Source organism: Candidatus Goldiibacteriota bacterium (assembly GCA_016937715.1).
Classification (GTDB): domain Bacteria; phylum Oederibacteriota; class PGYV01; order PGYV01; family PGYV01; genus PGYV01.
This window is the reverse complement of the sequence record JAFGWA010000023.1, coordinates 1-47,258: the sequence shown is the minus strand read 5'-3', so window position 1 is coordinate 47,258 and position 47,258 is coordinate 1. Positions and strand designations below refer to the sequence as shown.

40 protein-coding genes are annotated in these 47,258 nt (G+C 43.3%); 36 read left to right on the top strand and 4 right to left on the bottom strand.

Annotation, left to right across the window (positions count from 1 at the left end; genetic code table 11):
* Window positions 1-861 precede the first annotated feature (861 nt).
* Complete coding sequence (locus tag JXR81_03065; protein ID MBN2753828.1) at window positions 862-1,026, bottom strand: hypothetical protein; 165 nt, start codon at window positions 1,024-1,026, stop codon at window positions 862-864.
* Between the two features lie 228 nt (window positions 1,027-1,254).
* Between JXR81_03065 and JXR81_03060 the strand changes: the two genes are divergently transcribed.
* The 30 genes from JXR81_03060 to surE all read left to right on the top strand — a co-directional run bounded on the left by JXR81_03060 (window position 1,255) and on the right by surE (window position 41,240).
* Window positions 1,255-3,297, top strand: a complete 2,043-nt coding sequence (locus JXR81_03060) for a PorV/PorQ family protein (protein MBN2753827.1) — start codon at window positions 1,255-1,257, stop codon at window positions 3,295-3,297.
* On the top strand, window positions 3,297-4,355 hold the full coding sequence (locus JXR81_03055) for a tetratricopeptide repeat protein (protein ID MBN2753826.1): 1,059 nt from the start codon (window positions 3,297-3,299) through the stop codon (window positions 4,353-4,355). The genes JXR81_03060 and JXR81_03055 overlap by 1 nt, the downstream gene beginning before the upstream one ends.
* A 12-nt stretch (window positions 4,356-4,367) precedes the next feature.
* Complete coding sequence (locus JXR81_03050; GenBank protein ID MBN2753825.1) at window positions 4,368-6,242, top strand: tetratricopeptide repeat protein; 1,875 nt, start codon at window positions 4,368-4,370, stop codon at window positions 6,240-6,242.
* Window positions 6,243-6,253: 11 nt separating this feature from the next.
* Window positions 6,254-7,276, top strand: coding sequence for a LacI family DNA-binding transcriptional regulator (locus JXR81_03045; GenBank protein ID MBN2753824.1), 1,023 nt, complete (start codon window positions 6,254-6,256; stop codon window positions 7,274-7,276).
* Window positions 7,277-7,674: 398 nt separating this feature from the next.
* The gene (locus JXR81_03040) at window positions 7,675-7,974 is read left to right on the top strand and encodes a nucleotidyltransferase domain-containing protein (GenBank protein ID MBN2753823.1); all 300 of its coding nucleotides are present in this window, start codon (window positions 7,675-7,677) and stop codon (window positions 7,972-7,974) included.
* Window positions 7,971-8,354, top strand: coding sequence for a HEPN domain-containing protein (locus JXR81_03035; protein MBN2753822.1), 384 nt, complete (start codon window positions 7,971-7,973; stop codon window positions 8,352-8,354). Before JXR81_03040 ends, JXR81_03035 begins: the two co-directional genes overlap by 4 nt.
* Before the next feature lie 73 nt (window positions 8,355-8,427).
* Window positions 8,428-8,817, top strand: a complete 390-nt coding sequence (locus JXR81_03030) for a hypothetical protein (protein ID MBN2753821.1) — start codon at window positions 8,428-8,430, stop codon at window positions 8,815-8,817.
* Window positions 8,818-9,143: 326 nt separating this feature from the next.
* Window positions 9,144-10,334, top strand: coding sequence for an O-antigen ligase family protein (locus tag JXR81_03025; protein MBN2753820.1), 1,191 nt, complete (start codon window positions 9,144-9,146; stop codon window positions 10,332-10,334).
* 8 nt (window positions 10,335-10,342) lie between these two features.
* The gene (locus tag JXR81_03020) at window positions 10,343-11,410 is read left to right on the top strand and encodes a glycosyltransferase family 9 protein (protein ID MBN2753819.1); all 1,068 of its coding nucleotides are present in this window, start codon (window positions 10,343-10,345) and stop codon (window positions 11,408-11,410) included.
* 14 nt (window positions 11,411-11,424) lie between these two features.
* Window positions 11,425-12,084, top strand: coding sequence for a hypothetical protein (locus JXR81_03015; protein ID MBN2753818.1), 660 nt, complete (start codon window positions 11,425-11,427; stop codon window positions 12,082-12,084).
* 57 nt (window positions 12,085-12,141) lie between these two features.
* Entirely contained in the window at window positions 12,142-18,381 is a 6,240-nt protein-coding gene (locus tag JXR81_03010; protein MBN2753817.1) for a hypothetical protein, read from the top strand.
* A 31-nt stretch (window positions 18,382-18,412) separates the two neighbouring features.
* Window positions 18,413-21,583, top strand: coding sequence for a hypothetical protein (locus tag JXR81_03005; protein ID MBN2753816.1), 3,171 nt, complete (start codon window positions 18,413-18,415; stop codon window positions 21,581-21,583).
* Window positions 21,584-21,610: 27 nt separating this feature from the next.
* Entirely contained in the window at window positions 21,611-23,362 is a 1,752-nt protein-coding gene (mutL, locus tag JXR81_03000; GenBank protein MBN2753815.1) for a DNA mismatch repair endonuclease MutL, read from the top strand.
* Between the two features lie 61 nt (window positions 23,363-23,423).
* Window positions 23,424-24,344: a tRNA (adenosine(37)-N6)-dimethylallyltransferase MiaA gene (miaA, locus tag JXR81_02995; GenBank protein ID MBN2753814.1), complete on the top strand. Its 921-nt coding sequence runs from the start codon at window positions 23,424-23,426 to the stop codon at window positions 24,342-24,344.
* A 57-nt stretch (window positions 24,345-24,401) separates the two neighbouring features.
* Window positions 24,402-25,652 carry an MFS transporter gene (locus JXR81_02990; GenBank protein ID MBN2753813.1) on the top strand — a complete coding sequence of 417 codons (1,251 nt, stop codon included), beginning with the start codon at window positions 24,402-24,404 and terminating at the stop codon, window positions 25,650-25,652.
* 3 nt (window positions 25,653-25,655) lie between these two features.
* Window positions 25,656-26,207 carry a DUF4416 family protein gene (locus JXR81_02985; GenBank protein MBN2753812.1) on the top strand — a complete coding sequence of 184 codons (552 nt, stop codon included), beginning with the start codon at window positions 25,656-25,658 and terminating at the stop codon, window positions 26,205-26,207.
* A gap of 240 nt (window positions 26,208-26,447) precedes the next feature.
* A complete protein-coding gene (locus JXR81_02980; GenBank protein ID MBN2753811.1) occupies window positions 26,448-28,589 on the top strand; it encodes a hypothetical protein in 2,142 nt (713 codons plus the stop codon).
* A gap of 13 nt (window positions 28,590-28,602) precedes the next feature.
* Entirely contained in the window at window positions 28,603-30,249 is a 1,647-nt protein-coding gene (locus tag JXR81_02975; protein ID MBN2753810.1) for a PorV/PorQ family protein, read from the top strand.
* Window positions 30,250-30,262: 13 nt separating this feature from the next.
* Window positions 30,263-31,063 carry a flagellar basal-body rod protein FlgF gene (gene flgF / locus JXR81_02970; GenBank protein MBN2753809.1) on the top strand — a complete coding sequence of 267 codons (801 nt, stop codon included), beginning with the start codon at window positions 30,263-30,265 and terminating at the stop codon, window positions 31,061-31,063.
* 39 nt (window positions 31,064-31,102) lie between these two features.
* Window positions 31,103-31,891 (top strand): flagellar basal-body rod protein FlgG, encoded by a 789-nt coding sequence (gene flgG / locus JXR81_02965; protein MBN2753808.1) that lies wholly within the window; start codon window positions 31,103-31,105, stop codon window positions 31,889-31,891.
* An 18-nt stretch (window positions 31,892-31,909) separates the two neighbouring features.
* On the top strand, window positions 31,910-32,860 hold the full coding sequence (flgA, locus tag JXR81_02960; GenBank protein MBN2753807.1) for a flagellar basal body P-ring formation protein FlgA: 951 nt from the start codon (window positions 31,910-31,912) through the stop codon (window positions 32,858-32,860).
* A gap of 28 nt (window positions 32,861-32,888) precedes the next feature.
* On the top strand, window positions 32,889-33,506 hold the full coding sequence (locus JXR81_02955) for a flagellar basal body L-ring protein FlgH (GenBank protein MBN2753806.1): 618 nt from the start codon (window positions 32,889-32,891) through the stop codon (window positions 33,504-33,506).
* A 55-nt stretch (window positions 33,507-33,561) separates the two neighbouring features.
* The gene (locus tag JXR81_02950) at window positions 33,562-34,689 is read left to right on the top strand and encodes a flagellar basal body P-ring protein FlgI (protein MBN2753805.1); all 1,128 of its coding nucleotides are present in this window, start codon (window positions 33,562-33,564) and stop codon (window positions 34,687-34,689) included.
* Window positions 34,690-34,702: 13 nt separating this feature from the next.
* A complete protein-coding gene (locus JXR81_02945; GenBank protein ID MBN2753804.1) occupies window positions 34,703-35,065 on the top strand; it encodes a rod-binding protein in 363 nt (120 codons plus the stop codon).
* Between the two features lie 104 nt (window positions 35,066-35,169).
* Window positions 35,170-35,460 (top strand): flagellar biosynthesis anti-sigma factor FlgM, encoded by a 291-nt coding sequence (locus JXR81_02940; protein MBN2753803.1) that lies wholly within the window; start codon window positions 35,170-35,172, stop codon window positions 35,458-35,460.
* Window positions 35,461-35,471: 11 nt separating this feature from the next.
* Window positions 35,472-35,987: a flagellar export chaperone FlgN gene (gene flgN, locus JXR81_02935; protein MBN2753802.1), complete on the top strand. Its 516-nt coding sequence runs from the start codon at window positions 35,472-35,474 to the stop codon at window positions 35,985-35,987.
* Window positions 35,988-35,998: 11 nt separating this feature from the next.
* The gene (gene flgK / locus JXR81_02930; protein ID MBN2753801.1) at window positions 35,999-38,101 is read left to right on the top strand and encodes a flagellar hook-associated protein FlgK; all 2,103 of its coding nucleotides are present in this window, start codon (window positions 35,999-36,001) and stop codon (window positions 38,099-38,101) included.
* A 120-nt stretch (window positions 38,102-38,221) separates the two neighbouring features.
* Window positions 38,222-39,745: an apolipoprotein N-acyltransferase gene (gene lnt / locus JXR81_02925; GenBank protein ID MBN2753800.1), complete on the top strand. Its 1,524-nt coding sequence runs from the start codon at window positions 38,222-38,224 to the stop codon at window positions 39,743-39,745.
* On the top strand, window positions 39,742-40,470 hold the full coding sequence (locus JXR81_02920) for an HAD-IIB family hydrolase (GenBank protein MBN2753799.1): 729 nt from the start codon (window positions 39,742-39,744) through the stop codon (window positions 40,468-40,470). Before lnt ends, JXR81_02920 begins: the two co-directional genes overlap by 4 nt.
* Window positions 40,467-41,240: a 5'/3'-nucleotidase SurE gene (gene surE, locus JXR81_02915; GenBank protein ID MBN2753798.1), complete on the top strand. Its 774-nt coding sequence runs from the start codon at window positions 40,467-40,469 to the stop codon at window positions 41,238-41,240. Before JXR81_02920 ends, surE begins: the two co-directional genes overlap by 4 nt.
* A gap of 38 nt (window positions 41,241-41,278) precedes the next feature.
* Here surE and JXR81_02910 read toward each other — a convergent pair whose 3' ends face one another.
* The 3 genes from JXR81_02910 to JXR81_02900 are packed head-to-tail and all read right to left on the bottom strand — an operon-like array spanning window position 41,279 to window position 42,697.
* On the bottom strand, window positions 41,279-41,773 hold the full coding sequence (locus JXR81_02910; protein ID MBN2753797.1) for a periplasmic heavy metal sensor: 495 nt from the start codon (window positions 41,771-41,773) through the stop codon (window positions 41,279-41,281).
* A gap of 25 nt (window positions 41,774-41,798) precedes the next feature.
* The gene (locus JXR81_02905) at window positions 41,799-42,227 is read right to left on the bottom strand and encodes a zf-HC2 domain-containing protein (protein MBN2753796.1); all 429 of its coding nucleotides are present in this window, start codon (window positions 42,225-42,227) and stop codon (window positions 41,799-41,801) included.
* On the bottom strand, window positions 42,224-42,697 hold the full coding sequence (locus JXR81_02900) for an RNA polymerase sigma factor (protein ID MBN2753795.1): 474 nt from the start codon (window positions 42,695-42,697) through the stop codon (window positions 42,224-42,226). Before JXR81_02900 ends, JXR81_02905 begins: the two co-directional genes overlap by 4 nt.
* Window positions 42,698-43,266: 569 nt before the next feature.
* On the opposite strand from JXR81_02900, the gene acpS reads away from it, so the two are divergent.
* From acpS to JXR81_02870, 6 genes are all read left to right on the top strand, one after another.
* The gene (acpS, locus tag JXR81_02895; GenBank protein MBN2753794.1) at window positions 43,267-43,635 is read left to right on the top strand and encodes a holo-ACP synthase; all 369 of its coding nucleotides are present in this window, start codon (window positions 43,267-43,269) and stop codon (window positions 43,633-43,635) included.
* 2 nt (window positions 43,636-43,637) lie between these two features.
* Entirely contained in the window at window positions 43,638-45,182 is a 1,545-nt protein-coding gene (locus JXR81_02890) for an NAD(P)H-hydrate dehydratase (GenBank protein MBN2753793.1), read from the top strand.
* A 13-nt stretch (window positions 45,183-45,195) separates the two neighbouring features.
* Window positions 45,196-45,660, top strand: a complete 465-nt coding sequence (locus JXR81_02885) for a hypothetical protein (protein ID MBN2753792.1) — start codon at window positions 45,196-45,198, stop codon at window positions 45,658-45,660.
* Complete coding sequence (locus JXR81_02880) at window positions 45,650-46,021, top strand: hypothetical protein (GenBank protein ID MBN2753791.1); 372 nt, start codon at window positions 45,650-45,652, stop codon at window positions 46,019-46,021. The genes JXR81_02885 and JXR81_02880 overlap by 11 nt, the downstream gene beginning before the upstream one ends.
* Before the next feature lie 34 nt (window positions 46,022-46,055).
* Window positions 46,056-46,871: a tetratricopeptide repeat protein gene (locus JXR81_02875; protein ID MBN2753790.1), complete on the top strand. Its 816-nt coding sequence runs from the start codon at window positions 46,056-46,058 to the stop codon at window positions 46,869-46,871.
* A 5-nt stretch (window positions 46,872-46,876) separates the two neighbouring features.
* Window positions 46,877-47,258: thiamine-phosphate kinase (locus JXR81_02870; GenBank protein MBN2753789.1), on the top strand; the 382-nt coding region annotated here is incomplete at its 3' end.

Here is a 47,258-nt window from a genome sequence, read left to right as displayed (position 1 = left end):
TGCCATAATCCATCCTCCTTATTATACTCAGTACACTTAAGTGTACTTCAGATTATGGCCGTTTACACAAATTTTATGACAGACTCTAATGTGAGCAAAGGATTAGAATACTCTTTTGAAGATAAACAGTGGCATTACTGGGAAGTTTCAAATCAATAATATATTTATGTTTTACTGGATTTTTTTGATTATGAAGGATGTAAGGGAAAGAAAAAAGGGGTAGGAGCCTGATTCGTGATTTTAAAATGCGCAACTACCAAGGAGAGAACAACATCCGCGGGCTGAAGACCCGCGTCTACCAAAGATGAGAAATTCAAATCAAAATCAAAACAACGCGCCCTAAAAGGACGCGGCTACCAGGGATAAAGAACAGAGGGACGAGAAAGACAAATTCAAGACAAAGTTAAAACAACGCGCCCTAAAAGGACGCGGCTACCAGGGATAAAGAACAGAGGTCGGATGCACAGAGGGTTGGAGGGACGGGAAAGAATCAACTACCGCGGGCTAAAGACCCGCGTCTACCAAACAATGAAATTTACCCAAAGAGGTATGATATATTACGTCTTCTAAGGTATCTATGGAATATCCCCGCTGCTTTTGCTCGTGAACTCGCTGCATTGCGGGGATTTCCGCTCGCGTGCTCGCTTCAACAACGCGCCCTAAAGGACGCGGCTACCAGGACGAGAAAAAACAGAGGAACGGAAGGTCGAAAGGATAGTGTTTAAGCTATAGGCAGTTAAGCAGAAGCGAAACGGAAACGATGCTAGATTTCACGTTATAGGTTAATTGCTTAATACGTTAAGGTGCTAGATTTTACGCTATAGCTTAATTGCTTAATATGCTAAAGTGCTATGTTCATACCTAATGTTTTTTCCCGCATCTTGCGCAGACAAACGAATCTTTTCCTTCTACCTTAACTTCAATCTTTCCGCCGCAGTCGCAGGTAAGGCGGCGCGGGCCTTTGCGTTTGTCCTGGGGAACTATTTCCTGTTTTTTTCTTCTGTCTTTGGCGCGGTTATCATCCATATATTATTACCTCCCGGGGATTGATTAATCATTTAATTACCATATATTATCAAAAATACAGCCTTCGGGCAATGGGAATATACGAAAGTTTTCGGTATAAAATACAGTAACATAATTCATTTTCGTTCTTTTTTCGCTTAAAACTTAACAAAATAAATGTTATTGACTATTTCAATTATAATGATAAAATTATATATATATAAAATATGAGTTTAAAAGGGGCGTGCGGTGGCGGAAGTAACAGGCCGTATAAATTCTAAGATAAGCATATTAATAATTTTTTTATTTATATTTATTGCGCCTTTTACCTCCCTTAATGCCGGCAGTTTTGGCACAAGTACTGCTGAATTCCTTAAGATAAAACCCGAAGCTGTTCAGGCGGGAATGGGAGAGGCAGGCACCGCTTTACCCGACGGCACAAATGCCCTTATTTTTAATCCTGCTAATCTTGCGCTTATGGACAAGGCGGAAATAACTCCTACCGGTATTTTCTGGTTTAATAATATCAATATGCAGCACATTGCTTTTGGCGTGCCGTTTGAAAAAGGCTCCGGTTTTGGTGTAAGCCTTCTTTATATTGATTACGGTTCTTATGATTCTACCGGCGGTACGTCGCCTTCTGTTTCTCTGAAAAACGCGGTTTTAACGGCCGGTTTTGGAAAAAGTTTTGGAGACACTTTCAGTTTTGGCGTGCAGTCAAGGGGGATTTACGAGGATTTTATGGGCGATGTCAGCATGGGAGTTTCTTTTGACACGGGGATTTCTTTAAGCCTATTAGAAAATAATATTTATGCGGCATTAACCGTAAAGAACCTGGGGTTTTTATCAGGTACGAATGACATGTTTCCTGTGGAATTCGGCGCGGGGCTGGGTTTCAGGGTTTACGAAGGCGCGTTTGATGTTTTCAGCGCCGCGATAGATTTTTCCAAAACCGCGGGCGCGGATAATATTTTTGCCGGCGCCGGGATTGAATATTTCTTATTCCGCGCGGTGGCGCTGCGGCTTGGCGCAAAATACAGCAACGCTTATGATCTTGGCAAAATGTCTTTTTCTGACGTGACAAAACTTACGTCATTAACCGGCGGGTTGGGGATTCACGTGGGCGATTTTGGGCTTGATTACGCGTTTACGCCAATGGGCGACCTTGGCGCGGTGCACAGGATATCCGCAAGTATTAAATTTGGCGCGTCAATGTATGAACAGCAGCTGGCGGAAAAAAACGCGGAATTTGTCCCCAAAGCAATTGAAGTGCCAAAGGTGAACGTGGAAAACGGGAAAATAAAATCAGTTTCCTTTAAGCCAAATGTCCCTGAAGAAAAAGTAAAGGAATGGAGCCTTGATATCAAAACGTCTGACGGCAAAATTGTAAAGTCTTTTTCCGGCATGGGCGAAGTGCCAAAGGATTTAAGCTGGGACGGCACGGACAACGTGGGCAAAATAGCGGGCGCAAATACCAATTATATATTTGATTTCAAAGCCAAAGATTACACCGGGCAGATTATAAAAACGGTGGGGCAGATTATTCAGCCCAAAAAATATGAATTTGAAGTTCCGGCGGACAAACCGTTTGTCCCGCTTAAAAACCATGAAATGCTTGTGGCGCCCATAACACTGCTTGTGTCCAGTGACAGTGATGAACGCAAAACAGTGCCTTTTGTTATGGTTAACAGGGAAATAAAGAAGATAAAGGACTGGAACTTTCAGATATTTGATTCAAAGAATACGCTGTTAAAGGAATTTTCCGGCGGGGAAACACTGCCTTCATACCTTGTGTGGGACGGCCTTGATTCCGCGGGTAAATATGTGGACGACCTTAAAGGGTGCAGATACGTGCTTAATGTCAACGGCGTTAACGGCAAAAAAGCGGTTATAAAAGACAAGCAGGTTATACGCGACCCGTTTATTATCACGGCAAAGAGCAAAAAACTTAAACTTGGCAAGAAGATATATTTTGACCAGAACTCTTTTGTCATAATGCCGGAAATGGCGTCAAGGCTTAATGAACTGGCGGCAGAAATTGAAGGGCAGAAAAATGTGCAGGTTTACATACAGGGGCATTCCAGCGAAGAAGGCGATGCCGCGCAGAATTTATATCTGTCCCAGGAAAGGGCGAAAACTGTCCTGCGGTATTTTGTGGAAAAATATAAAATGTCGCCGCTTTCAATCACCACGGTGGGCTATGGCGCCAAAGTGCCTTTAAATAAAAACCGCAACGAACAGGAAAGAAGGACAAACAGAAGGGTGGAAATAATTATTATGGGTGAAAAATAATGAAATTAAGAAAGTTTTTTGCCGCCGCGGTAATTGGGCTTTTATTTGCATCTGTTATTTACTCCGCTGAAAGCCCGGAAGCTTTATACAACAGGGCAAACGCACAGGCGGCTATTGGCGATTCTGCCGCGGCTATTGACCTGTTTTACAGGGTCATTGAAGATTATCCCAAATTCACTTACGCGGCAGACGCTATGTACCGCCTTGGAAACCTGCTGTACCGCACCGAAAGATATGAAGAATCGGAAAGGGTATTTAATGCCCTGGCGGGTAAGTTTAAAAATTATAAACACCTGGATAAGGCATATGAAAAACTTATACATATTTATGTGGAAGTCTACCCCGATAATGCCAAAGCGGACGCGATAAGGGACAAATATAAAAAACGTTTTGGAATAACGCCTGTGCTTACCGCCATTGACAAGACCCTTACAATTTTAAAAAGCGATGAACAGCAGGGTGCAAAAATTCTTGCTCTTGACGCGCACCAGATAACCGCCGGCAGGGCTTCGATTGTACCGCGTCTTGAAAAAGAAGTCTTTCCCGTAAGAAACTACATACTTGACGGGGTGTATTCGGCGGACAGAAAATTTATGGTAAAAAAAGACGGCGGAAAAAAGCAAAAAAATCTTGTTATTTATGATGCCGCGGGAAGAAAAATAAAGGCAATAAAGCAATCCGCCGGCGGGCAGGCGCCGCAGTGGTCGTGGGACGGCAGGTATATCGGCTACACAATTCTTACAAAAAAGGTAAGAAAAATTATGGTTTATGACGTCAAAAAGAATAAGGTTAAAAAGCTCTTTTCCGGGAAAAACGTGGAACCCATGCTTTTGTTTTCTCCGAAAGGCGGAAAGATAGTTTTTATATATAACGGCAACCCGTGGATTATGGAAAACACGGGAAATAATATTTCGTTTCTGGGAAAGATTAAGTTAAAAAAGGTCTTAATGGCGGCATGGAGCCAGTACGGCGAAAAGCTAATTTTTCTGCAGGACGGACAACGTGATTTTAATTTAATAGAACTTGAAAGAAAGCGCCTTTTAATAGGTGCTAAATAGGGAGGTAATAACATGAAAAAAACTTTTATTAAACGGCTGCTAACCGCGGTATTGGCGGTTTTTCTTTCATCCGCGGTATTTGCGTCCGTGGAAGAATACAAAAAAGCCGTGGAGCTTGACGGCAATAATGTTGTAAAACGCTTTAACCTTGGGCTGGCTTATTACAATGAAAACAGGCACGACGAAGCGCTTGATACGATGAAAAAGGTGCTGGAAATAAATAAAGACGACAAAGCTTCGCATGAAAAGGTGGATTTTTCCGCGGCGCAGATCGCGGGGATAATTTATTATAATTTTAAGAATAACGATGATGAAGCCATAAAATACTTTGACAAGGCATCGCAGTTAAATCCCGCGGACGGGGCAAACTATTTTTATGCGGGGCTTGCTTATCTGCGCAAGGAAAATCTGGACAAAGCAATAGAAGCTTTTACCAAAAGCATAGAAAAAAAATACGATGAAATGTCAGAGGCGTATTTCAGGCTTGGGCAGTCGTATTATAAAAAGAATATCTTTGGAGACGCTCTTATCAACTTTGAAAAGTGTATTGATATAAAACCCAAGCATCTGGAATGCAGGGAGCTTCTGGGGCTTATATATCATAAAAGGGAAAACGCGGACAAGGCTATAGAAAATCTTAAAGAGGTTGTAAAGGCAAATCCGGAAAACTTTAACGCTCAGTATCTACTTGGCCTTAATTACTTTAAGAAAAAAGAGTACGATAAGATGATAACCGCGTATAAAAAGGCAATTAATATTAACCCGAACTTTTCCGACGCGCATTACAACCTGGGGATGGCATACTATTACAGGAATATGTATAAAGAAGCCATTGAAGAGCTGGAAACCGCCAAGAAACTTAATCCGGGAGACTCTTCCACCTTCTCTCTTTTAGCGCAGGTAAAGACCACCGGATATGACTATTACCTTAGCAGCGGCACCACATACCTGACGGAAGAAGAATTCTTAAAGGCAAAAGAGCAGTTTACCCTTGCGCTTAAGGTAAAACCGGGCGACAGCGAAGCACAGAAATACCTGTCTTCTGTAAACGAAAGTATTTCAAAGCAGGTTCCCGATTACCTTGAAAAAGGCAAAAAAGCTTTTGAAGCGGGCGATGTGGGAGGGGCATATAACGCCTGGTATTATGTACTTCAGGTAAATCCGGATAACGGGGAAGCGAAAGACGGAATGGCAAAAGTTGAAAAAAATATAAGCGAGCTTATTTCCGCAAAGGAAAAGCAGGCAAAGCTTTATCTTAACCAGGAAAAATACACGGAAGCGGTGGATGAATATTACGAGTTAAAGAAACTGCTTACCGGCGCAAAGGCGAAGGCGGTGGATGAAAAAATACGCGCCGCAAGGGCTTCCCGCGACGCAAAGATAAAGGCGCTTTTGATACAGGCGGAAAAGTTTTTCAGCGGCAGCGATAAAAAAGTAAAACAAGACTACAGAAAAGCACTGCAGAAGTTTAATGATGTGCTTAAATATGATTCCGGAAATTCATCGGCCCGTGACGGAATAACAAAGGTAAATCAGAAAATAGAAGCGGATAAGGATAAATATCTAAGCCTTGCCAGGCAGAATAAATCCTCGCCGGAAAAAGCCAAGTCGTATTACCAGAAAGTGCTTGCGATAGATCCCAATAACGAAGAGGCAAACAGCGGGATAGAAAAACTTACAGGAACTCAAAGTAAAGCGTCTGTGGACGCCAAAGCTTTAAAATCGCTTTATTACGAAGGCGTTGATAAATACGTAAACGGCGAGATTGAAGCGGCAATAGCGGTATGGGGCAAAGTCATTGCAATGGACCCGGGTCACGCTGAAGCAAAGAAAAATATCGCAAGGGCCAGAGAGAAACTTGCTGCCATAAAAAAGTTAAGCAGATAAAAGGGGCGGGGATGAAAATAACGATATATGACGTTGCCAAAAAAGCCGGGGTTTCCATTTCCACCGCTTCCAAGGCGTTAAACGACCGAAAAGACGTGGGGGATAAAACAAAGGAAGCGGTAAAGATAATAGCCAAAGAATTAAACTATGAACCTTCGCGTTTTGCGCGCGCCCTTGCCATGAGAAAAACAGAAAACATAGGCGTGGTATCGGGCAGGTTTTACCGCGCGCCTGTAATTACAAATCCGTTTTATTCAAAAATACTTGAAGGTATCGAAGAAATACTGGTGGAAACGGATTTTAACCTTGTTACCAACGTGGTTAAAAAAGAGCAGATTGAAGCGATGGAACTGCCTAAGATAATAAAGGAAAAAAGCGTTGACGGGCTTATACTTCTTGGGCATATGCCGGCTGACTACGCGGAAATGATAATAGACAGGGGAATTCCCGTGGTTATGATAGATAATTCATATGACACGGATAAAGCTGACTGCATAGTCGCCGATAACGAAGGCGGCGCGTTTAACGCCGTGGAACAGCTGATAAAACTTGGGCATAAAAAAATTGCCTATATGTCGCGAAACGGAAGGTACAGTTTTCTTTTAAGGCGCGACGGTTATAAAAGGGCTCTTATTGCCAACGGCCTGCCGGTGGATGATAACATGATAGTGTTCTGCCGGGAAAATCAGGAAGAGGCGGATGATCCTTACGCGTGGATGAAAAAGGTAATTGAAGGTAATGACAGGCCGGACGCGCTTTTCATGTGCAACGACATAAACGCGATACTGGCGATAAATATGCTTAAAGACGCAGGGTTAAAAGTGCCGGACGATATCTCTGTGGTGGGTTTTGACAATATAGAACTTGCCCGCCACTTTATCCCGTCCATTGCCACGGTTAATGTGCCAAAAGAAGAAATGGGAAAAAAAGCGGTAAATATACTGCTGGATATAATGAATAAGAAAAGGACAGTAAAGGAAAAGACAGTCGTCCCGACAGAGTTTATCATGGGCGGCTCGGTAAAGCAGAGGTAGGGCAGATGCTTGGATGCTTAGATGCTTGGATGCTTGGATGCTTGGAAAATCGGTGTGGTAGACGCGGGTCTTCAGCCCGCGGCTTTTGATGTGTCTTCTGTTTGTTTTCTATTGTAGAGACGCAATATATTGCGTCTCGTTTTTAATTTAATGGGTGGGTGTTATTTCTTGAATTAAATGTGTGGTAGCCGCATCCTTTTCCCGGCCGCCGCAGCAAATAAGCTGCTATGGCGGAGGAGGCAAGGCGCGGCAGTTTGGGGTCTCGGTTTTTTTTGTCTTGAAGCATATGTGTTAATCGGGTAAAATTATTTTAAGATAAGAATTGTTGAACCATAGTAAAAAACGGTTTAAGACAAATTTATAATAATTGGTGGTTTATGTCCGGTAAAAAAAATATCATGAAAACAGTTAAAAAGATGGCTGAATTTATAAAAAAAGAACACGGCGCTAAAGATGTTATTCTTTTTGGGTCATATGCTTATGGAAATCCCGGCCCTGACAGCGATATAGACCTTATGGTAGTTTCGGAATCGGAAGAAAGGACCATAAAACAGGCCGCTGATATTTATACTTCGTTAAGCGGGTCTTTTCCGGCGGAATTCCCGGTTGATATTGTTGTAAGAAACAAAAAATATCTGAAAAAATATCCTGAAGATATGCTGACAAAAAAAGCCATGTCACAGGGTATTAAGCTTTGAAACCGGAGACAAAAGCATGGGTAAAGAAAGCGGAAGAAGACCTTAATCTTGCTCTATATGCTTTTAAATCACGCGAGCATTTTTACAATTCGGTGTGTTTCCACGCGCAGCAATCATGCGAAAAATATCTTAAAGGCGTGTTGCAGGAAAAGGGAAGGGACATACCCAAAACTCATGATATAAGAATGCTTGTTGAATCGGTAGCGGAATTTGTTCCTGACATTTTAGTTTATAAAAATCGGTTTGTTTCTCTTACCGCTTATGCAGTGGCTGCAAGGTATCCTTTTGAAGACGCCGAAAAGAAAGATGCGGAACAGGCTCTGGAAATATCGGGGATTTGCAGAAAAATAATAAGAAAAAACATGGGGTATAGAAGATAATAATATAGCTATGCTGACGGGTGTAAGTTAAAGGTTGTATTTGCCGGTGTTTGAGAATTGGCGGGGAGTGTTTATGGGTGGAATACTAAAGAAGATTAAAGACTTGAATGAAGAAGAAGATAAAAATAGCACAAAATTTTGGACTTCTGCTTTAACTCCGTTAGGTTTTATTGGGATTATTATTAATTTACTGTCTTATTTGTTGGTTCTTGATTTAAGTGATGAAAATACAAGGTTCTATAAAGTGGTATTCTTTCTGTTTTTTTACTCGCTTAGCTGGGTTTGGATGATTTTGCCGATAATACTGAGAATTATTAGAAAAAAGAATGATAAAGGCGATATCCTGTTAACTCAACAAATACTTTTTTTTGCCGGGGTTTTTGTTTTGTTAATGGTTCTGGTTGTGGTTTGTGAAGTGTTTAATATTGGCAATATAACATATGGCGGTATATTTAATAATTGAATCTATAAACGGGGAAATAGAAGGGTAATACTTAAATAAAATCAAATACCGCGGGCTTAAAGACCTGCGTCTGACAATACGAAAATTCAATTCAAACTCAAAACAACGCGCCCTAAAAGGACGCGGCTACCAGGGCGAAAAGACAAGAACAAGGTCAACTACCGCGGGCTGAAGACCCGCGTCTACCACACCGATTTTCCGATCTTCCAAGCATCAAAGCCTCCAAGCATCAAAGCCTCCAAGCATCAAAGCCTCCATTTTATCTGTTTGCCATAACTTCCATATTAGTTTATAATATTATATTATTATATATAAAGGAGCTGGAAATGGTTAAATTTGACCTTAAAACAGGCGCTTTCTGGGCTTTGTGCGGGTATGCGGCGGCATCTGCTGTGTCCATCACAATGGCGGAGATATTCTATATCCTGTCGCTGGTTTTGTGGATTGTCCTGCTTGTAAAGCAGAAGGATGAAACCGCTTTTAATATAAGCAAATTCATCCTTATCCCTTTTTTCGCTTTCATATTCATTCACTTTACTGCCGCGGCATTTGGAATTGACCCTTTGAACAGCATAAAAGACTTCAAAAAGGCTTATATAATGGGCGCGGTTTTTCTTGCGGCTTATATCTCCCGCGGCTCCATTAATAAAGAGATGCTTATGCGGTTTTTTGCGGCAGGGGCGATATTTGTAGGCGGGTACGCTTTTGCCACGGGCATTTATCACAGGTTAATAATGCACGAAGCGGATTTTCGGGCTGTCTCTTTTTCCGGCAACCACATGCACGCGGGCGGTATGCTTGCAATGGCGTGCGTGGTGCTTGCGGGATTTATGGCGGCTGAATTAAAGTCGCTAAGCGTCAAAAGGATGAATGTTATTTTGTACTCGTTTGGTTCTTTTTTCGCGGGGCTTGGGCTGGTTTTTACATTTACCAGGGGCTCATGGCTGGCAGCTTTGTGCGGATTGGCAATTGTTTTTTTTATGGCAGGGAAAAAATACTTTGTGATTTTTCTTGTAGTTATGGCGGCTGCGGGTTTTGCCCTTAAAGACACGGCGGTGGGTAAAAGGGCAATGAGTTCGTTTAATACGAATAAAGGGACTTCTAATATTGAGCGCGCTTATATGTGGGAAAGCGGAATTAAAATGATAAAAGATAACCCGTGGCTTGGCATAGGCACCGCCAACGTGGGTAAAATATATTCACAGTATATTCATCCGGAAGCGCGGGAGCGTCAGCAGGGGCACCTTCATAATACCGCGATTCAGGTGGCGGTAATTGACGGGCTTGTGGGGCTGGCGGCTTTAATATGGCTTTTTGTATCGCTGTTAATAACGCAGATACGCGGCGCGATTAAATCCACAGGCTATGACAAACACGCGCTTATTGCTTTTGCCGCGGTGACTGTTGTATTTTTGATAAACGGATTATTTGAATATAACCTGTTTTCTTCTCAGGTTGCTTTAATGTTCTGGTTTCTTACGGGAATTTCTTTACGGCCAAGAATTCATGGCCAATAAGGAGCAACGTGGTTAAAGTTGAGTTGTCTAAAATAAAAAGGGTGTTAATAATACGCCCCGGCGCAATAGGCGATGTGCTTTTAACCACGCCTTTTATACGCGCGCTTAAAAAAGCGCTGCCTGACGCGGTGATAGATTACGTGGCCGCGCCTTTTCCGGCAAAAATACTTGAAGGGAATCCGTACCTTTCAAATGTGACAGTGTTTGATAAAAACAGGTATAAAAGCGCGAATTTTATTGTCAAAGCTTTTAATGATTTTAAATTTTACACGGCGCTTGCGGGGAATAAATACGACCTTGTTTTTGACCTGTTTGGCAACCTGCGCTCCGCGCTTATGGCTTTTTTAAGCGGCGCGCGTTACAGGGCCGGGTTTACTTTCAGGATAAGAAAGTATCTGTATAATATTAAAGTAAAACCGGCGCAGGACCCGATGTACAATGTTCATTACCACACGCAGTTATTGACGGCAATAGGTATTCCCGAAGACGGTGAAGAACTTGATTTTATAATTCCGGAAGCGGAAAAGGCAAAGGCGGCGCAGTTTATAAATACCGTTAAGTCCGGCGGCCCGGTTATAGGCATTAACCCGTCAGGCACATGGCCCACAAAACGCTGGCCTGAAGAGAAGTTTGGCGAATTGGCAGGGCTTATTTTAAACGGCATAAAGAAAAGTTCTGTAATTGTGCTTTGGGGCCCAGGTGAACAGCACATGGCCGAAAAAGTATTGAAGAATTGCCCGGTAAAACAGGGTATAATAATAGCGCCGCAGACATCGCTTAAGGAACTTGCGGCGCTTATAGGTCAGATGGATGTGCTGGTTACAAATGACGGCGCGCCCAAACATATTGCGGTGGCTATGAAGACGCCGGCGGTTACGGTATTCGGGCCCACAAACAGTATTTCGTGGAATCCGCGCGATAACCCTTATTATCCCGCTGTGGCAAGCGCGCTTAGCTGCGCGCCGTGCGATAAGACGCAGTGCCCTGACAGGGATATTGAATGCATGAAAAAGATAAGCGCGGCGGATGTTTTTGAAGCGGTAAAAAATACTGCGGCATTGAAAAGCCGCGTTTAATTAAGGAGGATGGCATGGCTGAAATTGATATAGACAAGATGCTGGAACAAAGGGAACAGGCGGGAAAAACCGGAAAGAAAAAAAGCGGCGTTAATATGAATGTTGTATACGCCGCGGCAGCAGCGGTTGTGCTTGGTGTAATTGCTTTTATTGTTGTCACAATGATGAAACCAAACGCGCAGCTGTATTTTCCTGTGGAAAATACAGGCTTGTCGCTTTTTAATATTTCCGGCAAAAGCCCGGAGCGCTGGGAGTTTCTTGACAAAAAAGAAGTCATAAACGGCGAGACTCTGGCGATATTAAACAGGACAGACACGGGAAATAATTATACCGTGCAGGAATACTATTCATACGGCAAAACCGGAGTTGTTAAGGCTTACACTTCTGAAAACTTTGGAGATAAAAAACCTTACGGCATGATAATGCTTCCGCCAAAGGTAAAAAAAGGCGTAAAGTTTAAAGCGGCTGATACCGCGGCAGGCCCGATTATGGGGACGGTAAACGAACCGGAGACAATTTTAACAACAGCCGGGGAGATGGAAGCGGTAAGGGTGGATTATAAAGGCGGCAGGGCGACTGATAAAAGCGTGTGGTACGCCGAAGGGCAGGGTGTGATAAAGACGGCTGACAGGTATAAAAATGAAACGATGGATATTATAAGCATAACAAAATAGAGGGTGTGATGTTTTTAAAAACGTTATTACAGTCTTCATATAAAAGGGCGGCAGGCCGTGGTTAAGCGCGCGATTAATATTTCATTAACCGTGATGCTTTTTTTTGCGGCATTAAGCGGCGTTTTATTTTCCGCGCCGGAACCTTCTATTGCCGAAGAAAAAAACCTAACCGGCGTTACGGCCGTTAACCGTTCACCTTTTAATTTAAGGGCAAAGACTGACGGGTTAAGGGTCATGCTGTCATGGGACGCGGATACGGCGGAAGGCGTGGCGTATGAAGTTTACCGCGCGTCAGGGCCGGATGAAGACTATATCACAATCACAAAAGAACCTGTAAGAGAGCTTATTTACATTGACTCGGCTGATTCAAGCGTAATTCCGCCGCAAAGTAATGTCACATATTACTATAAAGTCGGCGCGGTATACAACGGGTCCAATATCGGCGATTCAAACGTGGCAACCGCAAAGCCGATAGGCGTACTTGAAGCGCCCCGTGAAATTGAAGCTTTGGCCGGTTTTTCTTCCGTTACTTTAAAATGGGTGGAACCGGATTCCACCGGCCCTTTTGGCCTTTCGGGTTACAATATTTTCCGTTCTTTTAACAGGGAAGAACAGGGCGCGCGGATTAACCCTGAAATACTTAAAGAAACTGTATATGAAGATACGGGATTGTCCGAAGGGACAGAATATTTTTACAGGGTGCAGACGGTTGATTTAAAGGGCGATATGGCCATGTCTCTTCCTGTTTCCGCGATACCATATTCACGTTTGGGCGGGCCCGCAGATGTTACGGTAAAAGCAGTTTCGCAGGAAAGCATAAGGCTGTCCTGGCTTGAACCATTGGCAACAGGTGCTGCCGGGATACAGGGGTATAATATTTTCAGAAGTAATAACGCTTCCGCTTTTCCGGAACAGCCGATTAACCTGGGCATGGTAAAACCGTATAAAGATGACATGGGCAGGTCTTTTTATTATGATAATATGATTTTAAGCCGCGACCCGCCCGTGCCGGGCGTGGAATATTTTTACAAGATAGTGCCTGTTGACGCGTACGGAAATACCGGGGCTGCAAGCGTGCCCGTATCGGCAAAAATAGAATGGGTAAGCGTGCCGCAGACAGGAATTCTTTCCGCTGATATTTCCCAGTACGGGCTGCCGCCGGAATCCAAACTTGAAATCCGCGGTATGAAGTCAGTCAAGGTGGGTTTTACAGGCGTGACGCCGGATGATGCCATTGTTACGGGGGATAAGAAAGGTTTTGATTTTACCCAGGCATTCAGGGTAAGGTTAAACGGCAACATAGGCAAAAAGATTATTGTGGACGTGGATTATGACGACCAGAACCCCACAAGCGAATACACAAAAATTTCAATTCAATATCAGGGCGAAAAAGAAGAGACGATTCAGGAAGCGTCTTTCGGAGATATAACATTATCATTGCCGCCCACGCGTTACGCAAGTTATTCGCAGACGCTTTTTGGAATAAAAGGAAGGGCTATGCTTGGTGATAAGTTTTCTGTAACCGCTTTTGGCGCGCAGGCAAAAGGCATTTCTGCCGTGCAGGAATTTACCGGAAATTTAAGGCAGAAAGAAGTAAACGGAAAAGAAGGTTACACGATACTTGACAACCAGTATCAGAAAAATATCTATTATTACCTGTCAAAAGACCCCCTGCACGTAAGCGCGCTTGCACCCAACGCCGGGCTGCCGGTGCCTGCCGCGCCGGTTTCCATAAAGCCGGGTTCTGTTTTAATCTATTATGACGACGGGATAGCCAGCAATGACATTCCCGCCGAAGTTATTTATTCCATTCCCAACAGGACTTTTCATTTCAGGCCCCTTCAGATAGGCTCTGATTATGTTATAGACTACAAGAACGGCGTTGTTAAATTTAATATCGGCATACCGGATACAAGCACCATTGCCGTGGCTTTTGAAACAAGCGACGGGCAAAAGGTCGGGTATTCTTCGGACGGCAGTTTTAATTTTAATGAAACCGGGCTTACATCCGCAAGCACGGGTTATACGTCCGACAGCGCCCACCTTATACAGGACGGGCGGCAGAACACAACGGGCGATTTATCGCATAAAGTGCTTAACTATTATTACCTTGGCGAGACGCAGATAGAAAACCCCGCCAATGACGGTTACTTTTATATAGAGATAAGAAATAAGTCGCAGGAAAGTATCAGTATTCCGCAGCCCAACAACAATGACTCTTCAAGGTATTATGAAATTGACACGGATATGGGGCTTTTAAAATTCAAGGCGTTTTTCCCGTTTGCTTCCAACTATTCAACGCCGGCAGACCCGGGCAATAATATAAGGCCATCCAATTTAACGGAAGACGCCTACAGTATAACCGCGAATAAATCCCTTTATGAAATTTACCTTAAATATAATTACAGGGTATCGTCTTACAGGCTTGATAATTCACCCGTGGTGTACGGAAGTGAAAGGGTTCAGATTGACGGGCGCGACCTGTTAAAGGATAAAGATTATAATATTTTTTATGAAACCGGTGAAATAATTTTTATAGATAAAAATCTTGTCCAGCCAAGTTCCAGGATAAAAATCGCGTATGAATATTTTCCATTTTTTCAGAGTTTTCAGAGCACGGTTGTGGGCGCGAGGATAGATTACAAGCTTTTTGATAATTTAAATCTGGGCAGTACGTGGCTGTGGAAATTTTCCAGCGCGGGGACAACAGTCCCTGACGCGCGTTCAACGGACACAAGGCTTTCAACGCCTGCAAGTATGTACATGCTTGACGGCGACATAAAACTTACGCTTGATAAGAAACAGATTAACGAAGTGATAAACGGCGTGCCTTTTGTGGACGGCGCGGATTTACCGGTTGATTTCAGCTTTCAGGGTGAAGTGGCGTACAGCGATTTTAACCCGAACCTTTTTGAAAACGCCAGGACAAAGGAAAAAGGCGCCGCCATGATTGATAATATGGAAGGCGCGGATAATGTGTTATCGCTTTCCACTAACAGGTATTCATGGTTTCCGGCAAGCATACCGGCGGGAGTGGTTCCTGAAAACAGGGTGCTTACAGGAAAGGAAAATGTCACTGAAAACGGGCATCAGATAGTAACCGAAGGCACGCTGGGTTCTTCGGCACAGGTAATGCTGCGTTTAAATTACAGCGGGCTTACGCAGGATAAATGGGACGCGTACAGGTATGTGGTATCAGCGTTCGGTGAAAACCTTAATAACTTAAATTACATGGAAATGTGGGTTTATGTGGATACTGACAATCCGGTAAAACTTAAAGTGGACGTGGGTATAATAAGCGAAGACAGCAACGGCAATAATACATTTGAGCTGAATTCCACGTCCGGGATAAGGCGTGACAGCGAAGACGCGGAAAATAACGGCAAATTAAAAGCCGTTTATGATATAGGAATAGGCAGGGGTATTTATCCGGAAAATACGGACTATTGGGGCGCGGGCAATGACGTCCTTGACACTGAAGATATGGACAATGACGGGCAGATGGATACTTCAGAGTCGTATTATGAATTCAGTTCGGACGGGCCCAATTATTACCATCCGCAGCTTACCCTGTCTCAGAAGGGCTGGCATCTGGTAAAGATACCCCTTTCCCAGTTTTCGCAGTCGTTCGGCCTTAATTCTGACCAGCGCAATCCAAGCAGTACCGCGTTTTTCTCCATTATCAAACACGTAAGGGTAAGCATAAAAGGCGCGGGGGCGTCGCCAAGCGCGGGGCATATAAAAATTGAATCAATTAACTTTCTGGGAAATTCATGGAGGTTAAAGACCTTAACCGGCGCTACAGACATGGTGGGGAATATTATAAATTCCCCGAACACTTCAAAGATGAACGTGGAAACGGTAAATCAGAATACGGATGAATCATATACGCCTAACGTGGATTATTTTGAATACCAGAAGGATGAAGATAAAAAATCGGAAGAGGCGCTGAAAATTTCCTACAAACTTTCCGCTTATGACCAGAGGCCTTCCGACGGGCAGCCGATTTATTACACCACAAAATTTTTAAGCGAGTCCACGGGGTATGATTACCAGCAGTATAAAAAAATTAAGATGGACCTTTTATTTTCCAGAAAAAGCGGGGATGCGGGCGCGGGAAGGGTTATGTTTGTGCGCCTTGGTACCGCTGCGCCGCCGCCGGGCGTGGATGAAACAAATTATTACCAGTACAACCTTCAGCTGGATTCTGTGCCGGCTGACGGGGGCTGGCATACCGCGGAAATTGAACTGGACGGTTCCGACAAAAAACGCAGCGGCGCCGTGGGTTCTCCGAATTTAAGAAAAGTGCAGTACATTACTTTGGGTTTCATAAATCCGAATAACACCGTAACGGATGATGTCATATACGTTAATAATATAAGGCTTATAGACCCGATATCAAAAGTGGGTATGGCAAGGTATACCAATTCAGCGCTTAATATGGCGGGTTTTGGAAACCTGACGCACACATACGAGGAACTTGATTCCGGATTCAACACAATCCTTGATATGGACAGGGCAAAATATCTTCAGCATTCAAGGGACAACAGGGTAAGGTTTGACTACACACAGATAAAAGAGGTGCCGGTATCGGCGGAAATCGCGAAGACTGAAAGATACACCGAAGACCGGTACAGGAATGACCCCACGTACACCAACAGTTTTTCAACGCCTGACACCGTGGTGGACAGTTTCAGGAATGATATATCGCTGATGTCGGTGCCCGGACTTACGCTTTCAAGCGCTGTTACTTTAAGGAATATGAAGTTTAATTATTTCCAGCTGTATGAATACCAGAATAATTTAAGTGAAGTGTTCACGGTAAGGCCTTACGCGCGCTATATGATTCCCACAGAGATTAAAGTGGGAGACCTGTTTACCATACCGCTTGGCACTAATACTCTGGAAAGCAGCATGCTTGTTACAAACACAAAGACCGACTACGCGGATTATTTTGGCGTGACGCTTAACACCCAGGCCACTTATTATGACCAGTGGAATTTAAAAAGGGAACAGGACCATGACTACAAAGGCAGTTTTACGGCGGATAAAATTTCCATTAACCCGTCATATAATTATAAACTCAGCGAAGAAAAAGGAAACCTGTTAAGCCGGTTCAATTATTACTATGATTCAATAGGCGATAAGAATTATACCGATAAATACCTTGTTACAAAGCGGGAAATAACGCCGAAGATAAATATAAGCGCGCAGGAAATAGGGATAGTGTCCCCGTCGGTTGATTATTCTTCCGGATACCGGTATGAATACACGTCTAACCTGCTTTATACAAACGCTTCGCTTGCGGCGCGCGCGCGCGTGGCTTTAAGCAGAATAATACCGGTGCTTCCGGATATCACAAACATTTCCGCGTCAGTATCTGATACTAACAGGCGGTATGACAATAATTATTACCCCGGTTCATTTAAGGCGTTTGACGAGCTTCCGTTTGAGAAGAAATGGTACGTTTTTATATGGGAATATTTTTATGATGAAAAATCCGTGGAAAGGCTTGAAGCGCTGTCTTATGGCGGCGCCATGTCGCGGGATTACACCCTTGACCTGGCGGAAATAAAATTCTTTGAAAGGCTAAGGATAGCCGCAGGCGCAAATTACAGCATAAGGCGCGATTCACAGACCAGGACTTTAACGGGGATAAACGATTCTTTAAGGCTGTCGGCGCGTGAAATTTACTTTGACAAAGTGACGCTGCCGGGGCTGGAATTTTTAGTAAAGGACCAGACTGTATCCGGGTCTTATAATTACACCGTAACAAATACGTATAACCCGCTTGACAGAAAAGAACTTATAAGGGGCACCATAGCCCACGATGCCAGTTTCAACCTGCCGTATAAAACAGAAGGCAGTAACCCGATAAATGGTTCTTTAAGGCTGACTTACAGCAGGTCTGATTCAAGGGAAAAGTATATTGATAATTATCTGTGGACGCTCAGGCCGGAATTAAGCCTTAATTACGCGCTTAATATAACACAGCCGTTCACAATACCGGGCTGGATACCTCTTCTGGGCAATAAAATAATAAAACTTGATAACAGTATAAATTTAAGGAGCGTGCTGGCGTATTCGGTTATGCAGGGAGACGGCAGGGGCGATAATAATTTAAGCAAGAAAGACATAAAGGAACTGACGGCAGATCTGGGTTTTTCTTACAACATCTTCAGCAATATACGCACCAATGTAAACCTGCGCTACAGGCAGAAAGATGATTCGCAGGGGCAGGCAAGGGACAGTTTTAAATCTTTCGGCGGCACGCTTGAATTTATAGCGGAGTTCTAGCAAATATCTTAAAAGGGATGGAAAATATTATATGAGAAAAATATTATTAACAGCGCTGTTAGTTTTTGCGGCCGTTTATGCCGTGGCCGCGCCTTACGCGGTAACCGGGCTGTCAGTGTATAATTGCGGCGGCATAAAACTTGTCTGGGACGCTCCGTCTGACACGTCAACGGCGGTTTCGTACGTGGTTAACAGGTCTGTTGTCAGTGCCGGACCGTATGACCTTACCGCAACGGCTTCTGCCAATAATTATTACGACGCGTCTGCTGATACCACCCTTGCTTATTATTACACTGTTAAGTCTGTGGATTTTACGGGCGTGACAGGCTCTGCTTCAGCGGCCAAAAGCACATTGCCGGCTTCGCCTGAAAACCTGCAGGCAGTGCCTTATAACTCTAAAAATATGATTTCATGGCAGCCGTCTTCTGACAGCGCCGTTGAAGAATATAATATTTACAGAAGCACGGGATTCGGTTTTAAGCTGATTAATACCACAGGTGAAACTCAATATACCGACGAAAACCTTGCTAACGGCGCCCTTTACTGGTACACGGCTGCATCCGTAAAAAATTCCGTGGAAGGCGCCTTCGCGTGTTCTGTCTCTGCAAAACCTTTTATTCCGCCTTTTCCTGTAAGCGGCGCGGATGTTTCGGTGTCGGCGGGGGAACTTAACGCTGAATGGTCATCATCAGGGCTGCAGGGCACGTATGAAACAGGCAGTTATAAAATATTCAGGTCAACTTCTTACGGGGATGAAAGCTTTTCTCCGGCGTCTGTTACGTACACTTCTTACAGCGAAACACTGCCTGTTGCGGGGCAGTTATATTATTACGCAATACGGACCATTGACACGCAGGGAAATTCTTCTCCTGCATACTGGTTTTCCGCCTATAATCCGGGAGTGCCGGCGGCGCCTGCCGGGCTTACAGTCACGGCGGCAAATGCGGCGCGGATAAATATTTCCTGGCAGGCAAATCCGGCGGATGAAGATATAACGGCATATCAGGTAATAAGAAATTCAGTAATTGTTGCCGTAAAAGCCACACCCACAGCCGCTTCATACGAAGATACGGATGTGATTTTAGGAAATACATATTCATATTATATTCAGGCAATAAATTCTTTTGGTACAGGGGAAGGCTCATCCGCGGTGACGCAGACGGTTATGCCCGCGTCACCGGCAGGTGTTACCGCGATGGCAGGCTCGTTGCCCGGAGAAGTATTCTTGAATTGGACCGAAAATAACGCGGAAGAAAATATTCAGGCGTATAATATTTACAGGGCCACTTCGGCGGATACGTTTAATTATACTTCGCCATATATAAGCACGGGGACTGCCGGCGCTATAGACGCGGCCGCAGTGACAGGTACGCCTTATTTTTACAGGGTGTCCGCTTTAACACAGACCGCGTTTGAATCATTCTCTGATATTGTTTCGGCGATGGCGGTGACTTACGCGCCGCAGCCGGAAAATCTTACGGCAACAGCTTACAGTAATTTTGTAAAACTTTCGTGGGATGACCCCGGCGCTTCATACGGCATAACTTCGTTTAAGATTTATAAAAGTACTGACAGCGCTGTTTTTAATTACCTGACTTCCGTTACCGGCGCGCAGTTTGATGACGCAGGCCTTGTAAACGGCAGTACATATTATTACCGTGTTTCATCAGAAAATATATACGGGGAAAGCGCTTATTCCGCGCATGTTACCGTTACTCCGCAGCCGGGTTATTTTACCGCCCCTGAAAATCTTACCGCTTCGGCAGAAGCGGGAGACGGCAGAATAATTCTTTCATGGTCAGCCGTACAGTCACAGGAAATAACGGCGTATAAAATTTACAGAAGCACTGTGCAGGGATATTATGATACCGCGCCTTATGCGTCATCTGTCACAATAACCGCGTATACCGACAGCGCCGCCGCCACGCTTACTGTTTACTATTATAAAGTCAGCGGTTACGGTGTTTCTGAAACGGCAAAATCCTCTGAAGTTTCAGCCGCGCCGTTTATCAGGCCGGGGCCGGCTTTAAACCTTACCCTTACAAGCCTGTATGACAGGGTATACCTTAAATGGGATCCGCCGGTAAATGATTACACGTATAAAACAACCGTGAAATACAACATATACAGAAGCACTTCATCGCTTTCTTACAGCCAAAGCGCGTTTAACGCTCTTGCGTCGGAATATACGGGGACAAGTTACATTGACGCGCAGATAAATACCGCCGGAACTTATTACTATAAGATAAAGGTTACGGATGACATGGGGAATGAAGATACATCCACCACCGGCGTGCAGATAGTGTTAGACGGAGTCATGGCGCCGCCCGCGGTTTTAAAAGGGGTGGCTTCCAACAGGCAGGTAAGGCTTGTCTGGTCAGCGGTAAATCCGGATTCTTACAGCGTGTACAGAAAAACAACTGTGACAGCTGCGGAATTTGGGCCGCCTATTGCGTACAACCTTGGTTTTGACGTGAAAGAGTATGTGGACAGTAATGTGGAGAATAATATCACTTATATTTATGCTGTGGCCGCGGTAAATGATTCCGGTGAAGGGCCAAAGTCCAATCCGGTTTATGTCACGCCGTACCTTGCGGCAGGGCTTCCCGCGGACGCTTCGGTAAAATTTGAAATTGAAAATAAAAAAGACGTAAGTTTATGGTGGAATCCGGCGTCTGACGGCACTTATCAGGTTGCGGGATACAGTGTTTTCAGAAGTAAAGACAACGGTTATACTTACGTTCATTTAAGCGTAACTTCCGCTTCTGTTTTGGAATATACTGATGCGGCAACCGAATGGGATAATAATTATCTGTATATGATACGCGTGGTGGATTCAGGCGGGAATACAGACGCCACTTATACACCGGTTAAAGTGGAACTGCCGCTTCCGAAAAATAAAATAAGGGTTTTTTCCAACCTTGTGGATTTAAGCAAAGGGGAAAAACTAAGATTAAAATACCTGCTTGTAAAGAGCGGCAAACTTAAATTTTATATCACAACATTAAGCGGGGTGCACGTGCGCACGCTTGTTGAAAGCGAATCAGAGCAGGGCATAACTAATAATCTGCCTTTTGAAAGCGGAGATATTTTCTGGGACGGCACAAATCAGTCCGGGAAAAAAGTATCATCAGGGGCTTATCTTATTGTGCTTGAAATGGAAGGCGTAAGGGTTATAGAAAAGGCGGCTGTTGTAAAGTAAGACAATAAAAACGCAGGGGTTTACTTAATGGGAAGAATACAGGTGCTGCCCGCCAATGTGGCAAACCAGATAGCGGCAGGCGAAGTGGTTGTAAGGCCCGCGTCGTGCGTGAAGGAACTTCTTGAAAATGCAATTGACGCGGGAGCAAAAAATATTACAATAAATATTGAAGACGCCGGTAAAAAACTGATAGAGATAAAAGATGACGGCTGCGGAATGGATGAAACAGACGCCGTTAATTCTTTTTTACGGCACGCCACTTCAAAGATAACGGCAATAAAAGACCTGGATTCAATTCAGACTCTGGGGTTTAGGGGCGAAGCGCTGGCTTCAATTGCCTCTGTTTCGCGTATGGAAATGATAACCAGAACGCCGAAAGATGAAGCTGCCACAAGGATACTTTTTGAAAACGGAAAAATTCAGAAAAATGAAAAGGCAGCGGCAAACCCCGGCACTATAATAAGGGTCAGGGACCTTTTTTATAATACGCCGGCGCGCCTTAAATTCCTGAAATCCAAATATACGGAAGAAGCGCAGATAATTGATACGGTTATGTCTCAGGGGCTATCAAAAGAAGGCGTTTCCATAAAACTTTATATTGACGGCAGGGAAACGGTTGTTTTTCCGCCCGCGGCCGGGTTTATGGAAAAAGTGCGCGCGGTTTTTGGAAATGAAACGCACGGAGCCTTAATGGAAATCGGCGAGTACACGGATAATATAAAAATTACTGGTTTTATATGCGCGCCGTCTGTCACAAAAAATAACCGGTCCGGCCAGTTTATGTTTGTTAATGGCCGCGTTATTTCCAGCAGGGCGCTGTCATACGCCGTTTACGAAGGTTACGGCACCCTTCTTATGAAAGGCAATTATCCGGTGACTTTCATATTCATAGACATAAACCCGTCTTTTGTGGATGTTAACGTGCATCCGACAAAAGCGGAAGTGAAATTCAGAAACGAACATGATATTTACGTACTTATAAAAAAAGCCGTGGAAAACACTCTGGCTGCCGCGAATTTAACAAGAAGCGCTTATGCGGATGTTTTTGATTCAAATCCCCAGACGGACGGGTATAAAGCCGCGGTGGGTGAAGCGGTAAACAGTTTTTTTTCAAATGAACCTCAACAGCTGTTTTCGTCACCGCTTGTTTCGGGGCCAAGGGAAGATATATCTTTTCAGTCGCAGCCGCAGCGCAGGCAGTATTTTAATTTCAGGTTTTTAGGGCAGGTCAATCTGACTTATATAGTGGGTGAAGAACAGGGAAACCTTGTGATAATTGACCAGCACGCGGCGCATGAAAAAGTGCTTTTTGAGGAAATAATGAAAGAGATAAATTCAGGGAAAGTCAGAATCCAGGAAATGCTGATACCGGAAGTGGTGGAAATGACCCCGGCGGAAAAAATTACCGTGGAAAATAATATGGAAGTTTTTACAAAAATGGGAATAGAATTGGAGCCGTTTGGCGGCAACGCTTTTGGCATAAGGGCTCACCCGGTAATCATTAAGAATAAAGCCATAGGCAATATCGTAAAGGCGGTTGTTGACGCTTTAAAAGAAAAGGGGACGGCAAGCGCGGATGAGGCCATGAAAGACGCGGCCGCAACTATGGCGTGCAGGGCGGCGTATAAAGCAGGCGACGCGCTTAATCAGAATGAAATAGAAGCGCTGTTAAGCCGGTATTTTGAAATAGACGCGCCGTTTTCATGCCCTCACGGAAGGCCGCCTATTGTTAAAATAGGTTTTGAAGAGATTGAAAAAATGTTCAAGAGAAAACTGTAAGTATAACATCAAGTAAAATCTGATAAAATTGTCCCTGTCTGAATAATAAGGAGAAAGCAAAATGTTTATGGTAATCTGCGGGCCTACGGCGTCAGGTAAGTCCGCCATTGCGGTGGAAACAGCCGCGTCTTTAAACGGTGAAATAATATCTTCCGATTCCATGCAGGTATACAGGGGCATGGATATAGGCACAAATAAAATTCCAATTGAAGCTCAGAAAGGCATTCCTCACCATCTTATCGGTATTGTCAGCCCAAACAAAGCATATTCCGCGGCTATGTTTAAAAAAGACGGTGAAGCGCTGCTGGAAGAAATAAAAAAAAGAAACCGCCTTCCTATTATATGCGGCGGTACGGGTTTATATATAGACAGCATAATTAAGGGACTTGCTGTGTCAGGGGAAGTTGATATCAATATAAAAGAAAGCATACGGTGCCTTGAAAAAGAAAAGGGAGCGGAGTATCTTTATGAAATGCTGAAAGCAAAAGATCCGCAGGAAGCATCTGTGATTGACAGAAAAAATCCCCGAAGGCTGATAAGGGCGCTTGAAATAATTGAAGCAACAGGCCAAAAAGTCTCAGAGATAAAAAAAGAAACCGCGCAGACGGCATACAAAGATGAATATATGATATTTGTAATCAGCGCGCAAAAAGATGTGCTTTACAGCCGTATTGATAAGCGTGTGGACGATATGATAAAAGCAGGTTTGTTTGAAGAGGTGGAAGGCCTGTTAAAAAAAGGAATAGCACCGGATTCCGTGCCTATGCAGGCGATAGGTTATAAGGAAGCTGCTATGTATATTTTGGGGGCAAGAAAAAAAGAGGATGTAATTATGATGATAAAACAGGCCACGCGTAATTATGCCAAAAGGCAGCTTACATGGTTTAAGCGTTATGCGGGTGCGTATCGTATAGACGCAACGGACGGGGACGCAAAGAAAGCTTCGCAAGAGGTAATTAAAGCGTGGAAAAGCCAAAGCTGATGTGTTAATATTTTTCTTAAATGCAGTCAGGCATCTTATTGAAACCGGAAGGAAAAAATGAAAAAAATATTTTCAAATTTAAATTTTATGCTGCTGATGGCCGTGCAGACGGTGGAGCAGATAGGAGACAGCCTTACGCTTATGGCGCTTATAGCATGGGCCATGCAGTCATCCGGCTCGGCGCACGCGTCCACGGCAAACATGACTATTATTCTTTTCTGGATCGGCGTCCCAATACTGCTGGTTGGGCCTTTCAGCGGCGTGCTGATTGACCGGTTTAAAAGAAAAAACCTTCTTGCGTCTGCAACCGCTTCAAAAGGAATTTTCATATTTTTTATTTATATGTATATGGCCGGTTATTCGCAAAACGCATGGCCTGCGGCGTTTCTGTATTTCTTTGTGTTCATGAAATCTTTTTCAACTCAGTTTTTTGTGCCGGCAAAATCCGCTTTTATTCCGGATGTGGTGGGGGATGAAAATGCCCTTGTAAAAGCCAATTCGCTTTCTGCCACGCTGATGGTAATCACGCAGATTTTTACCTACGCGGCAGCGGGAATACTTATAGCGCAGTTCGGCTATAAGGTGATACTTCTGGCAAGCGCCGCGTTATATATTCCGGCGCTTCTGCTTATACTTCTTATTAATTCCGCGGAGAAACATGAAGAAAAGGGGCATTTTGAATCCTGGGGGCATGCCATCGCGGATTTAAAGGAAGGTTTTGTTTTTATGTTTTCAGGAGAACGTATAAAATTTGTTACCAGAAGGGTATTTGTACTTATGATTTGCGCCATTGTATTCTACATCTCGCTTACCGGCGGTTTTTTAAAGGAAATAATGGCATCCACGGGTTTAAAGATGGAAGATATAAAAGCCCTTGGTTTTATTCAGGCCGCGCTTGGGCTGGGGCTTGTGGCAGGGGTGGTGTTCCTTGAAAAACTTATAAAAAGATTTGGTGAAATTAATCTGATAAGGATTGTATTTCCGGCTGTGGGGCTTGTTTTATCCGGTGTATATTTTTTTAGAAATTTTTATTTTCTGCTTGTCTGCGCTCTTTTTGCGGGGATGGCGGGTGTTATTCTGCTTTCTATCGCGGAAACCGTGGTGCAGAAAGATTCCCCTGCGGATATGCGCGGCAGGGTATTTTCGGCGTATTATCTGTTCCGTAATACCGGCCCTTTAATAGCTTCCGCTCTGGCAGGGCTTCTTGTAAGGTTCATGGAAGAAAGCGCGATAGCACTGGCGGCGGTATTATGCCTTGTGATATACGGAATGGTTAATTTGTTATTTAATAAAAGCCGGAAGAGTTAGTTTATGGCAGGTATAAGGCAGCCGCGTCCGGGAAAACTTATCTGTTCGTTAATTTACCTGAATGATGAAGCCTATACAGGCGCGCTGACTGAACTGAAAAACACATACGGGCAGATTGATTTTGAAACGCCGGAAGCGCCGTTTACAAATACGTCATATTATGGCGATGAAATGGGAAGCGGATTAAAACGCAGATTTGTATCATTTGAAAATCCGGTTATGCCGGATGCGCTTGCGCCGGCAAAAGTACTTACAATTGAAATAGAAAAAAAATATCTTAATGAAAAGGGCGGAAGAATCATAAATATTGATCCCGGCTTTTTGTGCCAGGCAAAACTTGTTCTGGCATCGGCAAAAAACTTCAGCCATAGGGTTTATATGTCGCAGGGAATATATGGAGAATCCACGCTTAGATTTAACACCAATATAAAGTCTTACGAGCCCTGGCCATGGACGTATCCTGACTATACACAGGCGGAAATTATAGCAGTGTTTAATAAAATAAGGGGTATTTTAACTGAACAGGCATATAAAAGCGGAGAAAAGAAGTGTTAAAAACGCACCGAAAACAGCCGAAAATCCATTGTTTTAAGGTGATTTTAAGCAAAGGTGTTTTTTTTGTTTGACAGTCAAAGGGCTATTATGTTAAATTGTTTTATCAGACACTGTATTTTTTGTATTGCGGAAAGTGATTTTAGAATGGCGCGCATGTGCGCGTCAATTTAAATATTTATGCTGTTTTTTTGCCCGTATATTTATTTTCGGGATACATATTTGGAATAGCGGAGGACAATTGTGCGCATAAAAAGTGTAATTCTGTCCATTTTTGCGGTTATTATTTTATTTGCGGTGGTTCCGTTTGTGTCAGCGGACGATTTTACCGACACACTGCAGATTACATGGGAAAAAGTTAAAGAACCATTTTTTGATAAATATAACCCATTTGGTACGGGTGCAAGGGCAATAGGTATGGGAGAAGCTTTTTCGGCAATTGCTGATGACGCGTCCACCATCTATTACAATCCGGCAGGCCTTGCGCAGATGGACCATAATGAAATTTTCTGGACAGGCGGAAGTTATTACGGCGGCGTTCCTTATACAGGATTTGCGTCTTTCACAATGGCGCTTGGCGGTCAGTATTTCGGGCTTTCATATGAAAAACTGTACCATCCAATCGGAAGGTATCCCGAAAAGGTAAGCATACCAAAACCTATAGGTAATGCGGGTGCTCCTCCTCCTGCTTCGCTTTTCTTTACTGAAAATCTTATTATCCCTTCGGGTATTTATAACTGGTTTGGCGGCGCGGGAATGGGCGGCTTGGACCCTTCGTGGCAGGAATTTTTAGGGGATAAATACAGGCAGTACATTAACCTTCCTTTTCAGACAAACAGCGTGCTTTTAACTTATGCCACGCCTTTAACTTCTGATAAAAGTTTTAACTTTGGCGTTAATGTTAAATATATGTTTACTGATGCCGATGCCAAGAAAGTTCTTACGGATGAATTTGACGCGTGGGCATGGGGGCTGGATGTCGGTTTCCTTTATAAGCTGCGCCTTATTGAGTTCTTAAAAGACCTTAATATTTCAATAATGTTAAGGGATGTTTCGGGCCAGATGAAAAGATACAAGACCGGAATAGAAAAAAATCTGTTTTTTACTTCAACCATCGGGCTTTCAATGCGCACAACGCAGCTTATAGAAAAAGAGGTTACAAGTTTTTCCGTTGATTTTAATTCGGTTAATGACCCGGGTGTTTTAGAGCAGGAAAGATACAGGTTTAATTTCGGCGCGGAGCAGTGGTTCATAGACGGACATTTTGCGGTAAGGGGCGGGCTTGTGGATGTCATGTATCCCGGAACGTGGAGGGCGTCACTGGGCTTGTCGGCAAAGTATATTTTTGGAATTGATTATGCTTATGTATTCGGCGTACCGCTTGGACAGGACGCTGAAAATGAAGGCGATTCGCACTGGATTTCGCTGCATTGGGAATGGGGTAAAGTGGTAAGAAAACTTCCCACGCCGGATGTTTTTGCAGCGGTAGAACCTATTTCGTTCGCGCCAAAAAACGGCGAAACGGTAATATTTAAACTTAACGCAGATTCAAAAGCGGGAATAGACAGATGGGCTCTTAACATACTTGATAAAAACAATAACCTTGTTAAATCGTATGTTGATATAGGAGCTCCGCCTTCGCAGATTATATGGAATGGAACAGATAACAAATATCAGCCCCTGTCTGACGGGGAATACACTTTTATATTTGAAGCTACAGACAAACTTGGAAGCACGGCTTCCACTCCGGTGCAGACTGTAAAACTGTTCACTCCGGTGCTTGAAGCTGTAAATAAAGAAGCCCTTAATAAATTAAAAGCGCTGTTAAAGCAGATAGGCGACAGGGACCTTGCTGAAGACAACGCGCAGATGGCAAACGCGAAAGCGGGCGTGGAAGAGTGGAAGGCAATAAAAGGAAAACCGACACCGGTTCCTCCTCCTCCCGCGGGCACAATACCGGAACCGTTGCCTTTAACGGCGTTCCCGGGTTTTGAAAATTATCAGGGCGCAACGCCAAGCGCGGCGGCAGGCAATGTTAATGTGGCGGGTTTCCCGAATGTGGATTCATCCGCAATCAGGTCAGCTTACATAGCAACCGATGCTGACGGCAACAAACAGTTTATGATGGAATACGCGACAGCCAACACAATACCGCAGTACGTCATGAAAGAAGTGGCGATGATGGCAAGAAGCATTGCTGAAAGCATGGGCGGGTCCATCAGCAATATAGGTATTAATGCCTTGTATGGCGGCAATAATACAATGGCTGTTAATGTGCCTATTGCACAGGCGCAGAACTATTCAAGAGGATATATTTCCGCGGAACAGATGCTTCGCGGCGCGAATATTACGCTGAACGGCGAAATAATAAATCCTAATTATTAAAAGAGAGGGGAACATGAAAAAAATAATAACAGCGGTTATACTTTTACTGGCACTGGCGCAGTTTGCGTTTGCCGGAGCTTTTGATAAAGGCGGTGTGCTTGGTGTTGGCGGCAGGGCGCTTGGAATGGGCCATGCTTTCGGCGCGGTTGCCGATGACGGAAGCGCCGTATACTGGAACACGGCGGGTTTGACGCAGCTTGAAAGGGCGGAAGTTAACCTTTTTCTTGGGCCGCTGTTAAACGGAAAAGAATATTACACTTTTCTTTCGTTTGGTTCGCCTTTCTTTCAGGACACTGCCTGGCAGCTGTCCGTGCTTTCCCTTATACATAACGATAAAAACAATACAAAAGAATTTACTGTAATAGGCAGTTTTGCGTCCGCGCTTAACCTTGAAAGGACTTTTTCGGTGGGCGTAAACGTAAAGTATTTAAATTACAATTCCACAGCATCATACACAACATCATCAGGCACCACGCTTCAGGGAATAGCCAACGGGCTTGGGCTTGATCTTGGCGTTCTGTATCAATTACCTCTTCCTCAGTTTGGCAAAAAAATCAACCTTGGCCTTTTTATACAGGACATAGAGACCACATTGCATTGGCAGGGCGGGACCACAGAAGAGAAAATACCCACTATTTTTAAACTTGCCAGCGCTTATTACATAGACGACAACCTTTTAATGACAGCTGATCTTGATTTCTTTAATGACCTTAACATAAGCGGAATACCGCTTCAGGAACCAATTTATGATATCAGTGGAAATACTATTACAGCGCTTAAACCGGATCCGTACAGGTTACATGTGGGTGTTGAAGGCTGGTTCTTTAAAAGGCACCTTGGACTGCGCGGCGGATACACGGGTTTTGCCACAATGCAGGGCAGGCTTACCGGCGGCGTAACTTACAGGGAAGATATTTGGGAAGTTGACTATGCGTATATAGGACACGCGGAACATCTTGGAGATTCTCACAGATTTTCTGTTATTTTAAGGTTCGGCGCGGAAAGGGAAAAACTTACCGCTGTAAGCGTGGTAAGGCCTCCTAAAAATCTTAATTCATATCCGGCAAACGGCGCCATAAATCTGACATGGGAGCCAAATGAAGAACCCAATGTTACGGGCTACGCCATTTATATGAGCAAATCACCGGGTGCAAGGTATATACCTGTGGCGAAAAGAATAAAAGAAAATTACGTGACAATTGACGGCTTAAAGAACGGCACAAGGTACTACTTTGTAGTGGCATCAATTAATAACACATATCCGTCGGTTGAAAGCGCTTATAGTAATGAAGCTTCAGCAGTACCGGCGCCTGTGGTTCCGGGAACGCCGGAAATGTTCCCTGTAGCACAGACCAGAGAAGTAAGAAAGAACGGCGCTGTTGATGTTAAATGGGGAAGAAAGCCGCCTGCGAATATGGCAGGTTACAATATTTATATTACAGAAACGTCAGGTAAGGGTTATGTAAAGGTTAACCCGTCTCCTGTAAATGACACTCACTTTGTCGTAAAAGGGCTTGAAGTGGGCAAAAAATACTTCTTTGTAATAACATCGGTCACAAATGATGTTCCGCCGATAGAATCCAAGTTCAGCAAGGAATGGGCGGACGTGGCAAAACCTGAAGGAAGCATGTCAGAGAACGCGGCCGCAGGCCAGAGGTAACGGAGGTAATATAATGATAAGCGGATTATACACGGCAGCATCGGGGCTTATTGCCCAGACAGAACAGCAGGATGTAATCTCTAACAATCTTGCAAACGTCAATACTAACGGATATAAAAAAGACAGGGCGCTTTATATTACTTTTCCTGAAGTTTTTCTGCACAGGGTTCAGGATGAAAAAGCCGTTATACCGGGTGCCGGTTTAAGGGATTTAATGGTTCCCATAGGGACGGTAGGAAAAGGCGTTCAGCTTCGCGTGGACGGAATTAAGCCGTCCATAACCGAAGAAGGATCTTTTAATAATACGGATAATAAACTTGATTTTGCGATTAAGGGTGAAGGTATGTTTGTGGTAAATACCCCCAACGGCATCAGGTACACAAGGGACGGAAGTTTTTCTCTTGATTCAGAAGGCAGGCTTGTCACAAAGAACGGGCATGCGGTGCTTGGACAGTCAGGCGAGATTATAATAAACGGATCTGAAGTGCACGTGGATGAAGGCGGCAGGATATTTGTGGATAACGCGGAAATGGATACTTTCAGGGTGGCGCTTTTTGATAATACCACTCCGCTTAGAAAAGAAGGCGATAATCTTTTTTATATCCTTGACGGGCAGCTGCTTGCGGAAGATATTGATGTGGAAGAAACAACAGTGCTGCAGGGTTTTGTGGAATCAAGCAACGTGAATCCCGTGCGCGAAATGGTTGAAATGATTACAGCGTTCAGGGCTTACGAAGCTTCGCAGAAAGCAATAACAGCGCAGGATCAGACGCTGGATAAAGCGGTAAATGAAGTTGGAAGGACATCAATTTAATTAAAAGCCCTACAGGGCTAAACTGCAGGAGGTTTTAATATGTTAAGATCACTTTGGACGGCGGCAACAGGAATGGCTGCACAGCAGACAAACATAGATGTAATTTCAAACAACCTTTCAAACGTCAATACCACGGCGTTTAAGAAATCAAGGGCTGAATTTCAGGACCTTTTATATCAGACGATAAGGCCTGCCGGAGTAACTAATAATATGGGCGCACAGTATCCTACCCCGATAGAAATAGGGCACGGAACAAGGCTTGCGGCAACAACCAAGTCTTTTGCGCAGGGTGAAATTGTTCAGACCAATAATACATTTGATGTTGTGATTCAGGGAGATGGATTTTTTCAGGTACAGCTTCCCAACGGTGAAATGGCATATACCAGGGACGGTTCTTTAAAGATGGACGGTTCCGGAAACCTTGTAACTTCTGACGGTTATTTCATTGAACCGCAGGTGACTATTCCTTCGGAAGCCACACAGATTGTAATCAGGGAAAACGGTGAAATAATGGTGGGCGTTTCCGGCAATAACGAGCTTGAAATGGTGGGTACTTTAAGGCTTACAAGGTTTGCCAATCCGGCCGGCCTTGAAAGCATAGGTAAAAACCTTTACCGCGAAACCGAAGCGACAGGCGAACCGGTGGAAGGCACAGCCGGTTTTGACGGTTACGGAACAATAGGACAGGGAATGCTTGAATCTTCCAATGTAAAAGTGGTGGAAGAAATGATAAATCTTATTGCGTCACAGAGGGCTTATGAAATAAATGCCAAGGCAATAACGTCTTCGGATGAAATGCTTAAACTTGCAAATGACCTTAAGAGGTAATAAGCCGGGGCTGTTGATATGAAAAGGTTTATTTTTGTCTTTTTGACGGCGGTTTTTCTAATCCCGAACCTTCTTATCGGCGCGGTATCGGTAAACTTAAAGAGCGGTTCGGTGGAAATATCAGCCGAAAAGATATATGTAAAAGATGTGGCAGTGGTAATGTCGGATGATGGTGCGGCAAAGCAGAAAATAGAAGGTCTTTACGTTAAGATGTCGGCAATTCCGGGACACCGGGTAAGCGTTACCAGAGAAAGGCTTGAAAATATTATAAAAAAATATTACCCTGACGCGGATTTTTTCGGGGCGGAAAAAGTATATGTTGTAACCAGAAGCGCGAAGATAGATTACGACAAAATAACGGAAGCCGCCGTTAAGTATGTAACGGAAAATATGCCGTGGAAAAAAGAAGACGCTGAAATTATAACGAAAAACGCAAGGCGTGATATAAACCTTATTAAAGGCGAAGTTCTTTTAAAGGTAAAAGAGGGTAATTCAGTAAGTTTTAAGGGGAACGTGATAGTTCCCGTGGAAGTGTATGTAAACGGCAGGTTTGAAAAGATAGAACCGGTATCGCTTATAGTAAAGGTGACAACCGGCTGCCTTATGGCGGCAACTGATATGCCGCGGGGTTCTATACTGTCAGAGGACATGGTAAAAGAAATAAAAAAAGATATTACGGATATTTCCGGAGAGGTTTTAACAGACCTTTCGCAGGCAGAAGGGCTTTATACAAAACGCGGAATTCCCGCTGGCACTATTCTGCTGCAAAATATGTTTGACCGGCTTCCGCTTTTTAAAAGGGGGGAACCGGTAAGCGTTATAGTTAAGATAGGTTCATTATCAGTTGAAACAACAGGTATTCCCAATAAAGACGGCAAAGAGGGCGAACTGGTAAAGGTTAAGCTTCAGACCGGAAAGACCTTAGACGGAAAAGTAAGTCCTGACGGAAGGGTAATAATAGAAAAATAAAATGAAAAATTACATAAGGAGAAACGGCATGGCAAAAAAGTTTTTAATTTTCTTAATAACAGCCGCTTTTGTTATTATTTCCGCGGGTATAATATCCGCGGATGAAATTGCTGCAAATACAGATGATCTGGGCTCGATGTACACGGACCATAAAGCGTACAGGGTGGGCGATATTGTCACTGTGCTTGTGGTTGAAAGCACCCAGGCTGTGCAGTCAGCCTCTCTTAAAACAAATAAAAAAGCCGGGCTTGAAGCGGGAATGGGAATGAGCAACTGGGCAAACGGCGTATCCACTTCTTTCCCCAATGTGCCTTCGTGGGGCATGGGTGCTGAAGAGTATCAGGATGGCGGCGGTAAGACACAGCGCAGCGGTTCGCTGCTTGCAAGTATTTCCGCAAGGGTGGAAAAAGTGCTTTCAAACGGAAACCTTTACATAAAAGGCACAAAAGTGATTCAGATAAACGACGATAAGCAGAACCTTATAATAAAAGGCGTAATAAGGCCCGAAGACATAGCTTCAAACAATACCATATACTCAACAAATGTGGCTGATGCCATGATAGAGTATGAAGGCAACGGCCCAATAGGCGAAAAGACATCGCCCGGAATACTTACCAGATTTTTTGACTGGATAGGGCTGTTTTAACCGGAATTTACAACCCGTATTAAAGCGCGGGTAATTATAACGAGGTGATAAACGGATGAAGAAACTTTTAAAACCGGTATTAATGATATTACTTTTTGCCCTGATTGCAACTTCGCTTCTGGCTGTTGAATTAAGGGTAAGAAACATAGCAAGGTTTAAAGGCGTGCGCGACAACCAGCTTACAGGTTTCGGCCTTGTAGTCGGCCTTAAAGGCACAGGCGACAGGCAGACTACCGTGTTTACAAATCAGGCTGTGACAAATATGTTAAAACGCTTCGGCATAAATGATCCGTCTGAACAGATAAAAATAAGAAACGTGGCCGCGGTTATGGTTACCGCGCAGCTTCCTCCATTTGCAAAAAAAGGGGATAAGATTGACGTTGTAGTATCGTCAATGGGAGACGCCAAAAGCCTTGAAGGCGGAGTTCTTTTACAGACAGTCATGAAAGGCGCGGATGAAAAAATTTATGTTACAGGACAGGGCCCGGTTTCAACCGGTATCGGCGGAATGAACGTAAATCCGGGAATACATGCAAGCAAGCAGACTGTGGGAAGGGTTCCAAACGGCGGTTCTGTAGAAAAGGAAGTTCCGGTTACTTTTATGGATGATAAAAATGATATGTATCTTCTGTTAACAATTCCGGATTTCACCACCGCTTCAAGGGTGACGGATATTCTTAATTCACAGTTCTGGGCGACAGAGACAGGCACAACCGTGGCAAACGCGGTGGATGCCGGTACGATAAAAGTCCATGTGCCTTTTGATTTTCAGAATAATCCCGTTGAATTTGCGGCCGCGGTTGAAGGCCTTTACGTGGAAATTGAAGAACGTTCTGATAAAGTTGTAATAAACGAAAGGACAGGAACCGTTGTAATGGGCGCGGATGTGGCTATTGATACATGCGCTGTTGCTCACGGCGTATTTAATGTAAATATTAATGTGGTTAAACAGATATCTCAGCCTGCGCAGTATCTGCCGGGTGCTTCTGCAATGGAATATGAAAATTCCAACATTAAGGTTGAAGGCGCGGGCAATCAGTTAATATCGCTTCCGCAGGGAGTGGATGTACTGGATTTGGTAAATGCTTTAAATACTCTTGGCGCTTCACCTAAAGATATTATAAGCATATTACAGGCGATAAAAGCTGCCAATGCGCTTCACGGCACGCTTGAAATCCTATAAGGAAGTGATTTAAGTGTCAAATTTTCTTGGCGGCGCGGAAATATCCGCGCGCACAGAGATGCTTGGGCTAACAAATCAGCTTAAGAATGCTGAAATGCAGGCGCAAAAAGCGGAAAACACAGGCGGGGCAAATTCTGCGGACAGAGTGAAGAAAACTGCTGTTGAATTTGAATCAATTTTTCTGGGTTATATGCTTAAACAGATGAGAAAAACCGTGCCTGATGACCCGCTTTTTGGTAACAGCACGGCTAAAGATATATTCTACGACATGCATTACGATAATATGGCAAAGGAAATGGCAAAAGCCGGCGGTATAGGCCTTGCGACAATATTGTATAACCAGCTGTCTAAAATGGACGGAAATACGCAGAAATAGCACGTTTTATCCATTTCTTTTCATTTCTCCCAAAAAAAACTAAAGTTTTTTTCTTTTTATCCGATATATTACTATAAGAAAGAATAATAAAGGAGGTAATTAAAATGGCAGACAACAACATTGGGAACATAAATCCGCTTATTTCGCAGGGCATTAAGGATATTTCCGGAAGAAACCAGCAGGTAATAAAGCAGGACGCCGCGGCTACCGGCGGTGTTTTGGATAAAGTTGAAATATCAAAGCAGGCAAAGTTAATAGGTAAAGCACTGATGGAAATCAATAAAATGGATGAAATAAGGGTTGATTTGGTTGAAAAAGCAATTGATAACAAAGTGGCTGAAACCGGAAAAGTACCGGCGCATGTCCTTGCGGCCAAACTTCTTATGGAAGATTAGGCGTATATTTTATGATAAATACGGAGACCGCGGGAAAGTTTATTAAATGCGTAGAGGCGCAAAAAGCACTTTATCTGAAATTAAAACCTGTTGTAGCGGAAGAAAATAAATTACTTTCTGAAAGAAAGGTTAAGAACCTTGAATCCCTTATAAAAAAACAGGAAGATATGATTATATCCATAAAAAATCTTGAAGAGGAAAAGATGGAGCTTTTTAAGGAACTGGCGCTGCAGGCGGGTTTTAAAAAAGAAGAACCTGTGAAGCTGCAGGATGTAATTGAAAAAGCCGGGGAAAGTTTAAAAAAAGCCGGCGAAGCGGTGGAAAACCTTATGGCTGTCGTGCGTGAAGTTGACGGTTTAAACGCAGGCAACGCGCACCTTATAAAAGAATACCTTGGCGTTATGGATTTCACGGCCAAACTTAAAGAAAAAATGAATAATAAAACAGCTACAACATATACGGACAGCGGAATAATTAACGAAAAAAAAGCAGAGCAGCAAAAATCAAAATTTGACACAAAAATATAGGAGGGTTTAAGATGAGCATATTAATAGGGCTGGAAGCTGCGTTAAAATCAATGAGGGCAAGTACAACCGCCATAAATACGGCATCGCACAATATTGCCAATATGAATACTGACGGTTATTCCAGGCAGGCGGCCAATATATCCGCGACACAGCCGCTTAATAATCCCAACGGCGCGGGGCAGCTGGGAACAGGTTCGGAAGTCTCTTATATTCAGAGAATAAGAAACCTTTATCTTGATACTCAGATAAGGACGGAACTTGGCAATCTTGGGGAAGCGGAAATTTTGTCAGATACATATCAGACACTTGCCGCAATGTTTCCGGAAGTAAGCGGTGTAACAACGTCAGGCATATCGGTTCAGCTTGAAGCTTTCTGGAAAGGCTGGGAAAATCTTGCTGTTGAATTTACCAAACCGGCTGCTGACAGGGATATTGAGAGCGCAAAAAATCAGATTTACTCGGCTGCCAAGGGGCTTGCAAGCCTGGTAAGGTCAAGGTCTTCTTCTTTAATGAGCCTTCAGATGGATTTAAATTCGGCATTAAGATTAAATGTTCAGGAAGCAAATGATTATATTAAACAGATTGCATCCTTTAATCAGTCAATCATTAAAGCGCAGTCAACAGGGCAGATACCCAATGATATCCTTGATAAAAGGGAACAGGCAATACAGAACCTTTCTAAAATCATGAATGTTTATGTGGCGCAGAGATCTGACGGAGCTTCTGTTATTACTATAGGCGGAAGGATACTGGTAAACGGAGCGGAATATAACAGGCTTGCCACGATGGCAGGTACTAAAGATCCAAAACTGGAAGATATAGGTATTATAGATTCCGGAGCGTCGCCGGTAAACATTACAAAAAATATAGACTCGGGCAAACTGGCCGGACTGATAGAGGCAAGGGACGTGGTTATTCAGGGTTATATTACCGATCTTGATATTCTTGCCAGCAGTATGATTACAGTGGTTAACAAGATTCACAGGACGGGTGTGACAGATGTGGCAGGCACCCTTACGCAGAACGACAGGGAATTTTTCACCGGCACAAGGGCAGCTGATTTTGGTGTAAGCGAAGAACTGCAGGGCGGAACCATGATTAACGATACAAAGTATCAGGAAGGGGATCTGGCACAAATAATCGCGAATCTGGATAATAAATTAATGAGTAACTGGGTGACTTCAAACATGCTTGCGGGAATCACATCGGATTCCACGCTTGGCAGCACGGGCAAACTGATAATAAACAGTATTGAAATTGATTTTGCGGCTACAGATACTGTGCGCGACCTTATACAGAAGATAAATATCAACGTGGAAGACTTTATGGCTGTTTTTGACGACACTAATAATTCCTTTTTTATGACAGGAAGCCAGTATTTTAATATAGAAGAGACAGATGCTTCGGGAAACCCTGTTGTTCCTCCGGTTTTACTTAACAAGATAAAGATGTTTCAGGAGCAGGTAAGCGCGGCACCGGTGAATTATTTTGCGTCAGCCACCGGGAACAAGGTGGTTGGAGCTTCTTCGTGGGCGCTTCAGCAGAGCAAGTTTTCAACGGAACCATCATCTTCAGGTACGGTAGTAGTTAATTTTGAAGGGCAAAACTATGAAATAGACTGGAATGAATCACAGATTATTAACCTTACAACTATGAATATTGGTTTTATTGATTCAAATGCCGCGAAACCGAATTTTGTACTTTCCACTTTCAGGGCAAATGAACAGAAAATATATTTCTCATCCGGTATAAACAGCGGCACTGATGCTAACAGGGTTCCTCCGTTTATGATTTATGACCAGGAAGGAAATTTCACAAAGACAATGAACCTTATAGGCGCGGTAAGGTTCCAGGATCATTTTGAATCCACCATGGGTAAATTAAAAGGAGCCCTTAACAGCGCGCTTAATGTAGAATCACAGTATGAAACTACAACCAATTCTCTTAAGGGCATGCAGTCTGAAGTTACCGCGGTGGATGAAAACGCGGAGATTGCGAAAGCCAAACTTTACCAGCGTTCTTATGACGCGTCGGTCAGGCTGATGGCGGTAATAGATCAGATGTTAAACATGCTGATAAACAGGATGGGTACTCCTTCCTCTGATATTCAGTAAATAAATAATTAACAAAAGCCCGGGCGTAAAGGCCCGGGCTTTTTTATTTGCCGCCGTTGACAAACGCAATGCGCTGGTATATCATTAAACGTTTTAAAATATAACCCGAAAGGTAATGTTATGAAAATACACTTTATTTTATTGGCCTTATTATCGTCTTTAATTCTTGCGTTTTCTTTCCCGAATATAATATATCAGGGCCTTTTTGTACCTTCGTTTTTTTTAATATGGTGCGCGTTTATTCCTGTTTTTTATGTAATATTTAAAGAAGATAATACAAAGCACGCTTTTTGGTTTTCTTATTTCTCGGGATTTGTGTTTTATGCGATAGGGTTATATTGGTTAAAAAATGTTTATCCTATGGGTGCTTTCGCTTATGTTTCGTGGTTTGCATTGTCAGCTTATCTGCCTTTGTGGATTGCCGTTCCGGCAGCTTTATCTGTCATATTAAAAAAGCGTTTTGGGACACAGGTGCTTCTATCCCTTCCGGCGTTATTAACGTTTGGGGAATATATAAGGGAGTGGCTCTTTTCAGGTTTTCCTCTTTTAACTCCGGCGCAAAGCCAGTTTATGTTTCCGGAATCACTGCAGATATTAAAAATAACGGGGGTTCATGGTTTAAATTATATTATTTATTTTGTGAACACCGCGGCCGCTTTATTGCTTCTTAAACAGCTGAATATAAAAGAGAAACAGAATATCACCGCGCTTGCGGTTTTTAGTTCGGTTTTTATATGCGCTGTTATATCGCCGTTTTTATTTAAAGACATTAAAAGTACCGGAAAGCCCTATAACGCGGTTATACTGCAGGCGAATATAGACCAGGATGTTAACTGGGATGTTAATTACAGGATAAAGGTTTTAGGGACAATGCAGCAGATGGTTAAAGAAGCTGAGAAGTGCGAACCGGATATTTTTGTATGGCCGGAAACGGGTTTTCCGGGTATGTTCGCGGCAGATGCTTTAGCGTCCGCGGAAATAACGGGCTGGACACAAAAACCGGCGGTGCATCTTATTGGTTCGGATTATTCGGTTTATAAAGACGGGGAGATGAAATATTATAACAGTATTTTCGCGCTGTCAGGTGACGCGAAAATAACAGGTAGTTATTCCAAATTCCACCTTGTCCCGTTCGGCGAATATGTACCGTTTGCATCCACATTTAAGTTTGTTAAAAAGGTGGTAAGGCGGTATGGGTATATTGGTTTTGAAAAAGGGGAAAAAATAGAACCTGTGCCGGCAGGCGCTTATAAAACAGCTCCGCTTGTGTGCTATGACGGGTTATTTCCCGAAATAAGCAGGCGGTTTGCATATAAAGGGGTGGATTTTTTCGCGCACCTTTCTTATGAAACCTGGTATGCAAGGTCAGCCGCGTCAGCGCAGATTTTTACAAATACGCTTTTAAGGGCTGTGGAAAATGACAGATACCTTGTACGTTGTGTGGCATCGGGTATTTCCGGTATAGTATCCAACAGGGGGGATATAGTCATAAGTTCCGGGCTTTTTGAAAAGGCCATGCTTTGCGGCAGGATTTACATTGATGAAAATCAAAAAAAGACGCCATACACAAAATATGGAGACTGGTTTCCGTTTTTAATGCTTATACTTTTAGGCTTTGCCGCTTTTCTTCAGAGGAAAAAATGATAACACTTATAAGTGACGTTGACGGAACCCTGCTGGGAGACCCGGCTGCGTTAAATGAGTTGAATGAGTATATTACGGAACACAGGGATTCTTTTCATCTTATTTATGCAACAGGAAGGGATGTAACGGAAATGAACAGGGGAATTTTTACCGAAGGCCTTATAATGCCGGATGCGGCCATTTTAAGCACCGGTTCGGAAATTTACACGGTTGAAAGCGGAGCTTTTCTGCCGGATGTTCAGTGGGAAAGTATTATTTCAGCTTCTTGGGATAAAAATAAAGTGGAAGAAGCGGCAAAGAAAGTGGAAGGTCTAATGACCCAGGGCAAGTCGGAAAAATTAAAAGTGTCTTATTTTATAGACCCTTCAGCCGCTGAGCAGATAAGGTGCAGGTTCCGGAAGCTTTTTAAAGAACAGGGGATAAAGGCGAAAATTATAATCAGCCACGAAAAGTATCTGGATATAATACCCGAGAACTGCGATAAGGGAAAAGCAGCGGAGTTTCTTATTAAAAAATTAGCTATGTCATATGACAGTTCTGTTGTGGCCGGTGACAGTGAAAACGACACAGATTTATTTGAATCTTTTTATCACGGCATAGTTGTGGGCAATGCCCGGCACGGGCTTAGGTTAAGCACTCAGAACAGGGATTTTTATATGGCGGGAACTGATTACGCGGCAGGTGTACTGGAAGGTTTAAAATACTACATGCAGAGGCTAAAGTGAGAGCTGCAAATAAACCGCTGATAGTGATTTCCAATGATGACGGGATAAAAGCCGCCGGGATAAAAGCTTTATATGATGAATTTATAAAATTTGCCGATGTGTTTGTAATTGCCCCTGAAAGCGAGAAAAGCGGGGCATCGCATTCGGTTACGATTCACAAACATTTAAAGGTTAAAAAGGTAAAATTCGGAAAATCCGCGGGATACAGTGTTGCCGGTACGCCGGCTGACTGTGTTAAACTGGCTATATTTAATCTGCTGAAAAAAGCTCCGGATATGGTGGTGTCGGGTATTAACCACGGCCCGAATTACGGGAAATTCATTATCTATTCCGGAACTGTAGGCGCTGCCACAGAAGCGGCGCTTTTGGGTATTCCGTCTGTCGCGGCATCCATCAATGATTATGAAAAAGATGCAGACTTTAAAAGGGCGGCTGTTGTCACGGCGGATGTTGTGAAAAAAGTCCTGTCAGGAAAGGTCAAAATAAAAAAATATTCACTGTTAAATATAAATGTGCCGGCGTCAGCGGTTATGATTAAAGGCGTTAAAGTCACGCATAAAGCTAATGACGAATTCAGAGAAAAGTACCTTGAAAAAAAGCATAAAGGCAAAACAGTATATTTCTGGCATGTTGTTGAAAGGGTAAAGGTAAAAGGGCCCGCTTCGGATATTGACTGGGTGGATGACGGTTATATAACTGTTACTCCGCTGCATTTTGACCTGACAGACAGAAATTCCCTGAAACAATTAGAAAAGAATTTTATAAAATAAAAAGCACGCCCTTTGCAGGGCGTGCTTTTTATTGGTATTTATTTTAAGCCGGTTTTTTTATCTTCGTGTTTCCCAAAGAAACCCTTCTTTTTAAAAGCGTCTTTTTTTGTTTCCATCAGAAGAATCAGCTTTTTATTCTGTTCGGGGGTAAGAATTTTTTTAACTTCCAGCATGTCATTTAAACGCAGTTTCATCAGGGCTTTCTGGCTTTCGGATATTTTATCGCAAGTGGCGTCAAGTTTCTTTGTGTCAGGGGCGTCTTTTTCAATTTCTTCTTTTTGTTCCATGAAAGTCATATGGATTTCATGCCTTAAATTCAGGGTTTTTTCGCGGGATTCGCTGCGCAGCTGTTTTATCTTAAGAAGCTGGTCCTGTGTAAGGTCAAGTTCTTCGTAAAGGTCAAAAATACCGTCAGCGCCTACAACGCCGGGACCGTTTCCGGGTTTGTCCCTGTGAGGGGTGTTTCCTGAAGCAAATAAAGGCACAGCTGTTAAAACCGCAATTAAAACCATTAATAAAGAAAACTTTTTCATGTAAATAAACCTCCTTAAATATTGTTTAGTATGCATAAGTCACATACTCTATATTTGACGGTATTTCATTATCGTATGTCTCGTTTGATTGCGCATAGGAATCATAAATGAATGCGGCAAGTTCGTCTTCCTGGTTTTTAGGGGCGCTTGTAAGTTTTAATAGTGAAAACAGCAGTAAAAGTGAGAGTGCAAAAGCTGTTATGGGAACAGGTTTTAAAAAGGGAATAGAAAAGCCTCTCTTTTGAGATGTAGATGCTTTTATATTACGGTACACCGCGTCAGGCACGGGTTCAAGAGTGTTCCTGAATATTGTCCTGATTTCGTTAATGGCATTGTTTTGTGCCATGCACGAAGGGCAGTGTTTTAAGTGTGTGGATATTTCAAGCATTTCTGTCGGCGGAAGCGCCCCTTTTTTCATATCGTAAAGTTTTTCTGTTACGTCTTTACATTTCATCTTATTACCTCCTTAGCCAGTATTTCCCGCAGTTTTACAATGGCCCTGCTTGCTCTTGATTTTACAGTTCCGGTCTTGGTCTGCAGGATTTCGGCAATTTCCTCATATTTAAAGCCGCCTATTTCGGATAAAAGCAGGACAGCTTTGTGGTCATCGTCAAGTTTATCTATAAGGGAATAGAAGGAAAGGTTGTCGGGCATTGATACCGTTGTTTCCGGTTCCATCTTTTCCAGTTTGTCCCTGTGAGTGGACTGCCGCCTTATATAGTCAATACTGCTGTTTATCGCCATGCGGTACAGATAGGTTTTAATATCCGAATCACCGCGGAAAGAGTCCAGGCTGTTGTGCAGTTTGATAAATACGTTCTGCGTGACATCCTGGGCGTCATCGCGGTTTCTAAGCATGCCCAGCGCCACGTTGTAAACGTACTTTCCGTGTTGCTTGTATATTTTATCCAGCCGGCTGTCCATTTATTTATGGGCTCCTTTAAAGCTTCAAAATTTAGACGTTTGTATCATAAATCCGGTTCCATAAAAGAAAGCGGTAAATTTATTAAATTATAACAGAAAACAAACGCATCTTTACCTTTAATCGTAGAGGCGCAGCATGTTGCGTCTCGCATTTGATTTTGGTGCGACAGTTGCGTTGTCTATGGGATTATGGTTTATGTATTGGTAGACGCGGGTCTTCAGCCCGCGCGGTTTTGATTTGGGGTTTTGTTCTGAGAACTGCGTTTTTTAAGGCGCGTTGTTTATAGAAAAAATGTCCCTGCTTCTTTCGGTCGTAAACTTGTTTCATTGCAGGGATTTACGCTCGCACGCTCGCTTCAACCGCGGGCTAAAGACCCGCGTCTACCATGACAAAACCAATTCTTCAAGCCGCTGAGCTGCCGAACTTCTTAGCTACAGTTTTATTTTGGATATGGGATGTGAATTATTTCACCGCTGCTTTGAATAACAAACGAAAGAATTGTGTATATTGCCGGGTGAAATTTGTTGTATAATACTTTAAAATATATCTCAAAGGATAAATATTCATTATGATACGGGGAATAGGGATAGACATTACAGATGTCAAAAAATTAAAAACGGCCGTAAGGCGTAATAAGCGGTTTCTTTTACGCGTGTTTAATCAGTTTGAAATTGATTACTGCTCCGGTAAGAAAAATTCTATGCTGCACTTTGCCGGCAGGTTTGCGGTTAAAGAGGCGTTTATTAAAGCGGTATCGGATGTAAAGGGAATTGCTTTAAATTCTATCAGCACATCAAACAACAAAAACGGAAAGCCGGAAATTCAGATAACTCCGGAAATTAAAAAGATAATGGCTATGAAAAAAGCAAAGAGTATACTAATTACAATTTCGCATACGGATACGGCCGCGGCAGCGGTTTGCATACTGGAGGGTTAAAAATGTACCTTGTTGATTCCGCTTCAATGAAAGCAATTGACTCTGTTGCAACAGAAAAATTCGGCGTTCCCGCATCCATATTAATGGAAAACGCGGGCGCGAATACTGTCACCGCAATGACAAATGAATATGGGGCGCTTGCCTACCGTAATATTGCAGTCTTCTGCGGCGCCGGAAATAACGGCGGCGACGGCTTTGTAATCGCGCGTCATTTGTTAAGTGAAGGCGCTGTGGTGGCGGTTTTTCTTACGGGTGATGAAAGTAAGATGTCCCCTGAATCAAAGCAAAATATGGAATTGGTGAAAAAGTATGGAATAGCGGTTGTAAAACTTGAATCGCTGGAAGATATTAACCGGCATAACCGGATGATAACATTAAGCGATATCCTGGTGGACGCTCTTATAGGCACGGGATTAAGCAGGGATGTTGACGGATTCATGGCGCAGCTTATTGTTTACATTAACACCCTTAATAAAAGGACTGTTTCTGTTGATATACCGTCAGGTGTTGACGCGGACACAGGCAATATTAATGGCGTGGCGGTTTACGCGGATTTAACCGTTACTTTTGGCCTTCCAAAAACAGGTATGGCAGTTTTCCCGGGGCACGCAAATACAGGCAAACTTGTGGTGGCGGACATTAATTTTCCGCCGGAATTATTATTACAGCCAAGGCCTGATGTCCTTGTAACAGCGGAGTTGATTGGCCCGCTTATGCCGTACAGACAGCCAAATGCCAATAAAGGCAGTTTTGGCCCCATATTTATACTTGGCGGTTCGCCCGGTTTAAGCGGCGCTGTTGTGCTTGCCGCAAAAGCCGCTTTAAGAAGCGGTGCGGGGATAGTAAACGTGGGTATTCCGGAATCGCTTCACGGTGTTGTAAAACCGGGCTGCGATGAAATGATTGTAACAAGCCTGAAAGAAACTTCAAAAGGGATGCTGGCATATTCTAATAAAGAAAATATATTAAAACTGTGCGCTGCCGCGAAAGTCGTAATAATAGGGCCGGGTATAGGAAGGGACCCGGAAACGCAGAAACTTGTAAGGGAACTGGTATCAGAGTTAAAAAAACCGCTTGTGATAGATGCCGACGGCATAAACGCTGTTGCAGCAGACAAAAACTGCTTGAAAAATAATACCAAAGATGTTATTATGACACCACATATTGGAGAAATGGCAAGGTTGTGTGGTATCGAAATATCCGAAGTAATAAAGGGAAAAATAAAGGTTTTAAAGGATTTTACCGCGTCTTTTGGAATTAATGTTCTTTTAAAAGACGGCAGGTCAATGCTTGCCGATCCTCAGGGAAATATGTACGTGAATACAACCGGCAATTCCGGAATGGCAACACCCGGAAGCGGTGACGTTTTAACCGGACTTATCGCGGCTTTAATGGCTCACGGAATGCAGTCGGTTCAGGCGGGAATACTTGGAAGTTATATTCACGGGCTTGCCGGGGACTTATTACTTTCAGAAACAAGTGAAGAAGGCATAACAGCAGGAGACATTGCTTTAAATATTCCAAAAGCTATTATGAAGCTTAAATAAACAGGAGGCTTACATGGTTGTCCCAATACTGCTTATTCTTATCTCTTTTCTTTTTATCCTTATGTGGGGCTGGATAATTTCCATTTTTTCCGCGAATCTGGGCATATCTAAAAAGATAGACGAACTTATAAACCAGCCTTTAACGGTGGAACAGAAGCAGGAGCTTGACGACCTGCAGCTGGATCTTGACATAAACGCGTTCAGAGCGCGTAACGCCAAAAGGGTTGTTTTAATTTTCTCTTTTCTGTATGTTATAGCCGCGCTGGCGCTTATCTGGGTTAATAACCGTTATGGTTTATATACCTATGACGGCCTGTTTTCTACGATTAAACTTACCATGCTTATTGTCATATTGTTTTTTGTGCCTTCGTATATCGGACTTGAACTTATCAGCAACACACAGGGCGCGTCTGACAACATAGGCGCACGCCTTAAATTTACGCAGGAATTAAAACCGGGAGAGGAAGTTGAAGTTTAAAAGCTCTCTTATATTACTTTTAACATCGGTTTTATTTGCGGCAGGCTGCGCAGGCATTCCTAAAGGCACAAATCAGATACTTGATTTCAAAATAATGCCTGATAAAGGGCTTGCCTCAGGCACCATTGTTTCAATTGAAGTAAAAACCACCGATATAATAGAAAAAGTTTCCGGCAGTGTTGAAGTGCCGGGTGCTTTTAAAGTTCCGTTAAAGTTTGACAGCGTTAAAAAAATATGGGCGTTTAAAGCCATGATACCTATGGGAATAGCAATTCCAAAAGGCGAATATACAGCCTGGGTGGAAGCGGTGGCAAAAGACGGCCAAATTTATAAAGCAGAAAAAAAGGTAACCACTTACTGAGAAAAGTGCGGCCGTAAAAAAAGGGGAAATTGAAATGCCTTCCGTAAATAAAAAAAAGAAAACAGCAAAGAAAAAAAGCACGGTAAAATCATCTGTCAAAGAACAGCAGATTCCGGCTAAAAAAAGCAATGCAAGTTTAATTGCGCTTATACTTATTTCGTCGGTAATCCTGACGGGGGTATTAATGGCCGTTGACCGTTTTACCGCTTGGGGAAATGATGAAAAACTTATAGACAGGGCGCTGGAATCCGCCGAAAAAAATGCTATTTATAAGAAATATCCGGAGGTAATAAAGAATTACAGTTATATCGTGAACCGCTGGGAAAATGATGAAAATTATAAAGATCATGTCAGGCAGGCAAAACTTGGAATTGCCAAGGCGTATAAGGACAGCCAGCAGTTTATTCCAGCAATTGAAGGGTATAAAGAACTAATAGAAGAATATGCCTCTGAAAAAGGCGATATGTATGCCTGGCTTATGCTGGAACTTGGGGAGTGTTATAACAGTATTCTTAACACAAATGACGCCTTAAAGACATACACGGAAATAACAAAGCAGTACCCTGACACGGACTGGTCCGCGGAAGCTGTGTTTGGAATTGCGGACGCTTACCGGAATAACGGCGATAATGGCAAGGCTATGTATTATTACAATAAAATAGTGGAAAAATATAAACAGGGTTTTTTAAGCGCCGAAGCGCTTACAAGCATAGGCAAGATATATGAAAGTGACGGAGATGACAAGCGCGCGCTGGAAATATATACAAGGGTTGTGAAAGAATACCCTGAAATAGTGACCGAATACGCTAAAATGAGGCAGACCGTCCTGAATGAACGCGTAAAGAACTGATATTTATGAGGGAATTTAAATTTATTTCCGAAATAAAATCCCGGATAACGGTTAAAGATAAGTCCCTGATAAAAGGCATCGGCGATGACTGCGCCGTAATAAAAGAAAACGGCAGAAATTTGCTGATTACCACCGATTCTTTTTACGAAAACACCCACTTTAAAAGGAAATACTTTACCCCCATGCAGATTGGCGCAAAAGCCGCGGCTATAAATATTTCTGATATATGCGCTATGGGGGGAATCCCGGAATACATGTTTGTGAATATAGGGGTGCCAAAAAAAGATTCCGGTAATTATGCCGGCCTTATAATGCGGGGAATACTGGCTTACGCGGAAAATTATGGTATAGTGCTTGCGGGCGGGGATACAATAAAGTCTGATAAGG

Coding starts and splice junctions, on each gene's coding strand:
- JXR81_03065 (MBN2753828.1), bottom strand. CDS start 1,026: ATGGATGATAACCGCGCCAAAGACAGAAGAAAAAAACAGGAAATAGTT.
- JXR81_03055 (MBN2753826.1), top strand. CDS start 3,297: ATGAAATTAAGAAAGTTTTTTGCCGCCGCGGTAATTGGGCTTTTATTT.
- JXR81_03050 (MBN2753825.1), top strand. CDS start 4,368: ATGAAAAAAACTTTTATTAAACGGCTGCTAACCGCGGTATTGGCGGTT.
- JXR81_03045 (MBN2753824.1), top strand. CDS start 6,254: ATGAAAATAACGATATATGACGTTGCCAAAAAAGCCGGGGTTTCCATT.
- JXR81_03040 (MBN2753823.1), top strand. CDS start 7,675: ATGAAAACAGTTAAAAAGATGGCTGAATTTATAAAAAAAGAACACGGC.
- JXR81_03030 (MBN2753821.1), top strand. CDS start 8,428: ATGGGTGGAATACTAAAGAAGATTAAAGACTTGAATGAAGAAGAAGAT.
- JXR81_03025 (MBN2753820.1), top strand. CDS start 9,144: ATGGTTAAATTTGACCTTAAAACAGGCGCTTTCTGGGCTTTGTGCGGG.
- JXR81_03015 (MBN2753818.1), top strand. CDS start 11,425: ATGGCTGAAATTGATATAGACAAGATGCTGGAACAAAGGGAACAGGCG.
- JXR81_03005 (MBN2753816.1), top strand. CDS start 18,413: ATGAGAAAAATATTATTAACAGCGCTGTTAGTTTTTGCGGCCGTTTAT.
- mutL (MBN2753815.1), top strand. CDS start 21,611: ATGGGAAGAATACAGGTGCTGCCCGCCAATGTGGCAAACCAGATAGCG.
- miaA (MBN2753814.1), top strand. CDS start 23,424: ATGTTTATGGTAATCTGCGGGCCTACGGCGTCAGGTAAGTCCGCCATT.
- JXR81_02990 (MBN2753813.1), top strand. CDS start 24,402: ATGAAAAAAATATTTTCAAATTTAAATTTTATGCTGCTGATGGCCGTG.
- JXR81_02985 (MBN2753812.1), top strand. CDS start 25,656: ATGGCAGGTATAAGGCAGCCGCGTCCGGGAAAACTTATCTGTTCGTTA.
- JXR81_02975 (MBN2753810.1), top strand. CDS start 28,603: ATGAAAAAAATAATAACAGCGGTTATACTTTTACTGGCACTGGCGCAG.
- flgF (MBN2753809.1), top strand. CDS start 30,263: ATGATAAGCGGATTATACACGGCAGCATCGGGGCTTATTGCCCAGACA.
- flgG (MBN2753808.1), top strand. CDS start 31,103: ATGTTAAGATCACTTTGGACGGCGGCAACAGGAATGGCTGCACAGCAG.
- flgA (MBN2753807.1), top strand. CDS start 31,910: ATGAAAAGGTTTATTTTTGTCTTTTTGACGGCGGTTTTTCTAATCCCG.
- JXR81_02955 (MBN2753806.1), top strand. CDS start 32,889: ATGGCAAAAAAGTTTTTAATTTTCTTAATAACAGCCGCTTTTGTTATT.
- JXR81_02950 (MBN2753805.1), top strand. CDS start 33,562: ATGAAGAAACTTTTAAAACCGGTATTAATGATATTACTTTTTGCCCTG.
- JXR81_02940 (MBN2753803.1), top strand. CDS start 35,170: ATGGCAGACAACAACATTGGGAACATAAATCCGCTTATTTCGCAGGGC.
- flgN (MBN2753802.1), top strand. CDS start 35,472: ATGATAAATACGGAGACCGCGGGAAAGTTTATTAAATGCGTAGAGGCG.
- flgK (MBN2753801.1), top strand. CDS start 35,999: ATGAGCATATTAATAGGGCTGGAAGCTGCGTTAAAATCAATGAGGGCA.
- lnt (MBN2753800.1), top strand. CDS start 38,222: ATGAAAATACACTTTATTTTATTGGCCTTATTATCGTCTTTAATTCTT.
- JXR81_02920 (MBN2753799.1), top strand. CDS start 39,742: ATGATAACACTTATAAGTGACGTTGACGGAACCCTGCTGGGAGACCCG.
- JXR81_02910 (MBN2753797.1), bottom strand. CDS start 41,773: ATGAAAAAGTTTTCTTTATTAATGGTTTTAATTGCGGTTTTAACAGCT.
- JXR81_02905 (MBN2753796.1), bottom strand. CDS start 42,227: ATGAAATGTAAAGACGTAACAGAAAAACTTTACGATATGAAAAAAGGG.
- JXR81_02900 (MBN2753795.1), bottom strand. CDS start 42,697: ATGGACAGCCGGCTGGATAAAATATACAAGCAACACGGAAAGTACGTT.
- acpS (MBN2753794.1), top strand. CDS start 43,267: ATGATACGGGGAATAGGGATAGACATTACAGATGTCAAAAAATTAAAA.
- JXR81_02890 (MBN2753793.1), top strand. CDS start 43,638: ATGTACCTTGTTGATTCCGCTTCAATGAAAGCAATTGACTCTGTTGCA.
- JXR81_02885 (MBN2753792.1), top strand. CDS start 45,196: ATGGTTGTCCCAATACTGCTTATTCTTATCTCTTTTCTTTTTATCCTT.
- JXR81_02875 (MBN2753790.1), top strand. CDS start 46,056: ATGCCTTCCGTAAATAAAAAAAAGAAAACAGCAAAGAAAAAAAGCACG.